We start from the raw sequence: 57671 nt of genomic DNA, 5'->3' as shown, positions 1-57671 counted from the left end.
CGCCGCGCAATCGAGCGTTGCGCGGCACGCAAAAGTGCCGCGCCCGGTGGGGTCAGCCGCGTTTGCCCTGCAGTGTCGGAATCTGCTCGAACAGGCCCGCGAGCCAGTCGACGAACACCTTCAGCTTGACCGGGATGTGGCGATTGGGCGGGTACAGCACCGAAATCGGCCTGGCCGGCGCGTTGAAATCGGTCAGCACCTCGCGAAGCCGGCCCGATTTCAGGTAAGGCTCGACGAGGTACAGCGATGTCTTGATCAGGCCGATGCCGGCGACGCCGCACTCGATGTAGTTGTCCGCGTCGTTGACGGCCACCGTGCCGCACATCTGCACGATGCGCGGCTCGCCGTCGACGACGTAATCCCACGGGCGCGGTCGCCCGGTGTCGGCCGAGATGTGACTGACCGCCACGTGCTGCGCGAGATCGTCGACGGTCTCCGGCTCGCCGCACCGCGCGAAATACGCGGGCGAGCCGCACGTGCAGGTGGTCAGGCTGCCGATCCGCCGCGCGATCATCCCCGAATCGTCGAGCGCGCCGATGCGCACCACGCAGTCGACCCCTTCGCCGACGAGGTCGATCTGCCGGTCGGTCACGCCGAGTTCGATCATGATGTCCGGATGGGCGTCGAGAAACGCCGGCAGCGCGGGCACGACGACCTGCTTCGCCATCGCGGGCGGCAGGTTCACTTTCAGCCGGCCGCGCGGCACGTTGCGGGCCTGCGACACCGACGCCTCCATGTCGTCGATCTCGCGCAGCACCGCGACGGCGCGTTCGTAATACGCCTGGCCGTCCTCGGTCAGCGAGATGCGGCGCGTGGTGCGGTTCAGCAGCCGGCAGCCGAGATGCTGCTCGAGTGCGCTCAGCAGCGCGGACACGCGCGGCGTGGTGAGGCCGGTCGTGTCCGACGCGCGCGTGAAGCTGCCGGTTTCGACGATGCGCGTGAACACGCGCATCGAAAGCAAGGTATCCATCGTCGGAAGTTCTCCCGCCTGTCGGCATGCGGCGCCGGTGCGTGCCGGCGCCGTCTTGTCGTGTATCGGATAGGGCGTGTCGCGCAGCGAATGCGACCGACCGCTACGCGTCGATGCGCTTTCTCAGCGCGTCGCCGGCAAACGGCATTTCGCGCAGGCGCTGGCCGGTCGCGTCGAAGATCGCGTTGGCCAGCGCGCCGGCGGTCGGCCCCATCGACGCCTCGGCCGCGCCGAGAAACGGCGCGCCGGGGCGATTGACCAGATGGACCTTCACGTTCTGCGGCGCGGCCGAGAAGCGCAGGATCGGGTAGCTGCTCCAGTCGAAGCTGCGAATCCGTTCCGTGTCGTACTTCAGCGCCTCGTACAGCGTCCAGCTCGCGGCCTGCACGATGCCGCCCTCGATCTGGTTGCGGATGCCGTCCGGCGACACGATCTGGCCCGCGTCGACGGCGGCTTCCGCGTGTTCGAGCGTCACCTGGCCGGTTTCCGGCACGACCGACACCTCGACCGCGATCGCGACGTAGGCCATCAGGTTCTTGTACTTGCCGAACGCGAAGCCGACGCCGCGGTTGCGCGCGCGCGGCGGCCGCGGCCAGCCGAAGTGCTTCGCGGCGAGCTGGATCACCTGCCGCGCGCGATGGTCTTCCATGTGGCGCAGCCGGAATTCGACCGGATCGACGCCGGCCGCGTGCGCGAGCTCGTCCATGAAGCTTTCGATCGCCCAGACGTTCGTGTGCGCGCCGAGCGAACGCATCGCGGACGTCTGCAGCGGCATCGTCGGCGAGAAGTGGTTGACGATGTGCTGGTTCGGCAGCGCGTACAGCGGGATCGCGTTGCGGTCGCCGCCGCCCTCCGGTTGAAGCATCGGCGTCGACGGCGCGGGCACGAACGGCGGCTCGAGCATGCGCGCGGGCAGCAGCCGGCCCGCGTTGACGATCCGCTCGTTGTGCGAGCTGCTCCACAGCGCATAGTTCCAGTCGACGATGCGGCCGCTCGCGTCGAGCGATGCGCTGACCTCGGTCACCATCGCGGGCGTGAAGTGATCCCACGTGTGTTCCTGTTCGCGCATCCATTGCACGCGAATCGGCTTGCCCGGCATCGCGGCGGCGATCAGCGCCGCATGTGCGGCCACGTCGTCCGCCGCGTTGTGGCCGTAGCAGCCGGAGCCTTCGGTGTGAATGCAGCGAATGTTCGCCTTCGGCATCGACAGCATCTCCGCGAGCGCGTCGCGCAGCGGATAGACGCCCTGCGAGTGGGTCCACACCGTCATCATCCCGTTCTCGAGATGCGCGACCGAGCACGACGGCCCGATCGACCCGTGCAACAGGTAGTTCTTCAGGAACGTCGCGTTCAGCGTCTTCGCGGCCGGCGCGGTGGCCGCGTGCGTGTTCGCGATCTCGATGCGCTGCGTCGAGATCCGCTTCAGGTCCGCGTGCACGGTGCTGCGCTCGGGCAGCTTGCGGCCCGGCGACCACTGGCAGCCGGCGGCGAGCGCGCGCTGCGCGACCACCGCCTGCCACTCGCCCTGCGCGACCACCGCGAGCATGCTGCCGTTGCGCACGATCCGCACGACGCCCGGCAGCTTCAGGATCGCGGCTTCGTCGAACGACAGCAGCTTCGCGTCGTACACCGGCGGCATCACGACGCGCGCGTGCAGCATGCCGGGCAGCTGCATGTCCTGCACGTAGCTGACGCCGCCCGTGACCTTGTTCGGGATGTCGACGCGCGGCAGCGACGTGCCGATCACCGCGAATGTCGCCGGGCTCTTCAGCGGCGACGTGGGCGTCGCGTTGCGGTGCAGGTCGACCGTGCGGATCGCGTCGCCGTAGGTCATCGTGCGGCCGTCGGGCGCCGTGATCACCGCATCGGCGGTCGTCAGCACGCGCGGATCGACGCCGAAGCGTTTCGCCGCGCCTTCGACCAGCAGCGCGCGCACCTGCGCGGTCGCGTTCAGCAGCGCGGAGCCGCTGTCGGCCATCGTATGGCTGCCGGCGGTCAAGCCTTCGTCCGGCGACGCGCCGGTGTCGGCGGTCAGGAACGTGATCAGCGACGGCTTCATGTCGAGTTCCTCGGCGGCCACCTGCAGCAGCGCGGTGCGCACGCCGGTGCCGAGCTCGACCTTGCCGGTGTACACGGTGACCTTGCCGTCGGGCGCGATCTTGACCCATGCATCGAGCAGCGGATTGGTCTTCAGGCTGCCGGCGAGCGCCTGCGTGGCCTTCGCCACGTGCACGGCCGCGCCTTCGTCGGCGATCACCAGCTGCGCGGCCGCGCGCGACGCGGGCGCGAGCGTGAACGCGACGAACAGCGCGCCGGAGACGATGAAGTGCCGGCGGCCTTCGTCGATGTCGTCGTGGGAATTCATCACAGCCCCTTGCTGATCGTGACGGGAGCGGAAGCCGGTTCGGGGGCCGGCAGCCCTGCGACCGAGCGCACCGCCGCGAGAATCCGCATGTGCGTGCCGCAGCGGCACAGGTTCGGTTCCATGTGCGTACGCAGTTCCTGTTCGGTCGGCTTCGGATTGCGTTCGAGCAGCGCCTGCGCGCGCATGATCATCCCGGCGATGCAGTAGCCGCACTGCGCGGCCTGGTGCTCGATGAACGCGCGTTGCAGCGGGCCCGGATGCTCGGCGGTGCCGAGGCTCTCGATGGTGCGCACGCTGCGCGAACCGACCGCGGCCACCGGCATCAGGCACGAGAAGGTCGGCTTGCCGTCGACGATCACGGTGCAGGCGCCGCATTGGCCGAGGCCGCAGCCGAACTTCGCGCCGTGCAGGTGCAGGTCGTTGCGCAGCGCGTACAGCAGCGGCGTGGACGGATCGATGTCCAGCGTGTGCCGCACGCCGTTGACGGTGAGGGTAATCATCGTGCGGTGTCCTCTTTTCTGAGCTTCGCGGCCATCGCGTCGACGCCCGCCCACGTGGGACGATCGGTATAGGTCTCGCGCACGTACGCGGCGAGATCGGCGATCTGCGCGTCGTCGTACTGGTCGATGAACGACGGCATGTAGTTGAGCGTGTCCTCGCCGTGCCAGCCGATGCCGTTGAACATCATCTGGATCGCGTTGCGCGGCGTATCGGCGTTGACCGCCGTGCTGAACGCGAGCGTCGGCCGCTCGCCGATCGACTGCATCGGCGCGGCCGGCCCGTGGCACTGCGCGCACGATGCCTGGAACAGCGTCGCGCCGCGCTGCGCGGCCGGCGTCGTCGCGGTGTGTTCGCCCGCGGCCGTTGCCGCGGCCGCACGCGCGGTCGCCGGCTTCTGGATCGACAGGATGTACGCGGCGATCGCGTCGACGTCCTCCACCGGCACCGTCGCGAGGTCGCGCGTGACCGGCAGCATCGGCCCGGCCGCCGCGCCGTGCTCGCTCGCGCGGCCGGTGCGCAGGTAGGTGACGAGCTGCGCCTGTGTCCAGGGGCGCGCGGCCTGGCCGAGCGCATTGAGCGGCGGCGCTTCCCAGCCGTCGACGATGCCGCCGTCGAATGCACGGCCGCGCTGCTCGCCGCCGATCGCGTTCAGCGGCGAATGGCACGATGCGCAGTGACCGAGCCCGTCGACGAGCATCCTGCCGCGGTTCCATTGCGCGGACTGCGCGGGGTCGGGTTGATACGCGCCTTCGCGCAGGAACAGCACGTTCCAGAACGCGACCAGCGGCCGGAAGTTCAGCGGAAAGATCAGGTCGTTGGCGGGCGCCGTCGCATGTACCGGCTCACGCGTCATCAGGTACGCGTATGCGGCGGCGATGTCGTCGTCCGACATCCGCGTGAAATGAATGTACGGAAACGCCGGGTAGAGCGGCTGGCCGTTGCGGCCGATGCCGGTGCGCAACGCACGGGCGAAGGCGTCGCGCGACCAGCGCCCGATGCCCGTTTCGGCGTCCGGCGTGATGTTGGTCGCGTAGATCGTGCCGAACGGCGTCGCGAGCGGCAAGCCGCCCGCGAACGGCTTGCCGTCCTTCGCGGTGTGGCACACGATGCAGTCGCCGAGCGCGACGACCCGCGCGCCGGCGCGCACCAGTTGCGGATCGAACGAAGCAGGGGCGGGCGGATCGATCGGCGCGATCGACGGCCGCACCATGATGCCGATCGCGACCGCGATGCCCGCGATCGCGATGCCGGCCGCGCCGAACCAGAGTCGTTTGTGCTTCATGTGCGCTCCGCGCGAAGCGGTGCGCCGCACGTCGTGCGCGGCGCCCCCGGGGCGTCGTGCGTCGGCTGGCCGGGCCGCGAACGCGTGGCTGCGCGGCGGTGATTGGCAACTGGATCCACGTTGTCACTCCATCAATCGAAAAGGCGCGCGGGCTGGCCAGCGCGGTCGCTCTTGCAGCCAGTCTACGCAGACGCCCGCGTCATTTCCTGAAACCGGGCTGAAACGTTCTGAACGGGTTCCGGCCCGGTTCGACGGCACCCGGCACGCACGCGCTAGATCCGCAGCAGCCGGCCCGCATTGCCGCCGAGCACCAGCGCGCGCTGGTCGTCGGGCAGGTCCAGCCGGTCGAGAAAACGCACCGGTTGCGCGTAGCCCATGTCGAAGCAATAGTCGCTGCCGAGCACCAGCCGGTCGATGCCGACGTTCTCGATCAGAAAGTTCAGCACCGGCCCCGAGTGGGACACCGTGTCGTAGCTGAAGCGCCGCAGATAGCTGCTCGGCTGTTGCGCGAGCCGGCGCGTTTCCGGCCGGACGGTCCACCCGGCGTCGAGCCGGCCGACGAGGATCGGCAGCGCGCCGCCCGCATGCGGCAGCGTGACGTGCAGCGCCGGATGGCGATCGAGCACGCCGCCGAGTATCAGGTGCGAAGCGGCGATTGCCGTATCGAACGGATTGCCGAGCAGGTTGCTCAGGTAGAAATCGCCGAGGCGCGCGCCGCCGACGGTTTGCTGCGGGTGCAGGAACACCGGCAGCCCGAGTTGCTCGATGCGCGCGAACACCGGCGCGAACCGCGGATCGTCGAGGTCGCGGTGGTCGATGTTCGTGCCCATGTACACGCCGCGCACGCCAGGCAGCGCCGACGCGCGCTCGAGCTCGTCGATCGCATCGGTCGCGTCGAGCATCGGCAGCGTCGCGAGGACGACGAAGCGCGCCGGATGCCGCTGGTGCACGCGTGACGCGGCCGTATTCCATGTGCGCGCCAGTTTCGCGTTGAACGGCCGGTCGCCCCAGTACGCCATCGGCACGCTCAGCGACAGCGCCTGCACGTCGACGCCCGACGCGTCCATGTCCTCGAGCCGCGCGTCGACGTCGATGAATTTCATCGGCAGCGGCCCGAGGCCGCCGGCCGGCGTGCGGAACGTGAACGTCGTGTCGTCGCACGCGAATGCGCCGCCGAACCGCTTGCCTTCGCCGCCGACGAGGTCGCAGAAGCTTTCCGGGTAATAGTGCGCGTGGATGTCGATCGCGCGTGGACGCCGGGCCGGCAGCGTGGCTGCAGCGGCCGAGGCGGGCGCCGGTTGCGCCGCCGCGGCCGGGCGTCCGGCAAGGGCCGCGACGGCAAGCGCGGCGAATGTGCCGAGCATGCGGCGCCGGCCGGTGGGCAGGCAGCAGGGGCAGGTCATCGGATCGTCTCCAGGTCGTGATTGTCGTGTTGTGGCGTGCCGTGGCGCGGCAGGGCGCCGAGTTCGCATGCGACGAGCTGCGCGTCGAACCGCGCGCGTTCGCGTCGCGCGCGGGCCGAGCCGTCGGTGGCCGACACCGCGACGATCGCGACGAACGCGGCGGCCATCGAGAACAGCGCCGGATATTCGTACGGGTAGAGCGCGTGCGCGTGGCCGAGCACCTGTACCCAGACGGTCGGGCTCAGCACGGTGAGCGTGACCGCCGTGACGAGCCCGATCGTGCCGCCGACCACCGCGCCGCGCGTCGTCAGGCCGCGCCAGTAGATCGAGAGCAGCAACACCGGGAAATTCGAGCTGGCGGCGATCGAGAACGTGAGGCTGACGATGAACGCGATGTTCTGCTTCTCGAATGCGATGCCCAGCACGATCGCGAGCACGCCGAGCACCAGCGTCGTCGCGCGTGCGACGCGCATTTCTTCGCGGTCGGTCGCCTGGCCGCGGCGCAGCACGTTCGCATAGAGGTCGTGCGAGATCGCCGACGAGCCGGCGAGCGTCAGCCCGGCGACCACGGCGAGAATCGTCGAGAACGCGACCGCGCAGATGAAGCCGAGGAAAAAGTTGCCGCCGATCGCATGCGCGAGATGGATCGCCACCATGTTCGCGCCGCCGGCCACCGCGCCGGACGCATCGTGATACCGCGGGTCCGCCGCGACGAGCGCGATCGTGCCGAAGCCGATCACGATGATCAATGCATAGCCGGCGCCGACGATGCCGGTTGCATGGAGGATGCTCTTGCGCGCCGCGCCGACGTCGCCGACCGTGAAGAAGCGCATCAGGATGTGCGGCAGGCCGGCCGTGCCGAAGATCAGCGCGAGCCCGAGCGACACCGCGGACACCGGGTCGGACACGAGGCCGCCCGGCCGCATGATGGCCGCGTGCTTCGGATGGACGCGCAGCGCCTGCGCGAACAGTGCGTCGAGGCTGAAGCCGAAGCGGCTCAGCACCATGAACGCCATGAATGCCGCGCCGGCGAGCAGCAGCACGGCCTTGACGATCTGGATCCACGTGGTGGCGAGCATGCCGCCGAAGAACACGTAGACGACCATCAGCACGCCGACGATCACCACCGCGGCCGTGTAGTCGAGCCCGAACAGCAGCTCGACGAGCTTGCCGGCGCCGACCATCTGCGACACGAGATACAGCAGGACGATGACGATCGAGCTCGACGCGGCGAACGCGCGGATCGGCCGTGGCTGCAGCCGGTACGACACGACGTCGGCGAGCGTGTACTTGCCGAGGTTGCGCAACGGCTCCGCGATCAGGAACAGGATGATCGGCCAGCTCGCGAGAAAGCCGACCGAATAGATCAGCCCGTCGTAACCGCTCGTGAACACGAGCGCGGAGATGCCGAGCAGCGATGCGGCCGACATGTAGTCGCCGGCGATCGCCCAGCCGTTCTGCAGCGCGGTGATGCGGCCGCCGGCCGCGTAATGATCGGCGACGCTGCGGTTCTGGCGGGCGGCCCAGCGCGTGATGACGAGCGTCGACGCGACGAACAGCACGAACATGCCGATGGCGACCGGATTGTGCGGGTGCGCGAGCGGCGCGGAGCCCGCCGCGAACGCCGGCGCCGCGGCTGCGCTCGCGGTTGCAGCGAGGAGGATGGCGAAGGTGCGTTTCATTGGCCGCCTCCGTCGCGGATCGACGCGACGAGCGCGTCATGCACCGCATTCGCACGCCGCACGTACAGCGCGACGAGCGCGAACGTCGCGACGAACATGCCGAAGCCGGCCGGGATGCCCCACGTGGTCGGGCGGCCCGGCACGATCGGCCGGCCGAGCCATGCCGGCGAGAACGCCAGCGACAGGATGAACGCGAAGTAAAGCGCGAGCATGACGGCGGTCAGCGACCACGCGAATCGCCGCCTTCGCGTGACGAGATGGCGGAAGCGGGCATCGCGCAGCAGCGGATGCGTGGCCGCGGCGGGCACGTCCTGATCGGGTGCGGGGCCGGCGGCGGCCGGAATCGAACGGTTCACGGTGTCTCCTTGTCGGTATTGGATGGGGCGCGATGCGGCGGGCGCGAGACGTCGTCCATGCGCCCGCCGGCGGTCAGAACCGCGGCGGCACGGCCGTTTCGCGCATCACGACTTCCGCGGTGCGGTAGCGTTCGGCCATCTCGCGTTCGGTGTCGTTCTTCAGTTGCGCCTGCATGTATGCGCCGAGATGGCGCGCGTGTTCCACGATCGCGGCGCCGAACGCGGTGCGCGTTTCGCTGTACGCGTGCAGTGCATCCAGCGGATCGGCATGCGCGGCCAGCGCGCCGACCAGCGCAAGCGCATCGCCCGCGGCCTTCGTGACGCCCATCCCGCAGTGCGGCCGCGCGACGAATGCCGCATCGCCGAGCAGCGCGATGCGGCCGAACGCCATGCGCGGCACCTCGAGGTCGTAGATCGGCTGGAACAGCGGCTGTGCGGCGCGCGACACGACTTCCGCGAACTGCGGCGCGAGCAATGCATGCGCGGCGTCTTCCATGTCGGCGAGCACGTCGCGGCGGATCAGCGTCGGCGGAATGCCGGTCGCCCACAGCTTGCCCGTCGCGTCGGTGAGCAGGTTCGGCAGGTCGGTGTCCTCGCGGGTCGCGCGATACCACACGAAGTTGTAGCGGCGCTCGCCGGGCCGCGTGCTGTTGTGCTGGCCGGCGACCGGGTAGCCGAGGATCTGCTCGCGCGGCGGCAGGCCGAACGCGAACTTGTCGAACAGCGCCGCGTGCGTGCGCTCCGACAGTTCGCGCTCGTCGACGAGGCCGCGCCACGCGACGTAGCCCGCGTACTGCAGGCGCGCGTGCGGCAGGAATCGTTCGCGGATCGCCGAACGGAAGCCGTCGGCCGCGACGACGAGGTCGGCATGCACGACCGACCCGTCGGCCAGCGTGAGCGTGGCGTGCTCGGGCCCGTCCGCGACGTCGGCGACGACGGCCCCCGCGTGATGGTGCTGGTCGGGCAGCGCGGCGCGCAGGACGTGGTACATCTTGCTCCATGCGGTCAGCGTCTGCGGCAGTTGCCGCTCGGATGCGAGCGAGCCGTCCCGCGCGAGCGTGACGCGCGATTCGACGTTCACGCCGATCGATGCGTCGACGCGCACGCCGGCCGCGCGCAGCACGTCGAACAGCTCCGGATGCGTGACGATGCCGGCGCCACGGCCGGACAGCGCGTCGGGCACGCGTTCGAACACGTCCACGTCCCAGCCGTTGCGCAGCAACAGGTTCGCGGCGAACAGCCCGCCCAGCGAGCCGCCGACGATGGCGGCCTTGCGATGCGTCGAATGGATGCTCATGTCAGTCTCCACGGGTAGCGGCGGGCGCTGCGGCGCCGTGCATGTCGAGGCCGGCGACTTCGGCGGCCGGGTAGTTCAGTTCGATCGTCACGCCCGACGGATCCTCGATGAAGACCTGATGCAATCCGAGGCTCGGCACGGTGCGGTCGCGCCACGCGATGTGCTCGGCACGCAGCGTGCGCCACATCGCCTCGACGCCGGTCGCGACGAATGCGATGTGGTCGACGGTGCCGGTGCCCGCGGCCGGCACGGGCTTGTCGCCGAGATACGCGGCGAGCCCGTTCGGGTTGGCCGGATCGATGCCGATCAGGTGGACCGTGCCGTAATCGGCTTCGTCGTCACCGAGGTAGAGCCACGCGCCCGGAAAGTCGAACGGCGGGCGGTAGCCGCGTCTGAAGCCGAGCACGCGTTCGTAGAAGCGGCACGATGCTTCGAGATCGGGCGTGCGGATCGAGTAATGCGCGAGTCGAGATACGGGCATGACGAACCTCTTGTTTATCGAGGGATAAGTTATCGTTCGATAAATTGTAGGTCGAAAACGGCGCAGCGCAAAGCCGTGATCGAGTCGTGTTAACCCTTGGCCCCGGAATCGGGGGCGAATCGGGGATGAACGGGCGCCGATGGCGCCGCGTGTCGCGTTACGACGGAACTTCGCCGGCGACGACTTCGTCCGCGTAGCACCAGATCCAGCGCTCGCCGGGCTCGATCGAGCGGACGAGCCGGTGGCCGGTTTCGCGGAAATGCCGGCTCGCGTGGCGATTCGGCGACGAGTCGCAGCAGCCGACGTGCCCGCAGATCAGGCACATCCGCAAATGCACCCAGCGGCTGCCCGATTTGACGCATTCCTCACAGTAGTCCTTGTCGGTGTCGAACACGCGTGCTTCGTCGAGATGCGTACAGGCGTTGGTCATCTTGCGCTCCGGTGCCGGCGCGGGAGCGACGCTTGCGGCACGGCCGGCGCGAAGCCGCAAGCGGAAGGGGTACGCGGCATTGTGCAGCGTCGCGTTGCGGCCGCACCTTAATTGTCATGAAGCGGCCCGCGCGGCGCGCGGCGACGGCGTACAGTCGCGAATGCGTCCGGCGCGGGCACCGGCCGGGCCGCATTCGACATCGACATCCTCGGGAGGCGCTCATGGATCAACCGCAACACGTGCGGATCGTCGGCCTGCCGCGCAGCAGGGACGCGTATGCGATCCGCGATTTCCTGCAGCGGCGCATGATTGCGTACGACTGGTGCGAGCTGACATCCGACGCCGACTGCGCGCAGGTGCTCGGCATCGCGCCGCTGCACGACATCCGGCTGCCGGTCGTGATCTTTCCGGACGGCTCGCGCCTGTACCAGCCGACCCTGGCCGAAATCGCGGCGCGGCTCGGCTGGGTCGCGCGCCCGCGTTTCGTCGAATACGACGTGTCGATCTACGGCGCGGGGCCGGCCGGGCTGTCGGCGGCGGTCTACGCGGCGTCCGAAGGGCTGCGCGCGGTCGTGATCGAGCGCGGCGCGATCGGCGGGCAGGCCGGCACGAGTTCGCTGATCGAGAACTACATGGGCTTCCCGGACGGCATCCCGGGCGCGGAGCTCGCCGAACGCGCGCGCGAGCAGGCGGTGAAGTTCGGCGTCGAACTGCTGACGATGCGTGAAGGCGTGCATGCGACGTTCGTCGACGGCAAGATCCGCGTCGAGCTCGCCGACGGATCGATCCTGGTCGCGCGCGCGAACATCTGCGCGACCGGCATCGAATATCGCAGCCTCGGGCTGCCGGAGGAGCCGGCGTTTCTCAATGCGGGGTTGTTCTACGGCGCCGGGTCGAGCGAAGCGCCGATGTGCGCGGGCGAGCAGGTGTTCATCGTCGGTGGCGGCAATTCGGCCGGCCAGGCCGCGATGAATTTCGCGCGGCATGCGCGCCAGGTGACGATGCTCGTGCGCGGGGCGTCGCTCGCCGACACGCTGTCGCGCTACCTGATCGACCGGATCGAGCGGACGCCGAACATCGAGGTCCGCTATCGGTCGAGCGTCGCCGCGCTGCACGGCGACGGCTGGCTCGACGCGATCGAGCTTCGCTCGGCCGACGGCACGCGCGAACGGCTGCCGGCCACGCGCCTGTTCGTGTGCATCGGCGGCGCGCCGAATACCGACTGGGCGAAGGACACCGACATCATTCGCAATCCGGACGGTTATCTCGTGACCGGCGGCGACCTGTACGACTGTCCCGCGTTCGAGCGCGTATGGCCGCTCGAGCGGCGGCCGTACCATCTGGAAACCAGCGTGCCGGGATCGTTCGCGGCCGGCGACGTGCGATCGGGATCGGTCAAGCGCGTCGCGTCGGCGGTCGGCGAAGGCGCGATGGCCGTGACCTTCGTGCACCGGTTTCTCGGCGAGGATGCGCATCGGCTCGCGCTCGTGTGACGCGTTCGCCGGCCGTTCGGTCCATTCATCGCGCGTCGGCCTGCGTCGCGTCGCGTAACCCGGCCCGGCCGGCGCGCGCCGGCGGCGTCCATCCGCCGCCCAACGCGCGCACGAGGCTCACCGTCGCGACGGCCAGCGCCTGCCGGCTGTGAATCAGCTGGCGCCGCGCATTCAGCGCATCGCGATCGGCGTCGATCACTTCCAGGTAGCTGACGTAACCGTGCGCGTAACGGCTCAGCGACAGCCGCGCCGCGGCGTCCGTCGCGTGTGCCGCATGGTCGTAGCGCACGATCCGCTCCTTTTGCGCGGCGATGTCGTTGAGCGCGTCCTGCACGTCGCGTAACGCAGCGATCGCGGTCGCGCGATAGTTGGCGTCGGCGACGTCCGTGCCGGCCCGCGCGGCGGCCACCGCCGCGTCGCGCTTGCCGCCGTCGAACAGCGTTAGCGCGACGTTCGCGCCGAGACTCCACAGCGAGCTGTTGCGGTCGAGAAACGAGCGCAGGTCGCGGGTGGCGAAACCGCCGTCGGCGGTCAGCGTCAGCGTCGGCAGCCACGCGGTGCGCGCGATGCCCAGCTCGAGCGACGCCGCGTCGGCGCGCCGGGCCGCCGCGAATACGTCCGGGCGTTGGGCGAGCAACGCGGACGGCAGCCCGGCCGGCACATCCGGCACCTGCACGGGCACGGCGCCCGTGTCGACGTCGAACGCGGTCGGCGACACGCCGGTCAGCACCGCGATGGCGTCGACGAGGTTCTCGCGCAGCCGGCGGCTCTCCGCGAGATCGGCATGCGCGGTATCGAGATCGGCGGACGCGCGCAGTCCGTCGAGATCGCTCGCCGCGCCGGCCCGCACGCGCGCGGCGATCACGTCGAGCGCGGTGCGCCGCAGCCCGATCGCGCGCGTGAGCGTCACGAGATCGTCGTCGACGTAGCGCAGCGTCAGGTAGTCGACGGCCACTTCGGTCGCCACCCGCAAACGCACCGCATCGCGGTCGGCCGCCGCCTGCAGCACGTTCTGTTCGCCGACGTCGGCGTCGCCGCGCAAGCGTCCCCATAGATCGACTTCGTAGCTCGCGGCGACCGGAACCGACCAGTTGTGCATCGTGCGCTTCGGCAGCGCGTTGTCGACCGTGCCGGATACGCGCGTGCGGCTGAACGACGGGTCGACGCGCACGGCCGGCGCCAGCGCGGCCTCGCGCACGCCGAGCAGCGCCTGCGCCTGGTCGACGCGCGCGGCCGCCGCGCGGATGTCGAGGTTGTGCGCGAGCGCGGCGTCGACGAGGCGGCCGAGTTGCGGGTCGCCGAACCACGCAGGCCACGCCGCGAGCGACGGCGCGCGCGCATCGGTCGACGGATCGGCATGGCGGAACCCGTCGCGCCCGACCGGGACGGGCGCGAGCGGCTGCGGCGCGATCGAGCAGGCGGCCAGCAGGCTCGCGGCGAGTACGGCGAAGGCGCGCTTCATCGCGCTGCGCCGCCGGGTTGCAGCGTGACGACGACCGACAGCCCGGGCCGGATGCGCGGCTCCGTCGCGGCCGGGCCGTCCAGCAGGATCTTCACGGGGACGCGCTGCGTGACCTTCGTGAAGTTGCCGGTCGCGTTGTCGGGCGGCAGCAGCGCGAATTGCGCGCCGGTCGCGGGCGACAAGCTGTCGATGCGGCCGCTGAACGCGCGTTCCGGCAGCGCATCGAAGCGCAGTTGCACGGCGTCGCCGGCGCGTACGTGCCGCAACTGCGTCTCGCGGAAATTGGCGACGATCCACGGATGCGGCTCGACCAGCGTGAGCAGCGCCTGGCCGGGCGCGACATGCTCGCCGGTCTCGACGGTCTTCTTGCCGACGTAGCCGTCCGACGGCGCGACGACCGCCGTGTAGCCGAGCTGCAGCAGTGCGTCGCGCAATTCGGCATCGTTCTGGCTCGACGCGGCGTCGGCGGCCTGGGCGGCGGCGAGGGCGCTGCGCCGTTGCGCATCGGCCGCCGCGACGCGCGCGCGGGCGGACTTGCGAGCGGCATCGGCCGCATCGAACTCCTGCTTCGACAAGCCGCGCGGCGTCTCGCGGGTCAGTTCGCGTGCCCGCGCGTAATCGAGTTCGGCTTTTTCGGCATCGGCGTGCGCCGACACGAGCGCCGCGTCCGCCTGCTCGATCAGCGCGTGGGCGCGGCTCGCATCGGCATGCGCCTGCGCGACGCGTGCGCGCTGCGCGGCGACGCGCACGTCGAAGTCGCGCCGGTCGATCTGCACGAGCGCGTCGCCCGCGTGCACGAACTGGTTGTCGTCGACGAGCACGCGCTCGACCGTGCCGGACACGCGCGGCGAGATCACGTGCAGGTGGCCGGTCACGTATGCATCATCGGTGCCGCGATCGCGTGCGTCGAACTCGTACGCGAGCAACGCGACGAGCAGCAGCGCGATCGCGGCGATCGCGACGATGGCCGGCTTGCGGGAACGCGCGGGCACGGCGGGCGACGGCGCGGGTGAGGGTGGGGTCATGATCGGCAAACTCCGTTGTACGGGCAGGATTCGACGCACCGCGTTATGCTTGCGCCAGCTTGACAGGCGGGAGCCGCTCGACGATGAACACGACGTTCGCCACCGGCAGTGCCATGCCGGCGCCGGCCGCAGGGCCGGCCTCCGACATTCCGACGTTTCGGTCGATCGCCGCGATCGCGGCCGTGCTGCTCGGCGCGATCATCGCGACGCTGACGTCGCGCATCACGTCGCTCGGGCTGGCCGACGTTCGTGGCGCGCTGGGCGTCGGCTTCGACGAAGGCGCGTGGATCAACACCGCGTTTACCGCATCGCAGATGTTCGTCGGGCCGCTCGCGATCGCGGCGGCCTTCATGTTCGGCACGCGCCGCGTGCTGGTCGCGGGCGCCGTGGTGTTTCTCGGCGCGGAAACCGTGCTGCCGCTCTGCACGCAATTCGGCGCGTTCATCGTGTGCCAGGCGATCGCGGGGCTCGCGTCCGGCGTGTTCGTGCCGCTGACGATCGGCTTCGTCGTGCGCACGCTGCCGCCGCGGCTGATTCCGTTCGGCATCGCCGCGTATGCGATGAATCTGGAGATGTCGCTGAACCTGTCGGCCACGCTCGAAGGCTGGTACAGCGAACACCTGAGCTGGCGCTGGCTGTTCTGGCAGAACGCGGCGCTGACCGTGCCGTTCATCGCGTGCCTGATGCTGTCGCTCCCCGACGAGCCGATCAAGCGCTTCGCGTCCGGCATCGACGCGCGCGGGATGCTGCTCGGCGCGGGCGGGTTCGCGTGCCTGTGCATCGCGCTCGACCAGGGCGAGCGGCTGTTCTGGCTGCAGTCGCCGCTGATCGTCGCGCTGCTGGCCGCCGGCATCCTGATGATCGCCGCGTTCCTGATCCACGAACTCGCGTCGCCGCGCGCGGGCATCGATCTCGGCTACCTGGCGCGGCCCAATATCGCGCTGCTGATCGTGCTCGTCGGCCTCGTGCGCTTCACCGTGCTCAACACGAGCTTCATCCCGTCGCTGTTCCTGGCCAGCACCTACGGGCTGCGCCCGCTGCAGATCGGCGATACGCTGCGCTGGATCGCGATTCCGCAACTGCTGTTCGCGCCGTGCGTCGCGCTGTTGCTGCAGCGTGTCGACCCGCGCCGGCTGATCGTCGCCGGCTTCGCGATGGTGGCGATTGCGTTCGCGCTCGGCTCGCGGCTCACGCCGGTGTGGGCCGAGCCCGATTTCATTCCGTCGCAATTGCTGCAGGCGCTCGGCCAGACGATGGCGCTCACGTCGGTCATCGTTTTCTTCGGCCGGCACGTGACGGCCGAGCATGCGCTGACGTTCGGCGCGGTCGTGCAGACGACGCGCCTGCTGAGCGGGCAGCTCGGCACGACGTCGATCGCGGTGATTCAGCGGATCAGGGAGGCTACCCATTCGAATCTCGTCGGTCTGCATGTGTCGCTGTCGGATCCGGAAACGCTCGAACGGCTGCGGGCCGGCGCGGCGTCGCTGGTCGCGCATGGCGCCACGTTCGCGACGGGCAACCAGGCGACCTATGCGCTCGTCGATCGCGCGGTGCGCGTGCAGGCCACGACGCTCGCGCTGGCCGACAACTTCCGCGTGGCGATGGCGTTCGCGCTCGCCGGCGCGCTGCTCGGCATCCTGCTGCGCCCGGTGCGGGCGCCGTGAGCGCGGCGCCGCGCGATCTGAAATTTCCTGAAAAGTCCTGAACGGCACGTGTGCGGCGTCCGTCGCGGCGGCATGCGCGCCGCCGCGGCGGACGGCGCGCTTACGCCTGCAGGAACGCGAGCAGCTCGGCGTTGATGCGATCGGCGTTCACGACGCACATCCCGTGCGCGCCGCCCTCGATCACCTTCAGCACCGCGTGCTTGACGATTTTCGACGACAGCCGCGCCGAATCGTCGATCGGCACGATCTGGTCGTCGTCGCCGTGCAGCACGAGCGTCGGCACGTCGAACTTCTTCAGGTCCTCGGTGTAGTCGACTTCGGAGAACTCCTTCACGCACAGATACTGGCCGTGAATGCCGCCCATCATCCCCTGCGACCAGAACGCGTCGATCGTGCCCTGCGACACCTTCGCGTTCGGGCGATTGAAGCCGAAGAACGGCACCGCGAGATCCTTGTAGAACTGCGAACGGTTCTCCGCGACGTTCTTGCGGATGCCGTCGAACACGTCCATCGGCAGGCCGCCCGGATTGGTCGGCGACTTCACCATCTGCGGCGGCACCGCGCCGATCAGCACGGCCTTCGCCACGCGCTTCGTGCCGTGACGGCCGATATAGCGCGCGACTTCGCCGCCGCCGGTGGAGTGGCCGACGAGCGTGGCTTCGCGCACGTCGAGCGCATCGAGCAGCGCGGCGAGATCGTCCGCGTACGTGTTCATGTCGTTGCCGCGCGACGGCTGGCTGGAGCGGCCGTGACCGCGGCGGTCGTGCGCGATCACGCGATAGCCGCGCTGCACGAGGAACAGCATCTGCGCATCCCACGCGTCCGCGCACAGCGGCCAGCCGTGCGAGAACACGACCGGGCGGCCGCTGCCCCAGTCCTTGAAGTAGATCTGCGTGCCGTCCTTGGTGGTGATGGTGTTCATCGTTTGCGCGCCTGCATGGGCTGAAGAGGGGCTGTGGGACGGCGTGCCGGCGGCGGCCGCCATCGCGGGCAGCGCGGCTGCGGCAACGGCCGTCGCGCCGGCGAGCAGCATGTCGCGGCGGCGGGCCGACGCAACGGCATCGGTCGGTTCGGGATGCATCTGGACTCCTGGGGTATGCGGCGGCAAGGCCGCACGGGATGGTGGATCGGTGGCGGCCGGCCGCGGCCATCCCGCCCGGCAGCCGTCCGGCGTGCGCCGCCGCGCGGCGACTGGCGCGCGCGGACGAACGAATGCCGTCGGGAGCGTATCCCGATGCGGTGCGCGCCGTACTGAAATCCGGCTGAATTTTCTTGAACGCCGCGGCGCCGCGCGCGAATTTGCCGCATTGCAGAAAAATTAAGCGCGGGACAGGGACTCTTCAGCGCGCGGCGGCTATCGTCAACATCGGGTCACCGCCACACGTTGCGCGCCACGCGAACGGGCCGGCAGGGCCCGCGCCGCCCGTCACCTGCCTGGATATGCCGCCATGGACGCCTTCAATCGCTGGGAGCACATGATCACGTCGCTCGGACCGATGCCCGTCGCGGGCGTCCGGATGCTGCCGATGCCGCGCACGCGGGACACGGACGGCGCGCGTCGCCCGCATCGGGACGATGCGCCGGTGCCGTCGAGCGGCGACGTGCGCCGCCGCAGCGCGATCGTCGCCGTCGAGCGGCAGACCGATTCGTCGATGCTGGTGTCGTGGAGCGATCCGACCCGCTGCCGCTACGACGAACAACGCTGGATCTGCGCGAAGGCGCGCAGGCTGGCACGCTGCGCGCTCACCGGGCAGCCGATCCGGATCGGCGACGCGATCTACAAACCCCAGTGGCGCGGCGAGAAACGCCCCGCGAACTGCCGTGAGATGGTTCTCGCGACGGCGCTCGAGCAGTTCGTCGCCCGGCAGTCCCGGGCATGACGCGCCGCGCCGCACGCTTCGGCCGCGTCCGCGGCTTCCCTACCCGCAAGGAACCCTCATGAGCACGTTCACCACCCGCGACGGCGTGTCGATTCACTACAAGGACTGGGGCAGCGGCCGCCCGGTCGTGTTCATTCACGGCTGGCCGCTGAACGCCGACATGTGGGACGTGCAGATGCATCATCTCGCGTCGCACGGCCTGCGCTGCATCGCGTACGACCGGCGCGGCTTCGGGCGGTCCGGTCAACCGTGGAGCGGATACGACTACGACACGCTGGCCGACGATCTCGCGACGCTGCTCGACACGCTCGACCTGCATGACGTGACGCTCGTCGGCTTTTCGATGGGCGGTGGGGAGGTCGCGCGCTACATCGGCCGGCACGGCACGCGCCGAATCGCGAAGGCGGTCCTGATCGGCTCGGTGACGCCGCTCGTCGCGCGCCGCGACGATCATCCGGAAGGGGTGGACGTCGCGGTATTCGACGGCATCCGCGCGGGCATCGTGGCCGATCGCGCGGCGTTTTTCGACGGCTTCTGGCCGCTCTTTACCGGCTCGAACCGCGGCGGCTCGACGGTGTCGCGGGCGGCGCTGGGGTGGACGTCGGTCATGGCGCTGCAGGGCGGGCTGAAGGGCACGCTCGATTGCGTCCGCGCGTTTTCCGAAACCGATTTCCGCGCCGACCTGCAACGGTTCGACGTGCCGACGCTCGTGATTCACGGCGACGACGACCAGACGGCGCCGCTCGCGCTGACCGGCGCCGCCACCGCGAAGCGCGTCCCGCATGCGACGCTGAGCGTCTACGAAGGCGGCCCGCACGCGCTCTACCTGACGCACGCGGCCAGGCTGAACGACGAACTGCTGGCGTTCGCGCAGGCCTGAGCCGGCGCCGCAGGCCGGCCCGGCCTGCGGCGAATCGCGCGCAAACGCGGGCAAACGAGCCGACGGATATTCGGCGGCCACAATAGAGGCGTCTGAAATAAACCGGCCGGTCAATCAAAACGAAAATGCGCCGCATTGCGCCGAGCGAAAATCATTTCGTCTGATATAACGAAATCGCATTTATCGGCGCATCCACGATTTGCACATGAAACGTGCGTGACCCTGCCGCATGTCGGTGCGGGGGCGAAAAGCAGCGTTTCCCGACGGCATTGTTCGTCATTTCAAAAAATTCGTGTCGTTCATTCTGATAATTTGAATCATTCGACCATGCAAATACCGTAGCATTGATGCCGAACCGGCCCCCGATTTCAGTGGGGCGCCGTTGAATGTCACCCTCAAGAAATTCTCATGATCCGGATTGGAACACTTCACGTTTTTCTCGACAGACGTGAAATTCGTTCGAACGGCAAGCTGCTGCGCATCGGCAGCCGCGCATTCGAAATTCTCGAGCTGTTGATTCGGGCGGACGGTGCGCTGGTATCGAAAGACGACATCATGCAGCGCGTATGGCCGCACACCGTCGTCGAGGAAAACAACCTGCAGGTGCACATCGCTTCGCTGCGCAAGGCGCTGGCCGGCGACCGGAACCTGATCGTGACGGTGCCCGGCCGCGGCTATCGTCTGGTCGTCGGGCAGGACGACGGCGACGCGCCCGTGCGTCCCGCGATGGGGCGGCCGTCCGCCGCGCCGAGCGCGTTGTTCGGCCGCGAACAGACGGTCGCCGACGTGCTGACCGCGCTGCAGGGCGCGCGCGTCGTGACGCTGGTCGGCGCGGGCGGCATCGGCAAGACGCGGGTCGCGATCGAAGCGGCGGCGCGCGCCGCCGCACGTTTTCCGGAAGGCACCGTATTCGTTTCGCTCGCCACCGTCGCGTGTCCCCGCTTCGTGCCCGACGCGCTCGCCGGCGCGTTCGGCATCACGCAGCCGATCGGCTCGCTGACGCTCGAAGCGGTGCTCGCCAGCGTCGCGCGTCGGCGGATGCTGCTCGTGCTCGACAATTGCGAGCACCTGCTCGACGCCGCCGCGCAGATCGCGAGCGCGCTCACCGATGCGGACGACGGGCTGTGCGTGCTCGCGACGAGCCGGGAATCGCTGCGCATCCACGGCGAGCGCGTGTGCCCGGTGCCGCCGCTCGACGTGCCCGACGAAGGGGCCGGCGATCGCGAGGCGATGAGCGCGAGCGCGGTGCAGTTGTTCGCGGCGCGTGCGCGCGCGGCCGATCCGCGTTTTCCGCTCGATGCGCGCAGCCTGTCGTTGATGGCGTCGGTCTGCCGCCGCCTCGACGGCCTGCCGCTCGCGATCGAACTGGCCGCGGCCCGCGCCGCCGTGCTGGGCATCGACGTGCTGGCCGCCCATCTCGACGATCACTTTCGGCTGCTGACCGGCGGTTTTCGCACCGCGTTGCCGCGCCATCAGACGCTGCAGGCGATGGTCGACTGGAGCTACCGGTTGCTCGGCGACGCCGAGCGCCTGCTGCTGCGATGGCTCGGCGTGTTTCGCGACGGCTTCTCGATCGAGGCCGTGCGCGAGGTCGTCGGCGCTAACGGGCTGGCCGGCGCCGACCTGCTCGATACGATCGCCGGCCTCGTGTCGAAGTCGCTGCTGATCCTCGAGACCGCACACGGCGCACCGCGCTACCGGCTGCTGACGACCACGCGCGCCTACGCGCAACAGCAGCTCGACAGTCACGGCGAAGGGGCGGCTGCCGCGCGCGCGCATGCGACCTACTTCCTCGCGTTGTTCCGGCGCGCGGCCCACGGTGGCGGCGAGCCGCGCGGCGAGGCCGGCAGCACGACCCGGCTCGATGCGGTGCGGCGCGAGCTCGGCAATCTGCGGGCCGCGCTCGACTGGGCGTTTTCGGCACAGGGCGACGCGGCGCTCGGCACCGCGCTCGCGGCCGTCGCGGTGCCTTGCCTGTTTGATCTGTCGCTCGTCGACGAATGCCGCGAGCGGGCGCGCGTCGCGCTCGATGCGATGCGCGACGCGGACGCGACCCCGGTGTCCGACGATGCGCGCGTGCGGTTGCTGGCCGCGTATGCGGCCGCGCTCGCGCATACCGCAGGGTCGACACAGGTCGTGCACGATGCGTGGTCGGAGGTGCATGCGCTCGGATTCGATGCGGCCGAGGCCGAGCGGCCGACGCGCGAGTCGTGACGCCGGGTTCGTCGCGCGTCTCCGATGCTTCAGAACGATTCAGCCCGGTTACAGGACGGCGGCAGGCGGCACGCGTAGATTGCGTGGACGGAGGGCGCCCGCACTCCGTCGGCACGCGTGCGCGCCGACCCCGCGCGCTCGCCGACATCGCGCGACATCACTGAACGCCGGCGCGGCGAAACGCCCCGGGGTGCACGTCGCCGCGCATCCCGCTCAATCGACGAACCGGCGCATGAAACCTGATCCTTCCGACCTTTCCCGTCACGCGACCGACCTCGGCCTGCTGTTCCTGCGTGTCGCCGCCAGCGTGCTGCTGCTCGTGGTGCACGGCTTGCCGAAGATCGTCCATTACACGGCCGAAGCCGCGGCCATCGAAGATCCGTTCCATCTCGGCCGCACGCTGTCGATCCTGTTCGCGATCTTCGCGGAGGTCGTGTGCCCGATCTTCATGATCGTCGGTCTGTACCCGCGGCTGGCGGCGCTGCCGGTGATGGTCGTCACGCTCGTCGCGCTGGTGTTCGTCCATCCGGACTGGCCGCTGCGCGACGCGCAGTTCGCGTGGATGCTGCTGATCCTGTTCGGCACGATCGCGATCGCGGGCGCCGGCCGCTATGTGTTGCCGTTGCCGGGCATCGTGCGTCGGCGTGACTAGCCGCAGCCCGCGCGTCGGCGGGCAGCACGCGATGTGCCTGACGATGCCGTTCCCGCGGCGAGCTGCGTGCTGCCGCTTCGCCCTTTTCGCGCGCCGCGCTGGCGCTCCGACATGTTGAATTTCTCCGATACGGCGATCTACGGTGCGCCGATCGTGCTCGCCGATCTCGCCGCGTGGCGGCTGTTCGCGCGCGATCGCCCCGTGGTTCGCGCGATCCGGCGCTGCGCGGCGTTCGCCGCGCTGAGCGCGGTGCTGTTCGCGACCGGCGTCAGCCCGCTCGCCGTTCCCGCGTCGCTCGGCGGGCTCGACCGGATCGTGGTCCAGGCCGTGTGCATCGCGTGGTGGCTCCAGTGCGCGATCGTGTTCAGCCTGCTGCTCAATCATCTGCTGCTGCCGCGTGCGTGGCACAGCCAGCGGCTCTTTCACGACATCGCCGCGGGCATCGTGTTCGGCGCGGCCGCGGTGGCCGCGCTGGGCTACGTGCTCGGCCTGCCGTTGAGCGGTCTGGTCGCGACCTCCGGCGCGGTCGCGGTGATCCTCGGTCTCGCGCTCCAGAACACGCTGAACGACGTGTTCTCCGGGCTCGTGCTGAACACCACGCAACCGTTCAGGCTCGACGATACGGTGTCGATCGGCGAGCTCGAAGGGCGGATCGTCGAGAGCAACTGGCGTTCGACGAAGCTGATCGACAACCTCGGCAACCTGGTCGTCGTGCCGAACAGCTCGGCGGCGCGCGCCACCATCGTGAACCTGAGCGAGCCGGCCGGCCTGCACGGCGTCACGCTCGTGCTCGACCTCGATCCCGCGGTGCGGCCGGCCGTCGCCGTCGGCGCACTGGAGCGGGCCGCGGCGAGTTCGCTCGACGTGCTCGCGCGCCCCGCGCCGATCGCCGTCGTGAAGGCGTTCCGCGCGAACGCGATCCAGTACGAACTCGTCTGCTACGTCGACGCGCTGCAGAAGAAAACGACCGTGCGCAACGCGCTCTACGATCTCGCGCATCGGCACCTGGCCGCGGCGGGCGTCGTGTGGCGGCCGCTCGTGGGGCCGGCGCCGGTGTCCGCATCGTCGTCGACGTCGCAAGCGGATCCGGTATCGCGTCGGCTGCTGCTGTTGCGCGCGGTCGAACTGTTCGCGCGCGTCGACGACGACGATCTGGCCGTGCTGGCCGATGCGCTGGTTTCGCGTTCGTTCGGCAAGGGCGACGTGATCTATGCGTCGAATTCGGAGTCGCGCGTGCTGACGATCGTCGAATCGGGTGTCGCGGCGGTGTTCGTGCCGGGCGCGTCCGGCGACGTCGAAGTCCGGCGGATGGCGCCGGGCGATGCGATCGGGCAGTCGGTCGTGCTCGCCGGCACGCGGCTTCACGCGACCGTCCACGCGGTGACCGCGATGACCGTGCATCAGCTTCGCAGCGAGGATCTGTCGGCGCTGATCGGCCGGAAGCCGGCGCTCGGCAGGCTGATGTGCGAGTCGCTCACCGACCATTTCGCGACCGAGGAACGAATGATGATTCCGCCGGTCGAGAAGGCGCACGCGGGGTTCAGCCTGATCGGCTGGCTCGAGAAGGAAATGAAGCGGCTGCACGATTCGCTCGGCTGACGCCGGGGTGGGCCGCGAGGGGCCGGCAGCGGGGGGATCGGCATGCGCTTTTTTTCACGGCGCGTGGCGCCGTGCCGGGGGCGCTGGATGACGCGCGCTGCCGGGCCGTCAGCCATCGACGAGGCGGCCGCGCGCGCGACCCCGCCGTGCCGCCGGGCCGTGAACGCGCGCGTCAGTCCGGCGTCGTGAAGCGTTCGACGAGATCGGGCTGGTCGAGTTGCTCGACCCACCAGTGCAGCGCGCGGCCGGCCTCGTCGCCGCGCCACGCGAGATAGCAGTGCGTGGTGTCGCGCATGCCCGTCACCTGCCGCGCGACGAGCTTGCCGTCGGCGATCGCGCGCGCCGCGATGCATTCCGGCAGGGTGCCGACCGCGAGCCCTTCGCATTGCGCTTCGAGTTTCGCGGCCAGCGTCGGGACCGCGAGGGTCGGCTGGCCCGCATCGATCGCGACCGACTGCGGCTGCAATTCGCGCGACGTATCGCTGATCACCGCGCCGCGATACCGAACGACCGACGCCATCGCCAGCGGTTCGGGCATCGATGCGAGCGGATGGGTCGGCGCGACCGCGAACACGTGTTTCAGCGAGCCGATCGGCCGCGCGACGATGCCCGGCAATTCCGGCGGTTCGCCCGCCGCGCCGACGACGAGATCGGCCCGACGCGAAATCAGCGCATCCCACGCGCCGCCGAGCACTTCGGTCGACAAACGCAGCCGCGTGTCCATCCCGAGCGCGTAGAACCGGTGCACGTACGGCCACAGCGCATCGAACGGCAGAATTTCGTCGATACAGACACGCACTTCCGTTTCCCAGCCCTGTTGCGCACGCAGCGCCTTCATTTCGAGTTGCTCGGCCGCGCGCAGCAGGCGCCGGCCTTCCTCGACGACGATGCGTCCCGCATGCGTGAGCTTCGCGCGGCGTCCGCTGCGGTCGAACAGCGCCACGCCGAGATCGCTTTCGAGTTTCTGCACCAGGTAGGTCAGCGCGGATGGCACGCGATGCAGCAGTTCCGCGGCTTCGGCAAAGGTTCCGGTGCGGTCGATCGCGTCCAGGGCTTCGAGCGCTTCGAATGACAGCTTCATCGCGGATTCCGGTAGAGGTGGCTGGCGCATCATACCAGCGCCGGGGCGGCATGAGCAGCGTGCGTCGCCGCGATTTGCTAGAGTGGCGGGTATCGTCATTCGCGATCCGCATCGCCCCATGAGCGCCCCTCAGCCGGACACCGCACCGTCCGATTTCCTCCCCGCCGACGTCAGGCAGACCGTCGTCACGCAAGCGTTGCCGCACGGGCAAATCGGTATCGTCCGACTCCAGAGCTTGCGCCGGAACATGGGGCTGACCGCACCGTACGAACTCGAGAATACGGATCTCATCGTATTGCAGTTGCGTCCGTTCGGCGAACAGGATCTGTGGCTCGATGGCCGCCCCGCGCCGTTCGTCCCGTATGACGCGGGAACCGTGTCGATCTACGATCTCGACCGTCGCTGGGTGGCCGACCTCAAGGGCGCGTTCGATTGCCTGCATTTCCACCTGCCGCGCCACACGCTCGAGGAAACGGTCGACGACCTCGGCGGCCGGCAGCGGCCGCAGCTTTACCTGCCGCCGCATCTGAGCACCCACGACTCGATCATCCACGCGCTCGGCCAGTCGCTACTGCCGGCGCTGGCCCGGCCGGGCGAAGCATCGCAGATCTTCATCGATCACGTGGGGCTGGCGTTTCAGGCACACGTCGCGCACCGTTACGGCGGCGTCGGCGAACGGCGGGAAAGGTCGGACGGCAAGCTCACGCCGTCGCAGGCGCGCCGTGCGCAGGAGCTGTTGCTCGCGCACCTCGACGGCAACATCGGGCTGGCCGACGTCGCGAGCGCGTGCGGGCTGTCCCGCAGCCATTTCGTCAAGGCGTTTCATCGAACGACCGGGCTGCCGCCGCATCGCTGGCTCGTCGTGCAGCGCGTCGAACGGGCGAAGGAATGGATGCGCAACCCGAACGTGCCGTTGAGCATGATCGCCGTTGCGTGCGGCTTCGCCGATCAGAGCCATTTCTCGCGAACCTTTGCGCGATTGACCGGTGTCACGCCACGCCGGTGGCGCGCGGACCATACGTGAGCGTCGCGATACGACGGAGGCGGGGCGCGCGGCATGACACACGCGGCGACGTGCAGGCATGCGACTTGCATGCGAGCACGGGCCGCATCACTTCGGAGGTTTTCATGAAACGACACTGGCCGCGACAATCGATGCTCGCGATAGGTGTGTTCGCAACGTTCGGCTTGCATGCCGCCATCGCATTGGCGGCAGCCGACGTGTCGATCAGCCGCGCCGATTACGGGACGACCGCGAGCGGGCAGGCGGTGAGCCAGTACACGCTCGCGAACCGGCACGGCGTGACGCTGAAAGTGATCACGTACGGCGGCATCGTGACCGCGCTCGACGTGCCGGACCGCACCGGCCACGTTGCCGACATCGTGCTCGGCTTCGATTCGCTGCGCGACTACGAAGCGCACAACGGCAACATCCATTTCGGCGCGCTGATCGGCCGGTATGCGAACCGCATCGCGGGCGGGCGTTTCGCGCTCGACGGCAAGACGTGGACGCTGCCGGTCAACGACGGGCCGAACACGCTGCACGGCGGCCCCGACAGTTTCGACGCGAAGGTGTGGAAGGTCACCGGCACGCACAGCGACGCGGCCGGTTCGAGCGTCACGCTGCGCTACGTGAGCCCCGACGGCGAGAACGGCTTCCCCGGCACGTTGACGACGGACGTGACCTACACGCTGACCCGCGACGACCAGATCCGCATCGACTACCGCGCGACGACCGACAAGGACACGGTCGTCAACCTGACCAACCACAGCTACTTCAATCTGGCGGGGCACGCCGGCGGCAGCGTCGAGCGGCAACTGATCGAGATCGCCGCCTCGCGTTTCACGCCGACCGACGATACGTCGATTCCGACCGGACAACTGACGAGCGTCGCGGGCACGCCGATGGATCTGCGCCAGTTGACGCCGATCGGCGCGCATTTGCGCGATGCGTATCCGCAGTTGGCGATCGCGCATGGCTACGACCAGAACTGGGTGCTGGACCAGGGCGGCCAGCCGGCGCCGGCGTTTGCCGCGCGCGCCTACGACCCGGCGTCCGGGCGTTTCCTCGAGCTGTACACGACGCAGCCGGGGCTGCAGTTCTATACGGCCAACGGGTTGAACGGCAGCGTCGCGGGCAAGGGCGGGACCGCCTACCGGCAAACCGATGCGTTCGCGCTGGAAGCCGAGCATTTTCCCGATTCGCCGAATCGTCCGGCCTTCCCGTCGACGGTGCTCAAGCCGGGCGACACGCTGCACGAAGTGACGGTGTGGCGGGTGGGCGCGCGATGACCGTCGGCGCTGGCGCGCGCGTGTCGGTCACATGTTGATCGTGCCGCGCCCGATTTCGATCACGCGCCCGCCGACGCCGATTTTGCCCGCCGCATCGACCGACAACCGCAGCACGCAAGGCCGGCCGACGGCTTCGCCTTGCTCGACCCGAAACGCGGCCGGCAGATCGTGACTGGCGGCAAGCAACCAGCCGCCCAGGTTCGCACAGGCCGATCCGGTGCCCGGATCTTCCGATACGCCGCCGCCCTGCTTCACGAAGAAGTAGCGGGACACGACTGTCCCCGGCCGTTCGGCGTCGAACGCGAACACATAGGCGGTCTTCCGGCCGAGGCTGCTTCGCGGCCAGATGTCGAGATGCGCGCTGTCAGGCTGCGCGCGTCGCACGGCGGCCGGGTCCTTGAGCGCGACCAGCAACTGGTCGGCGCCGGTGTCGACCCACAGCGGCGGCGCGAGCAGGTCGTCCTCGGCGAGCCCGAGCAGCGCCGCGATCCGCGCATCGGACAACGTGCACGGCGCCGTGTTCGGCATGCCGGCGTGCGGCGCGATGAAGGTCCACACGTCGTCGCGCGCGGTGACGTCGACGACGCCGGCCTTGAATTCCAGCGTCAGCGCATCGCCTGCGTTGAGCCGCTCGCGCACGACGTGCGCGGTGCTGAGCGTCGGATGGCCCGCGAACGCCATCTCGTAGCCGGGCGTGAAGATGCGCACGCGTGCATGCGCCCGCTCGGACGGCAGCACGAAGGTCGTCTCCGACAGGTTGAACTGCACGGCGAGCGCCTGCATGGTCGCGTCGTCCATGCCGCGCGCATCGTCGAACACGCAAAGCGGATTGCCGCCGAACGTCGATTCGGCGAAGACGTTCAGCAGGCGGAAGGTGTAGGGGGGCATGGGCATTTCGTATGGATCGCAGCCGGGAAGGGCATGCCGTACGCCATTGTGCCTGCATGATTCGACGAAGGTGGCGGCACACGTGCCGTCCGGTTTTCATGCATGATCGATGTGCACCGATTCGCTGACGGCGAGCCGGCAGCGGCAGTCGGTTTTTGCGCCGGAACAGACGATCACGTTCGAAGGGGTGCGATGAGCAATCGCGTGCGACCCCGACTTTCACGCATGCAGGAGGAAGACATGACATCCGACGAAGGCGTCCTGCATCCCCGCGACGCGCCTACCGATTCACCGTACACCGCGCTGGAAACGATCGTGCGCGGCGTGGAAGCGCTCCGGATTCCCGCCGATACGGAGTGGCCGACGGCGCGGCTTTACCTCACGGACAACGACCGCCAGTGGAAATTCTCCGCCGTGCTGGTCCCGATCGTCGCGCGGCGCGAGCCGACGATCCTGCTCACCAAACGATCGTCGGGGCTCAGCGAATATTCGTCGCACGTGAGCTTCCCGGGCGGCCGCCCGACCGAGTCCGACGCGAGCATCGGCGCGACCGCATTGCGCGAGTCATTCGAGGAAATCGGCCTCGATCCCGCTGCGGTGCGCGTGATCGGCAGCCTGCCGATTCACAAGACCCGAAAGCGGAATCACGCGATCTTTCCGGTGGTCGGCATCGTGCCGGAAGCCGCCGCGTGGGCGGCCGCGCCGGCCGAAGTCGAGGAAATTTTCGAGTTCCCGTTCGCCGCGCTGCTGAATCCGGATCTGCCGCGGCAATACGCGGACGGCGAACGTGCCGGCGGCTGGTATTGGGCGGATCAGCCGCAGGACATCTGGGGAGTGACCGCGTTCATCCTGAAGTCGCTGGCCGGCCTCGCGCTCGATGCCGCGCGATGAACGCGTGCGTCGCGGTCGGCGTTCAGCGCACGTGAATGGCATCAATGCGACGACACGAACACCGCATCGTCGAACGCTTCCGGGATCGCGAAGCTCGCGCGCATGCGCTGCGCTTCCTTCGCCGGCGTCGAACCGAACAGGCGCTTGAACTCCCGGCTGAACTGCGACGGGCTCGTGTAGCCGACCGCGTAGCCGGCCGCCTCCGCCGTCAGGTCCTGGCGCACCATCAATAATCGCGCCTGATGCAGGCGCGTCGACTTCAGGTACTGCATCGGCGACACCTGCGTGATCGCCTTGAAGTGACTGTGAAAGCTCGGCACGCTCATGCCGGCTGCGTCGGCCAGTTGCGACACGTCGAGCGGCCGCGCGTAATCGGCGTGGATCATCCGCAACGATCGGCCGATCCGGCCGAATTGCCCGCGCATCGCCAGCGCGCTGCGCATCGCGTTGCCCTGCGCGCCGGTCAGCACGCGGAAATACAACTCGCGAAGCAGCGCCGGGCCGAGCACCGCGGCGTCGAGCGGCCGCTGCATCGCGTCGACGAAACGCAGCACCGATGCGTGCATCGCTTCGTCCATCGGCGTCGACATCATGCTCTTCGGCGCCTGCACGGTTTCCGCGACGCCGGCCCGGTCGATCTGCGCGGCGAGTTCGGCGGCCAGCGTGAAATCGAGGTGCAGGTACAGCGCGAGCAGCGGGCGCTCGGGCGTCGCGTCGGTCTCCATGCTGAACGGGACGGGCACGGACACGGCCAGGTAATGGTGTTCGTCGTACAGATAGCGCTCGCCGCCGAAGTAGCCGCGCTTCGATCCCTGGCACACGATCACGATGCCCGGGTCGTACAGCACCGGCGTGCGCGACAGCGCGCGGTTCGAGCGCAGGACGCGCACGCTCGGCAGCGCGGTCAGGTTGTAGCCCTCGTCGGGCGCCAGCGCGCGCAGCAGCGTCACCAGGCGCTTTCGGTCACGCGGCGACAGCAATGGAGGTCGGGCGGAGGCGGGCACTGTGCTCATAGTTTTGTGCAAGAAAATCAGCGGAATCGGGCTTATTCGGCGTCGTTCGTCAGACTAGTATGCACGCTTCAATCCACATTCGGGAGAAGCTCGCATGGCATCCGGCAACCTCATGCTCATTACCGGCGTCAGCAGCGGTTTCGGCCGCGCGCTGGCCCAGGAAGCGCTGGCCGCCGGTCACACGGTGGTCGGCACGGTACGCAGCGAGCAGGCGGCGCGCGCGTTCGAAGCGCTGTCCGCGCAGGCGGCCGTCGCGCGCGTGCTCGACGTGACCGATTTCGAGCGCATCGACGGCGTCGTCGCGGACATCGAGGCGAACGTCGGGCCCGTCGACGTGCTGGTGAACAACGCCGGTTACGGGCACGAAGGGATCATGGAGGAGTCGCCGCTCGACGCGATGCGGCGGCAGTTCGACGTGAACGTGTTCGGCGCGGTCGCGATGATGAAGGCCGTCGTGCCGTTCATGCGCGAGCGCCGGCGCGGCCGCATCCTGAACATCACGTCGATGGGCGGGCACATCACGATGCCGGGCATCGCGTACTACTGTGGCAGCAAGTTCGCGCTGGAAGGTATTTCCGAGACGCTCGTCAAGGAGCTCGAGCCGTTCGGCATCGCGGTGACGGCCGTCGCGCCGGGTTCGTTCCGCACCGACTGGGCCGGCCGCTCGATGGCGCGCACGCCGCGCTCGATCGCCGACTACGATGCGCTGTTCGACCCGATCCGCCGCGCGCGCGAGGAAAAAAGCGGCAAGCAGCCGGGCGATCCCGCGAAGGCCGCGCGGGCGATGCTCGCCGTGATGGCAGCGGACCATCCGCCCGCGCATCTGCTGCTCGGCAGCGATGCGTTGCGGCTCGTGCGCGATAAGCTGGCGGCGCTGGACGACGAAATCCGCGCGTGGGAAGCCGTGACGGTGTCGACGGACGGCTGACGCGCTGCGTCGTTCGTTTCCTGCCGGTGAATGATCGGCCATCGCATTGCACGATGGCGTCGCGGTTTCACAATAAAGCCGATAATGACGGCGGCCCGTTCGCCACGTTCATCCACCTCACAGGAGCACCGCGATGCCGTACGTCACCACGAAGGACAACGTCGAGATTTTCTACAAGGATTGGGGCCCGAAAGATGCGCAGCCCATCGTGTTCCACCACGGCTGGCCGCTGTCCAGCGACGACTGGGATGCGCAACTGCTGTTCTTCGTCCAGAACGGCTATCGCGTGATCGCGCACGACCGGCGCGGCCATGGCCGCTCGGCGCAGGTGTCGGACGGTCACGACATGGATCATTACGCGGCGGATGCATTCGCGGTCGTCGAGGCGCTCGACCTGCGCAATGCGGTGCATATCGGTCACTCGACCGGCGGCGGCGAAGTGGCGCGCTACGTCGCGAAGCACGGCGAGCCGGCCGGCCGCGTCGCGAAGGCCGTACTGGTCAGCGCGGTGCCGCCGCTGATGCTGAAAACCGAATCGAACCCCGAAGGCCTGCCGCTCGAGGTGTTCGACGGCTTCCGCAAAGCGCTCGCCGACAATCGCGCGCAGTTTTTCCTCGACGTGCCGAGCGGCCCGTTCTACGGGTTCAACCGCGAAGGTGCAACCGTGCATCAGGGCGTGATCCGCAACTGGTGGCGGCAGGGGATGGAAGGCAGCGCGAAGGCGCATTACGACGGCATCAAGGCGTTTTCGGAAACGGATCAGACCGACGACCTGAAGTCGATCTCCGTTCCGACGCTCGTGCTGCATGGCGAGGACGACCAGATCGTGCCGATCGCGGATGCCGCGCTGAAGTCGATCAAGCTGCTGAAGAACGGCACGCTGAAGACGTACCCGGGCTATTCGCACGGGATGCTGACGGTCAACGCCGACGTGCTCAACGCCGATCTGCTCGCGTTCGTGCGGGCGTAAGGATGGCGGCGCCGGCCCGCTGCGGCGGGCGGCGCCGTGATTGAAGGCGGGCGATCCAGCCGCGGCTGCGATCGCCCGCGCCGTGTTTTCACCCGCTAACCGTTGCGCAGGAATACGACATAACCGCGAAACCACGGATTCGACGCGAGATACGGCGGCGCATCCCATTCGCCGCCCTGGATCACGCCGATCCGAAACGGCAGTTGCAGCCGCGCGACGCGCGGCAGGTACGCCGCATAGTCGGGAATCGTGCGGCGGCCCTGGTAGGTCTGCACGACCACCTCGTCGACGATCCCCTTGAGCTGGTTGACCTGGTCGGTATCGATGCGGCTGCTCCAGTCGAGCAGCCCCGTGATGCTGAGCCGGCAATCGGCGGGCAACGTATCGCGCAACGTGCGCAGGAACGCAAGGTAATCCTGAAGATGACGCGTGCCGGCATCGAAGTCGATCTGGATGCCGGCGATCGTGCGACCCGACGCACGCCAGCGTGCGAGCTGCGCGAGCATGATCTGCGTGACGCGCGGCGTCCAGCGCAGCGTATGCGCCCGATAGACGAGCCACACGCGCGCATCGGGCGCGGGCGGCAGCGCGACGCCCTGCGCGATCACGCGCACCTGCGACTCGTCTTGCGGCGACGCTTCGATCTGTCCTTGCAGCACGTAGACGATGCGCGCACCGCGCACGACCGCCTGCGGCTTCACGCCCGCCCACAGCCAGAACGCGTCGTACCGCGCGGCGTCGACGGTGCCGCCGAGCGCGACGCGCGCGGCCAGCAGCAGCGCGACGCACGCGATGCGCTTCATGCGGCGCTTACCAGTAGTAGCGGAGCTTCTGCGCCCACGGGCTGCCCGGATAGGCGGTCTTCAGCGTGTCGAACCAGCGCTTGCGCGTGCTCTTCGGCACGTCCTTGCCGCCGCATTCGTTGGAGCCGCCCGGTGCATAGCATTTGATCGCGCGATAGAACGCGTACGCGCGGTCGTTCGGGTTCGCCTGCGTATCGGCCATCACCGTCACGTAGCTCGACATCCGCTCGTACGGCTTGCCCGCGAACTGCGACGGCGTCGCGCCGAGCGTCGGCGGCACGCGCGTGGCGGCCGTATTCGACGCGTTGCGGATCCACAGCGGCACCGGATCGCTTTCGAGGCCGGACATGGGCGGATGCAGCCGCACGAAATCGGCGAGGCAGTTCAGCCCTTTCGGATCGGCGGGATTCTGCTGCAGCGTCGCGGCGATGTCGCGCGCCGACAGGCACGTGTAGCCGTCTTCGTTTTTCGCGCCGGCCGCGACGAACGGCTTCACCGGATCGGTGGGCGTGCCGGGCACCAGCGCGGTATCGGCGAGGAAGTCCGCGTAGTGCGAACGCGTGAGCTCCTTGTACAGCAACGTGTACAGCGCGGTGCTGCGCAGCGCGCCGGTGGTCGCCTGATTCTGCGCCTGCGCGCGCAGCAGGTCGGCATTGGCCGTGCGCTGCAGCAGCACCCCGCGGATCGCGGCGTTCTGCACGGGCGAATCGTCGGCGAACGCGTCGTTGACGAGCCCGGCCTGCTCCAGGTTGATCGCGAGCGCGAGTTCGAGCATTTCGCGCTGGAAGCGGAACGTCGCGAGCGGGATCAGGTCGCGCCACAGCTGGCGGGCCTTGTCGTTCTGGCCGCTGTCCTCCAGCGCGAACCCGCGCAGCGCCTGCTGGCTCAGCCCGAAGTAGTCGAGCGGCGCGGCGGGCGTCTGCGGCAACAGGTCGAGGGCGGCGTCCGGCTTGTGCCCGAGCTGCACGTACCAGGTCGCGAGCAGGTAGTCGTACAGCGCGGGCGCGTTCGCGAAGCGCGGCTTCTGCGCCTGCAGCTCGTCCAGCGTCATCGGCTTGCGGCTCGCATCGGTGCTGTCCGACGTGCGCATGCGCTGCAGGTCGACGGTGGCGAGCACGGTCGGCGACTGGATCTGGCGCGCGTCGAATTCCGACCCGAACAGCAGCTTGCTGTCGAGTTCGTTCGCGAGTTGCATCAGCGGCACGTTCGACGTCGCCGGCGACCAGCGCGCGAGCGCATGGCCGTACAGGTCCGCCTGCTGCGTGACATTGCCGCCGAGCCACGCGACCCGTCGCAACAGCCCGCTCGCGGACACCGCGTAGCGCCCCTTCGGATACACCTTCAGGTAGGTCTGGAACACCGTGTTCGCCGCGTCGAGCGATACCTTCGTCACGCGCGCGCGCGTCGGCGTCGGGCTGTCGTTGTCGAATGCGTTGGCTTGCGCGGCGTTCAACTGCGCGCGCCCGGCCATGTACAGGCCGGTTTCCTTCAGCCACGGGTCCGCGCTGTGCGAGGCGTTCGCGAACGCGCGGGTCGCGGTGAGGAAGTCGGCGCGGTAGAACGCGTTCGTGCCGTCGAGGTACGCGGCGAACTGCTGGCCGAGCGGCGACTTGACCGGCGGCTTCGTCCACGCGGCACTCGCGCCGCCCGCGGCACAGGTCTTCTGCGCGATGTCGGCGCGCGCCGCGCGCAGGCGCGCGGCTTCGTCGGCGGGCAGGCCGCCGGCGCCGCCCAGTGCATCGTTGAACGCGTCCGCGCCCGCGCTCATGCTGCGGCAGATGCTGCCTTCGCCGTCCGCGTACCGGTTCGACGACGCATCGGCATCCGTCCCGCCGCCGGTCTTGTCGGGCGCCTTCTGGCCGATGTCGATCCATCCGGAGAAGTCCATCGGGAACGGCACGATGATCCGGTCGATCCGCTCTTTCGCGGGGATGGTCTTCGGGTCGGGAAACACCTGCGCGACCTTGGCGCTGTCGACCATCATCAGCATCGCGTTGATGCGCGTGTCGTTGGCGGGCGTCAGCATCGGTACGTTGCCGCACGAGTAGGACGTCTGCCGGAGCGTGTTCGGCACGCAGCAGCCGTCGTCTCCGCTCGCATGGGCGGCCGGCATCCACAGCAGGCTGGCCGCCAGCGCGGCGAACAGGTTTCGGTTCAGCGTCGGGTTTCTTGGCATTTTTCTTGTGTCGGGTAGGGGGCCGCGACGGCCGGTTCTCTCAGGGGGCGCGTTGCCCCGGCGCGTATCGTACCTCACGGGCCGTCATGTCCGGCAGTGTGCCGGCCTGCCAGCCGCGCCGGGGGCCGGCGCCCGCGAAACGGAAATCCACTCAGTGTGGACGCAACGCCACCTTGAATCCGGATCGCTTGAATTAAGATGCAGCCGGCAGTGGTGGACGTCCGACGATGGACGACCTGACGGGGGCCGCGCTGCACGACGGGGAGGGCTGCCGAAAGCGGCATTCGCGTTGATCCGCACGACGGAAGCGATCATGAAATGGACACGGGAAGATGCCGGTTTCCATGCCTGTTCAATAGCATTGCTTAACGATTGTGCGGGCGAAACGATGCGCCGTATCCGCCCAACGGCAGACGAGAGTACGCCGACAAATGAAAACAAGAGGATTCCGATGAAACCCATTACATGGATGGTCATGGCGGCCGCGCTCGCACTGACCGCATGCGGCGGCGACGATGTCGCGACGAACGGCGGCGCGTCGTCGTCGACGCCGACGAATCCCGGTTCGCCGTCCGGCTCGACGTCGCCCGGCGGCGGGTCGACAGGCGGCCCGACCGGCGGCGGCGCCACGCAGCCGCAGGCCGGCTGGTCGACGGCCGCCGCGGTGGACGGCAAGGGGCCGGAGGGCGCCCCGAGCGTGACGATCGACGCGAGCGGCAATGCGCTCGCCACGTGGATGACCAACGGCCCGACCGGCGCGAACGGCAACGAGATGTGGGGCGCGCGCTATGCCGCTGGCTCGGGCTGGGGAACCGCGACGCGGCTCGACACGGGCGACGGCTCGCATTCGATGAACACGACGAGCTCGAGCCCGTCGCGCGTGGTCGGCAACGCGAGCGGGCAGGCCGTCGCGTTCTGGACCGAATGGATGCCGGGCCCGAACACGTATGCGCTGTGGGCACGCCCGTACAGCCCGGCCGGCGGCTGGGGCGCGGCGTTCGAAGTCGCGCCGGACGTGACGGGGTCGACCTATTCGGCCGGCATCGACGGCCAGGGCAACGCGCTCGTCGCGTGGACGCAGTCGATCAGCCTGCTCGATACGCGTATCGCATGGACGCGCTACACGCAGTCCGGACAGTGGTCGCCGACGGCGCTGATCCAGATGCCGGTGCAGACCGGGCCGGGCGCGGTGACCGGCGACACCGACAACGTGGGGCCGATGATCTCGGTGCTGTCGTCCGGCCGCGCCGTGCTCGCGTGGCGGCAGACCAACCATACGCACTCGGCGCTGTGGACGGCCACGTACGACCCGGCCAACGGCTGGACCGACGTCAATCAGGCCGTATCGAACACGAGCCTGTTCACGACGATCATCTCGCCGGTGGCCGGCATGGACGCGAAGGGCGACATCACGCTGCTCTGGGGGCAGCTCGACGTGACGGGCGGGAAGCTCACCACCACCACGATGTCGCAACGCTACGTGTCCGGCACCGGGTGGCAGCCGTCGCAACCCGTCGCGCCCGCCATCGTCGAGCCGACCGGTTTCATCGCGACGCCGATGCTCGCCGTCAACGAGAACGGCGTGGCCGCCGCGATGTGGGCGGAAGGCGGCGCGGCGCTGCAGGTGAGCGTGTCCGATGCCAGCGGCAACTGGGGGCCGTTGCAGCGGCTGACCGAACACCTGAACGGCGCGGCACTCCAGTACCCGCCGCTCGTGGTCGATGCGGGCGGCAACGTGACGGCCGCGTGGCAGGACACCGGTTTGCCGGGTGCGTCGGCCGTCATCGCGGCCAGCTACCGGAAGGGCGCGTGGAGCGCGTCGACGGTGGCGCCGCAGAGCGCGTCGTGGCCCGCGCTGGCCGTCAACGCGACGGGAGCGATGGCGCTGCTCTGGCAATCGTACGTCGCGACGATCGGCAGCCAGATCCAGGCCAGCTTTTATACGCCGGGCACGTAAGCGCCTCGCATTGGGAAATCGAAGGAGAAACCATGAAGCAAACCTTGCATTGCACCGTACGGACCGCGCTGGGCGTCACGGTCGCCGGCCTCGTGCTCGCCGCGTGCGGCTCGACGCAGATGAACATGGTCGACGTGCAGACGTCGACCGCGAAGACGCTCGGGCTCGCGTCGTCGGACGAGATCACGATCGCCAACGTCCAGTACGGGAAGAAGGACGGGCTCGGCGGCCAGAAGGTGAGTTACGACGCGACGACCGGCAAGGGGCGGCGTTTCGGCTGTACGGTGTTCATGATTCCGGGGCTCACGCCGATCGATCGGCCGACGTACAACAACTGGGAATGCCATCCGCAACGCTGATGGCCGCGATGAGGACCGCGCCCGCCATCGGGCGTCGGTCGATCGCTTAGGGGCACGATGCATCGCGTGGGCCTTGCGCCCGCGCAATTTGGTCCGATAATCGACGAACCGATTCTTTCCTGCCCGCCGGTTCGATAAAAAAACTGTCATGGATCAAGCTGCATTTGTCCCTGTTTTCAAGTTCCGCACGATCGACTACCCCGAGCCGGACCGGTTCCACGTCTGGGTCAAGGACATGCTGTGCGACTATCGCCTCGACGACGACGGCGGCCACGGCCCGTGCGACGCGGAAGCCAGCGGCGCGGCGCTCGGCCCGCTGATCTTGTCGGGCCGGCACTGGCACTCGCGCGCGCCGACCTATACGGTTCGCCGCACCCCCCGGCGGATCCGGCTCGACGGGCAGGATTCGATCCGCTTCACGTTGCTGCTCGGCGGTCGGCTCGCGAGCCATACCGGCGGCCCCGAATTGATCAAGGGCGCCGGCGACCTGTTCGTCTACGACGTCGCGCAGATCAACGACTGCAAGGTCGAGGCCGGCGACGTGATCAGCCTCGTCGTGCCCCGCTACCTGCTACCGAGCCATGCGGCGCAGATGCACGGCCAGACGCTGACGAGCGGCGTGGGCCGGCTGGTCGCCGATCAGATGCTGTCGCTGTTCCGGAACCTGCCGAACCTTCGCATGCAGGACGTGCCGAGCATCGTGCAAGCGATGCTGTTGCTGCTGGCCGCGGCGGTGTCGCCGACCGCGCAGGCGTTGAACGACGCGCGCGGCCCGATCGAGCATGCGCTGGTCGACCGCGTGCGTCGCTACATCGACGTGCATTTGCTGGAGCCGGATCTGACGCCCGAACGGATCTGCCGCGACATCGGCGTATCGCGGGCGCGGCTCTATCAGTTGTTCAAGGAAGAGGGCGGCGTGATGCGGCAGATCACGCGGCGGCGCTTGCGTCACGCGTAGCACGTGCTCGGCGATCCGCAGCGCCGGCATCAGCGCATCGCGGAAATCGCGTGGGCGCACGGCTTTCCCGACGAGAAGTATTTCCACCGGCTGTTCAAGGCGGAATTCGGCCACACGCCGAAGGAGACGCTCGAGTGCGCGGCCGCGCCGATCCTGCTGCCGTGCGGTGCGACCGATGGGCGCTGGGGCGACGGCGGCCGGCTGGCGGGGTGGACGCTGCCGTTCGGGGTGCTCACCAACTGAGCGGTCCATGCGCGAGCGCCGTGCGGCGGCCGGCTGTATTCGCGCATCACGCGCACACGCTGCTGGCGATGCCTCCGTCGTCCATCTCGTCCAGCGCGGCGCGCAAGTCGTCGATGGCCACCATCAGCTCACGCACCTGCCGTAACGACGGGTACTGATGCAGCACGGCCTGCCATTGCGGCAGGGTCAGCAGCGCGTGCCAGATGACGCCGAGGCCGTCCGGATCGGCATCCGGCCGTTGCGCGAACACGCTCGCGTATTCGAGGCTCGCCTGCGCGGACAGCAGCTGCATCCGGCTCGCGGCGCTCAGCAGCCGCGGCGTCGCATCCGCCGACGCGTCGCAGCAATACAGCACTTCGCGGGGCAGCGCCGCTTCGTCGGTCGTCAGCGCATGCAGCGATGCGCCATGCACGCGTACCGTGCCCTGGTGCGTCTCGAACGCATAGACCGTGTCGGGGGCCGCCTGCGCGAGCAGGGTCAGGCCGCGCAGCAGCCGCGGCAGATCGGTCGTCGCGGCATCCGCGGACGCCTTCGCCTCGACGAGGAAGCGCACGTTCCACGCGGGCGCCGGGTCGTTGCCGCGCGCGCGTTCGAGCAGGATCGCATCCCATTCGGTTTTCGCGCGGTCGTGCCGGCCCGGGATCGACGACGGCACGCGCATCGACGTGACGACGCGGTAGGTGCGCTGCTCGTCCACCGCGTCGAGCCTGCGCGCCAGTGCGTCGAGCGCCTGCGCCGCCAGCGCTTCGACGGCCGCGCCGCGCTGCTGCGACGCGACGCCCTGCGCGACGGCGACCGTGCTGCCGACGAGCGGCCCCTGCCGGACCCACAGCGCGCGGTAGCGACGGACGTCCTCGTCCGCGGCCAGCGCATCGAGCCGCAGCATGCGTTCGAGCGCGGGGCTGTCCTTCAGTTTGACGATGTCCTGCTCGAACGCCGCGTCGGTCGCCATCTCGGGCAGTGCGAGCAGATGCGCGAGTGCCGCGTGCAGCTCGGCCCACGACGCCGAAGTGGCCGCCGCATGCAGGCGCGCGAGGCCGTCGCGTTGCCAGGCCTGGGCGCTTCGTTCGAGCTTGGCCGGGTGCGCGATCGCATTGACGGCCGAGTGGAGCGCGCGCCGGTCCTGCTCGGCGTGCGCGGACAACGACGCGTATTCGCGCACGTTCGGCGCATCGTGACGCAGCACCGACGCCTGAAACGACGGATCGCCGGATGACGGATCCATCGCGTCGCGGATCATCCGCGCGAGCGCATCGATGAAGCGCTGCCGCAAGTCGGCGCCGGGCGCGTGGCCGTCCGCCCGCATCCTGCGCGCTTCCTCGATCACGATCGCCAGCGCGGTGGCCGGATTCGTCGCGTCGGTCAGCGACGACGCGCGCTCGAGCGGCGGCAGCCGGTAACGGCGCGCGACGGCGCGCAGGATGGCGTCGAGCAGGGCGGGAAGCGGTGTCAGCGACATGGCGGTCTGGGCGAGAAAGAGACCTGACCCGTCAAGCGGTCAGCGTCACCGACAGGCTGCCGAGCTCGCCGAAGCGCACCGTCAGCGCATCGCCGAGCGGCACGTCGATCGCGCCCGCGTACGAGCCCGTCGTCACGATCTGGCCGGCGCGCACCGCGTCGCCGCGCGACGCGAGGAAATTGACGAGCCATACCAGCGGCTTCAGCGGATCGCCGTCCGGATGGCGGCCGTCGATCGTGCGGTTCAGCGCGCCTTCGAACGATAGCGCGAGCGTCGCGAGCGGCACGTTCAGCCCGTCGGGCACGACCGGGCCGACGCACAGCCCCTGGTTGAATTGCCCGTCGGCCAGCAGCTCGAACTTCGATGCGCGCGCCGGTTCCGCATAGCGGCAGCCGAGTACCTCGAGCACGATGCGCACTTCCCGGATCGCCGCGCGCACGTCGCCTTCGTCATACGGCTGCGCGCGCGCGGGCAGGTCGCGATCGAGCACGAACGCGATTTCCGGCTCGATCCGCACGATCGGCCCGCCGACGACGCGGTACGGCGCATCGGCTTCGCGGATCGTCGACGCGAAGATCGGCGCGAGGATCACGCGATCGGGCGGCGGCAGCGCGCATTTCCATCCGCCGACGGGTTCGCCGAGCAGATCGGCCACGCGCTGCTGGATCGCGAGCGCGGTGTCGATGTCGTCGGGGCGCAGTGCATCGGGCAACAGCGGGCCGGGCGAGCCGGCATGGCGGGCGGCGACGAGATGCTGGGCGGCGCCGTCCACGCGTTCGGTAGTCGTTGTCATGTCGGTTGAGCGAGTTGAAAGTGGGGCCGGCAAAAAAGGGCCGGACGAAAGTCGCATAGTCGATGATAGCGCCTTCGGCGCGATGGGCGCTCGAAAGGGCAGCGGCGTCCGCATCGCCTGCCCGGTTCGGGGGCTGAGCGACAACGCAAGCCGGCCGCTTCCCGTCGCGTCGCTTTGCCGCATGCGGCGGTAGCGCCGGAGCTTGACCGCCGTCAACATCCGGACCCGCCGCCGGCCGATGATGGTGGCATGGCCGCACGCGACAGCGCGTGCGGCAACTCACCCCAGCGAGGTTCGCATGTACGAGAAAATCATGGTGGCCGTCGACGGCAGCGCTTCGTCGAAACAGGCGCTCGCCGAAGCCGTGAAGGTGGCGCTGGCGGGCGACACGCCCGTCAACGCGGTGTATGTGGTCGACAAGTCGGTGCTGTTTACGTATGCGGGCCGTCTCGATCCGCACGCGCTCGTCGAGGAAATCCGCGACGACGGGCGCAAGGTGCTGCGCGAAGCCGAACAGATCATCGCGCTGGCCGGCGCGAAGGGCGAAGCCGAACTCGTCGAGACCGAGAGCATCGGCGAGGACGTCGCGGAACGCCTGCAACGCTACGTGAACGAGCACGGGATCGATCTCGCGGTGGTCGGTACGCACGGGCGGCGCGGCATCCGGCGCGTGCTGCTCGGCAGCGTCGCCGAGCGTTTCGTGCGCGGCTCGAAGTGCCCGGTGCTGCTGATTCGCGGCGACGACGCCGACGCGGCGGCCGCAGCGGCCGCGGCATGACGCGGCGCGCGCGATGATACGCCGCCAGTACCGGATCGTCGTCGCGGCGATCGCCGTGTTCGTGTCGCTCGCCGGCATGATGGCCGTCGTGACGGGCCTGCTGTTCGATGCCGCGACGGCGCTGCGCGGCGGCGCGCTCGCGTTGATCGTCGGCGTCGCGGGCTTCGTCGTGATGCTGAACCCGGGGCCGAAAGGCGAGGAGTGACCCGCACGGGCGGGGCGGCGGCGCACGTTCGTCGACGGTTCCGCGACGACTGGCGACAGCCGTTACGCCGCCGCGATGTCGCCTAGTCGCTTGTCGTCGACGGCGCGTTCGGGCCGTCCTGCCCGTTCCCAATCATCAGCCGCTTCAACGTTTGCGCCAGCTCGGTGCTCTCCGGCTGAATCTTCCCTGCCTGCGCGAACGCGTCGCGCGCCTCATCCTGGCGCCCCAGCTTCCACAGCACTTCGCCCTTGTGCGCCAGCGCGGTCGCATGCGCTTCGCGTGCAGCGCTTGCTTCGTCGCCGTCCGCCGCGAAGGTCGCTATCGAGCGGTCGAACCACATGAGCGCTTCGTCGTGGCGGCCGACGCGATACAGCGCCCAGCCCTTGCTGTCGAGCGCATACGCATCCGCCGGTTGCTTCGCGAGATACGCGTCGATCATCGCGAGCCCGCGCTCGACTTCCACGCCTGCGTCGACGAGCCGATAGCCGACGTCGTTCAGGTGATCGTCGGAAATGCCGCCGAGGTCGAGCACGGCGGCGATACGCGCCGTGTCGCGTTCCGAGATGGCCAGCGACAGCAGCTTGGCGACGATCTGCTGCCGTAATTCGCCGCCGACCCGGTTGCCGTTGGCGATCAGGCTGCCGAGATATTGCGTGTACAGGTCCGGCGTGCCGGGCGCGTTCGTGCCGTTCGCGATGGCCGCGCCCGGGCCCGCGCACCAGTCGGTGTCGTCGGGGGCGATCAGCACGCTGGTGGAGAGATTGATGTTCCGACGCGTACGCGATTGCGCGTAGTAGGTATTGCCACGGGCATCCGAATAGCCGCACGCGAGATATTCGTCCTGGACGTCCAGCACGTACGGCACGCCGCCGAGCGGCGCGTCGCTGGACGAATCGACCAGGCGGAACGATTGACCCATCTCGCCTTCGCCGATGATCGGGTTGAACACCCACTGCTGCTCCGGATGGAACTTCGGCAGCCGGATCCTGGCCGTGCGGCCGGCCGCGTCCGTCGTGCCGAAGATCACGTTGTCGTGCTCGGCCGATTTGCCGGGCAGCCCCGCGATGGCCTGGTCCGGCAGGAACAGCCGATAGCGCGCATTCGGCAGCGGTCGTTGCGTGACCGGGTCGCGCAACACGAATCGATGAACGTAAGCCCCGTTGCCGAACGACGCCGTCGGCGGGACGTAGGTGCGGGCGTGGGCGGCGGGCAGGGCGGCGCACCCGATCGCTGCTGCGACACAGGCAGTGAAAAGGCGTGATGTCATGAAAATGCGGTTCTTATTGGTGGCGATGTCATTGGCCGACGGCCGGTAAAACGGTCGAACGCATTGCGCGGTCTTCCATGAACGGCCCGCTGCCGGCCGGCGATTCCGCATGACACCGTCGTTCGTTCAATGCCATTCGATGCGGTTGAGTCCGATGTCCCGATTCAACGGAAAACGAACCAGCAGGACGCGGCACTGCCGTGCGAAGCATAGCAGGCGACACTATCGGTCCCTATTTCTGGACGTTGCAGCTCGATGAACGATGCCGTGATTTGTATCAAGTTGTGATACGTCGATCCGAAAGACAATTCATTCGAGCCGGACGAAAAGGATGCAGAAGGCGGACTGATTCCAATCCGACCGTCCTTTACAACCAGCATTTCCCCTCCTTAAATAATCAGGGTCTGCCAAAGACCGGAAAAACGAGATCCCCATGAGCCATTTCCTGGATAGATTGCGTTATTTCTCCACCACGAGGCCACGCTTTTCAGACGGGCACGGCGCCGTCACCGACGAAGACCGCAAGTGGGAAGACGGTTACCGGATGCGCTGGCAGCACGACAAGATCGTGCGCTCGACCCACGGCGTGAATTGCACGGGTTCCTGCTCGTGGAAGGTCTATGTGAAAGGCGGGATCGTCACCTGGGAAACCCAGCAGACCGACTATCCGCGCACGCGTCCCGACATGCCGAACCACGAGCCGCGCGGCTGCTCGCGCGGCGCGTCGTACTCGTGGTACCTGTACAGCGCGAACCGCCTGAAGCATCCGATGGTGCGCAGCGCGCTCGTGAAGCTGTGGCGCGAACGCCGCCGCACGCTCGCGCCCGTCGACGCATGGCGCTCGATCGTCGACGACGATGAAGCACGGCGCTCGTACCAGAGCCGGCGCGGGCTCGGCGGCTTCGTGCGCGCGAGCTGGGACGAGGTCAACGAGATCGTTGCGGCCGCAAACGTCTACACGGTGGCGCGCTACGGTCCCGATCGCGTGGTCGGCTTCTCGCCGATTCCGGCGATGTCGATGGTGTCGTACGCAGCGGGCTCGCGCTACCTGTCGCTGATCGGCGGCGTGTGCCTGAGCTTCTACGACTGGTATTGCGACCTGCCGCCCGCGTCGCCGCAGACCTGGGGCGAGCAGACCGACGTGCCGGAATCGGCCGACTGGTACAACTCCACGTTCATCATGATGTGGGGCTCCAATGTCCCGCAGACGCGCACGCCCGACGCGCACTTCCTCGTCGAGGCGCGGTATCGCGGCACCAAGGTCGTGTCGGTGTTTCCCGACTACTCGGAAGGCGCGAAGTTCGGCGACCTGTGGCTGCACCCGAAGCAGGGCACCGACGCGGCGCTCGCGCTCGCGATGGGCCACGTGATCCTGAAGGAATTTCATCTTGCAGGGAAGAGCGATTATTTCGCCGACTACTGCAAGCGCTACACCGACATGCCGTGCCTCGTGCGGCTCGTGCCGCACGGCGACGGCTACGTGCCCGAGCGCCTCGTGCGCGCATCCGACTTCGACGACGCGCTCGACGAAGCCGCGCATCCGCAGTGGAAGACCGTGATGATCGACGACGCGAACGGCGAGTTCGTCGTGCCGGTCGGCTCGATCGGCTTCCGCTGGGGTCAACAGGCGGACGCCGACAAGGGCAAGTGGAACCTGCGCGGCGAGACGTCGAAGGGCGCGGTGCTGTCGCCGCGGTTGTCGTGCACGGCCGCGCACGACGACGTGGTCGACGTGCTGTTCCCGTATTTCGGCAACCAGCCGCACGCGCACTTCAACTCGACGCAGCATGCGTCCGTGCTGTCGCGCCGGATCGGCGTGCGGCGCATCGCGACGCGCAACGGCGACATGCTGGTCGCGACCGTCTATGACCTGTTCGTCGCGAACTACGGGCTCGACCAGGGGCTCGGCGGGCGCGACGTGGCCGCGAGCTACGACGACGATCTGCCGTACACGCCGGCGTGGCAGGAAGCGATCACCGGCGTGAAGCGCGCGGACGTGATCTCGGTCGCGCGGCAGTTCGCGGAGAACGCGCACAAGACGCAGGGCAAGTCGATGGTGATCATCGGCGCGGGGATCAACCACTGGTTCCACATGGACATGTCGTACCGCGCGATCATCAACATGTTGATCATGTGCGGCTGCATCGGCAAGCCCGGCGGCGGCTGGTCGCACTACGTGGGCCAGGAGAAGCTGCGGCCGCAGACGGGGTGGACCGCGCTCGCATTTGCGCTCGACTGGAACCGCCCGCCGCGCCAGATGAATGCGACGTCGTTCTTCTACGCACATACCGACCAGTGGCGCTACGACCCGATGGATCCGGCCGCGCTGCTGTCGCCGCTTGCGGACAAGTCGCGGTTCCACGGCGCGCCGATCGACTACAACGTGCGCGCGGAGCGGATGGGCTGGCTGCCGTCCGCGCCGCAGTTGTCGGTGAATCCACTGAAGGTCGGCGCGAGCCTGGGAGACCCGTCGCAGGCGGGTGCGGACGTCGCGCGGCAGTTGCAGGCCGGCGCGCTGCGGATGGCGTGCGAGGACCCGGACGCACCGGACAACTTCCCGCGCAACCTGTTCGTATGGCGCTCGAACCTGCTCGGCTCGTCGGGCAAAGGCCACGAGTACTTCCTGAAGCACCTGCTCGGCACCACTCACGGCGTGCAGGGCGAGGACCTCGGCGCGACCGGTGGCCGGCGTCCCGAGGAGGTGACGTGGCACGACGAAGCGCCGCGCGGCAAGCTCGATCTGCTCGTGACGCTCGACTTCCGCATGTCGACGACCTGCATGTACTCGGATGTCGTGCTGCCGACCGCGACGTGGTACGAGAAGGACGACATGAACACGTCCGACATGCACCCGTTCATCCATCCGTTGTCGGCGGCGGTCGATCCCGCGTGGGAATCGAAGAGCGACTGGGAGATCTTCAAGGGGATCGCGAAGCGCTTCTCCGAGCTGTGCGACGGGCATCTCGGCGTCGAGCGCGACGTCGTGCTCGCGCCGATCGCGCACGATACGCCGGGCGAACTCGCGCAACCGTTCGACGTGCAGGACTGGAAGCGCGACGAATGCGAACCGGTGCCGGGCCGCACGATGCCGGCGGTGGTCGCGGTCGAACGCGACTATCCGAACACGTATGCGCGCTTCACGTCGCTCGGCCCGCTGATGGACAAGCTCGGCAACGCCGGAAAGGGCATCGGCTGGGATGCGAAAGACGAAGTGAAGCTGCTCGGCGAACTGAACTACAAGGTCGCTCACGGCGCCGCGCAAGGGCGCCCGCGGATCGACACCGCACTCGATGCGGCCGAGGTGATCCTCGCGCTCGCACCTGAAACCAACGGCGAAGTGGCGGTGAAGGCATGGTGCGCGCTGTCCGGCATCACCGGCATCGATCACACGCACCTGGCCGCCGCGCGCGCGGACGAGAAGATTCGTTTCCGCGACATCCAGGCGCAACCGCGCAAGATCATTTCATCGCCGACGTGGAGCGGGATCGAATCCGAGCACGTGTCGTACAACGCCGGCTACGTGAACGTGCATGAACTCGTGCCGTGGCGCACGATGAGCGGCCGCCAGCAGCTCTATCAGGATCACGCGTGGATGCGTGCATTCGGCGAATCGCTGTGCGCGTACAAGCCGCCGGTCGATACGGGCAGCTACGAACACATGGTCGGCACGCGCTCGAACGGCAACCCCGAACGTGTGCTGAACTTCCTGACGCCGCATCAGAAGTGGGGCATCCACAGCACGTACACGGACAACCTGCTGATGCTGACGCTGTCGCGCGGCGGGCCGATCGTGTGGATGTCGGAGGACGACGCGAAGGCGATCGGCGCGGTCGATAACGACTGGATCGAGTGCTACAACGCGAACGGCGCATTGTGCGCGCGGGCGGTGGTGAGCCAGCGGATTCCGTCCGGGATGGTGATGATGTATCACGCGCAGGAGAAGATCGTGAATACGCCGGGCTCCGAGATCACCGGCACGCGCGGCGGCATCCACAACTCGGTCACGCGCATCGCGCTGAAGCCGACCCATATGATCGGCGGCTACGCGCAGCTCGCGTACGGGTTCAACTACTACGGCACGGTCGGCTCGAATCGCGACGAATTCCTGATCGTGCGCAGGATGAACAGGGTCGACTGGCTCGACGGCGAAGAAGCCGCGACCGATACGTCGAACGTCCGCACCGGAGAAACGTCATGAAGATACGCGCACAGATCGCGATGGTGCTGAACCTCGACAAGTGCATCGGGTGCCATACGTGCTCGGTGACCTGCAAGAACGTGTGGACGAGCCGCGAAGGGATGGAATACGCGTGGTTCAACAACGTCGAGACGAAACCGGGCATCGGCTATCCGAAGGACTGGGAGAACCAGGACCGCTGGCGTGGCGGGTGGCAGCGGCGCGCGGACGGCAGGATCGAGCCGCGACTCGGCGGCAAGTGGCGGTTGCTCGCGCAGATCTTCGCGAACCCGCATTTGCCCGAGATCGACGACTACTACGAGCCGTTCACGTTCGACTACGCGCATCTTCAGGAAGCCGGCAACACGCGTGCGATGCCGGTCGCGCGGCCGCGCTCGCTGATCAGCGGCCAGCGACTCGAGAAGATCGAGTGGGGGCCGAACTGGGAGGAAATTCTCGGCGGCGAATTCGAGAAGCGCGCGAAGGACACCAACTTCGAGAACGTGCAGAAGGACATCTACGGGCAGTTCGAGAACACCTTCATGATGTACCTGCCGCGCCTGTGCGAGCACTGCCTGAACCCCGCGTGCGTCGCGGCGTGCCCGTCGGGCTCGATCTACAAGCGCGAGGAAGACGGCATCGTGCTGATCGACCAGGACAAGTGCCGCGGCTGGCGCATGTGCGTGTCCGGCTGCCCGTACAAGAAGATCTACTACAACTGGCAGAGCGGCAAGGCCGAGAAGTGCATCTTCTGCTATCCGCGTATCGAGGCCGGCCAGCCGACCGTGTGTTCGGAAACCTGCGTGGGCCGCATTCGCTATCTTGGCGTGCTGCTGTACGACGCGGACCGGATCAGCGAGGCGGCCAGCGCGGAGAACGAGAAGGATCTGTACGAAGCGCAACTGTCGCTGTTCCTCGATCCGGAAGACCCGGCCGTGATCGCGCAGGCGGAGCGCGACGGCGTGCCGGCCGCGTGGATCGACGCCGCGCGGCGTTCGCCGACCTACAAGATGGCAATCGACTGGAAGATCGCGTTCCCGCTTCATCCGGAATACCGGACGCTGCCGATGGTCTGGTACGTGCCGCCGCTGTCGCCGATCAACGCGGCCGCCAACAGTGGCGATCTCGGCATGAACGGCTACCTGCCGGACGTCGAATCGCTGCGCATTCCGCTGCGCTATCTGGCGAACCTGCTGACGGCCGGCGACGAAGCGCCCGTGAAGCTCGCGCTCGAACGGCTGCTCGCGATGCGCGCGTTCATGCGCGCGCGCCACGTCGACGGCATCGACGCGCGCGCCGTGCTCGACCAGGTCGGGCTGTCGCTCGCGCAGGTCGAGGAGATGTACCGCTATCTCGCGATCGCGAACTACGAGGATCGCTTCGTGATCCCGACCACACATCGCGAGTATGCGGAGAACGCGTACGACCTGCGCGCGTCGTGCGGCTTCTCGTTCGGCAACGGCTGTTCGGACGGCCGGTCGTCGGCGAGCCTGTTCAGCGCGAAGAAGGAGAAGGGCACACGGACCATTCCGATCCGCGAGGTCTCCCGATGAGCACCGCACCCGATCCGACCTATGCGGCGCTCGCCGCGCTGCTCGACTATCCGGACGACGCGCTCGTCGACGTGCTCGATTCGGTCGAAACGCACCTGCGCGAAGCGGCGCGTTTGCCGAGGACGGTACGCGCCGGGCTCGACCGGTTCTTTGCGTACATGCGCGAGCGCGACCTGCTGACGCTGCAGGAGAACTACGTCGCGCTGTTCGATCGCGGCCGCGCGACGTCGCTGCACCTGTTCGAGCACGTGCACGGCGAATCGCGCGACCGCGGACAGGCGATGGTCGACCTGCTGCAGATGTACGAGCGGCACGGGCTGTTCCTGAACCCGGGCGAACTGCCCGACTATCTGCCCGTGTTCCTCGAATACCTGTCGCGGCTGCCGGCGCCCGATGCGCGCAGCCTGCTCGCTGAAACCGGCGAGATACTGCGCGCGGTGGCCGGCCAGCTCGCGCAGCGCGGCAGTCATTACAGCTTCGTCGTCGGCGCGCTGTTGCCGATGGCGGGCCTCGCACCGGTCGACGCACCGGCCGCCGCGGACGACGACGTCGCCGCCGAGCGGCCGAGCGCCGACGACTACCGCGCGCTCGACGCGTCGTATGCGGACGAAGCCGTGCGCTTCGTCGGCGCTGCAACACCGGCGACCGCGGAGCAGACGGTGCGGTTCCACGACAAGCGGCCGGCCCGCGGCGCGTAAGCGCGGGCCCAACTGGGGAAACACATGAACGCTTACCTGCATCAGTTCCTGTTCGGGATCTACCCGTACATCTGTCTCGCGGTGCTGCTGGTCGGCAGTCTGATCCGCTTCGACCGCGAGCAGTACACGTGGAAAAGCGATTCGTCGCAGCTGCTGCGCCACGGGATGCTGCGGCTCGGCAGCAACCTGTTTCACTGGGGCGTGCTGGTCGTCGTGCTCGGGCACTTCGCGGGCTTCCTGGCGCCGCACTGGCTCGTGTCGCCGTTCCTGTCGGCGTCCGGGCACCAGTTGGTCGCGATGGTGGCGGGCGGCGCGGCCGGCGTCGCGTCGATCGTCGGGCTGACGATCCTGATCTGGCGCCGCCTGGGCGATGCGCGCATCCGCAAGAACAGCCGCACGTCCGACATCGTGATCGTGCTGATGCTGTGGGCGCAGCTCGCGCTCGGGCTCGGCACGGTCGTACTGTCGACGCGCCACATGGACGGCGTGATGTTCGAGCAACTCACCGACTACGTGAAGGGCGTCGTCACGTTCCGCCCGGACATCGCGAGCCTGCTCGTCGGCGTGCCGCTCACGTACCGGCTGCACATCCTGCTCGGCTTCACGATCTTCCTCGTGTCGCCGTTCACGCGGATGGTGCACATCTGGAGCGGGATCGCGTCGATCGCGTACCTGATCCGTCCGTACCAGCTCGTACGCAAGCGCTGAGGAGGAAAAAGCATGAACGAGGTTCTTTCCGAAGTCGCGACGATGCCGCTGATCGTCAACGGCATCGAGATCGACGCTGCGTCGATCTCGGCGGAAGCCGAGCACTACCACGATGCAGCCGATCCGCTCGACGCGGCGCGGCGCACGCTCGCGGTGCGCGAGCTGCTGCGGCAGCGCGCGGTGTCGCTGGCGCTGCTCGACGAAGGCGCGCCGCTCGACGACGCGGCCGTCGACGCGCTGCTCGAACGCGAACTCACGCACGTGCCCGAACCCGATCGCGCGGCTTGCGAGCGTTATTACGCGCAGCACCCGGCGCGCTTTCGCCGCGACGACATCGTCCATGCGAGCCACGTGCTGTTCGCGATGACGGACCGCGTGCCGCTCGCGCCGCTGCGGCAGCGCGCGGAACAGGTGCTCGCCGACGTGGTGGCCGCGCCCGATACGTTCGAAGCGGTCGCGCGCGCGTCGTCGAACTGCCCGTCGGCGGAAGTCGGCGGCAGCCTCGGGCAACTGCTGCGCGGCGACACGGTGCCGGAATTCGAGGCCGCGCTGTTCGATACCGACGGCACCGGCGTGCTGCCCAAACTCGTCAACACGCGCTTCGGCTTCCACATCGTGCGCATCGAGCGCCGCGTGCCGGGCGACACGGTGCCGTTCGACGAAGCCGCCGACCAGATCGCCGCGTACCTCGCGGCGCGCGTGCGGCGGCAGGCGATCCGGCAGTACGTGGCGATTCTCGCGGGCGGCGCACGCGTCGAAGGCGTCGAATTCGACGGTGCGAACGGGCCGCTGGTTCAATGAAACGGGGTTTGGCGTATGGCAACTCAACAAGGTAATGCCGGGCGGGTGGTGAACGCACCGGCCGTTCCGCTGCGTGCGTGGTCGGTGCTGGCCGCGAGCACGCTCGCGTTCATGGTGTGTTTCGTCGTGTGGATGATGTTCGGCGTGCTCGGCGTGCAGTTGCGCACCGATCTCGGGCTGAACAGCACGGAGTTCGGGCTGCTCACGTCGACGCCGGTGCTGACCGGCGCGCTGATGCGCTTGCCGCTCGGCACGTGGACCGACCGCTTCGGCGGTCGCATCGTGATGACGGTGCTGCTCGTCGTGTGCGCGGTGCCCGTCTACGTCGTCAGCTACGCGACGCAGCTGTGGCAGTTCCTGCTGATCGGGCTGTTCCTCGGCTGCGTCGGCGCGTCGTTCGCGGTCGGCACGCCGTATGTCGCGCGGTTTTTCCCGCCGCAGCGACGCGGGCTCGCGATGGGCGTGTTCGGCGCGGGCACGTGCGGCGCGGCCGTCAACCTGTTCGTCACGCCGCTGCTGCTCGACGCGTATGGCTGGCGTTTCGTGCCGCGCATCTATGCGGTCGCGCTGCTCGTCACCGCGCTGATCTTCTGGTTCGCGTCGGCGCCCGATCCAGGGGCGGGCAAGCGCGGCGGATCGATGCTCGATTCGTTCAAGGTGCTGCGCGACCCGCGCGTGTGGCGGCTCTGCCAGTACTATTCGATCACGTTCGGCGGCTTCACCGCGCTGTCGCTGTGGATTCCGCAGTACCTGAAGAGCGAATACGGGATGTCGCTGGTGATGGCGTCCGCGTTCGCGGCCGGCTTCTCGCTGCCGGGCTCCGTGCTGCGCGCGCTCGGCGGCGCGCTGTCCGACCGCTTCGGCGCGCACGCGGTCACGTGGTGGGGGCTGTGGGTCGCGTGGATCGCGCTGTTCCTGCTGTCGTACCCGGCGACCGATTTCGTGATTCACACGATCGACGGAACCGCGACGCTGAACGTCGCGATGCCGGTGGCCGGCTTCGTCGCGCTGACCTTCGTGCTCGGCGCGGTGTTCGCGCTCGGGATGGCGTCGACCTTCAAGTACGTCGCCGACGATTTCGCGGACAACATGGGCGTCGTGACTGGCATCGTCGGGCTCGCGGGCGGGCTCGGCGGCTTCCTGCTGCCGATCCTGTTCGGCATGCTGCTCGACCTGCTGCGCGTGCGCACGACGTGCTTCATGTTCCTGTACGGAATCGTGTGGGTGTCGCTGATCCTCATTTACCTGTCGGAAGTGCGGCGCACACCCGTCGTCACGGGCTGACCTCCTTTCGATCGATCCGATGCGCCGGTGCGATGCCCGAGGGAGCCCGGGTCGCGCCAGCGCATCGTCCCGTTCGGAAGGGCGCGCGCGACGTATCCGGCCGCGCGCGCTTCTGTCAAACTGGCGCCCATGAAACCGCGCCTCGCTTCATCGCATTCCGCCGATTCCGCGCCTGCGCCCGCAGGCTTTCCCGACGCCGACGAACTGGCCGCGCTGCGCGCGTGGTACGCGGGCATGACCGTGCGTCAGGCCGTCGAACGCTACCTGCCCGACCGGCTCGGCGCGGGGCGCTCGGCGCGCGGCGTGATCGGCGCGATCCGCCGTCGCCTCGTGCGCGTCGCGCGGCAGGTTGGCCGCCCCGATCTCGCGGAACGGCTCGGCCATGCGGACGGTGAGCGTTTGCGGGAGGCGAAAGCGGCCACCGACGCGATCGCCCAACTGCGCCATGCACGCGCGCCGGCACCGCAGATCAGCGACGACGTCGGCCTGTGGCTGCCGGCGCGCGCGGTCGTGGCACTGCGTGCGCACGGGATCGCGACGCTCGCCGACCTGACGGTGCGGATTCCGCGCCGGCGCCAGTGGTGGCGGGCGATCGCGGGCCTCGGCATGGCCAGTGCGCGGCGCATCGACGCGTTCTTCGCCGCGCATCCGGACCTGACCGAACGGGCGCGCGCGCTGATCGCCGCGACGCCGCGCGGCAGCATCGTGCCGTGGGAACACCTGAAGCTGCCGCACGAAGTCGACGGCTCGGCCGGCACGTTCCGCGCGCCGCGCGCGACCAGCACGCTCGACGCGGACAACGATTACGCGGCCGTGCACGCGTGGCTGTCGCTGCACGAATCGGCCGCGACGCGGCGCGCGTACCGGAAGGAGGCCGAGCGGCTGATCCTGTGGGCGATCGTCGAGCGCGGCCGCGCGCTGTCGTCGCTGACGACCGAGGACGCGCTCGCGTATCGCGCGTTCATCCGGCGGCCGACGCCGCACGAGCGCTGGGTCGGGCCCGTGCGGCCGCGCGGCGTGCCCGACTGGCGGCCGTTCTCGGGCGCGCTGTCCGCGCGCTCGGCGGCGTACACGCTGTCGGTGCTCGGTGCGCTGTTCCGCTGGCTGATCGAGCAGCGCTACCTGCTCGCGAATCCGTTCGCGGGCGTGAAGGTGCGCGACACGCGCGGCGCGACCGCGCTCGATACGTCGCACGCGTTCACCGAAGGCGAGTGGCTGCTGGTCCGCACGATCGCCGACGGGCTCGAGTTCGGCCAGCGCGCGGGCGACGGTGCGCCGCAGTCGGGCTGGACGCCGGCCGCCGCGCAACGGCTGCGTTTCATTCTCGATTTCGGCTATGCGACCGGGCTGCGCGCGAGCGAACTGGTCGGCGCGACGCTCGGCGACATCGAGACGGACGCGCACGGCGACGCGTGGCTGAAGGTGATCGGCAAGGGCAGCAAGGCCGCGCGCGTCGCGCTGCCGCCGCTCGCGCGCACGGCGCTCGACCGCTATCTGGTCGCGCGCCGGTTGCCGGTCACGCCGGCGCGCTGGCGGCCCGATACGCCGCTGATTCCGAGCCTCGCGGAAGACGACGCGGCCGCCATCACGAGCGTGCGGCTGTGGAAGGTGATGCAGCGTTTCTTCGCGCAGACGGCCGTTGCGGTCGAAGCCGACCACCCGGTGCTCGCGCACAAGCTGCGCCAGGCGAGCCCGCACTGGATGCGCCATACGCACGCGACGCACGCGCTGGCGCGCGGCGCGGAGCTGACGACGGTGCGCGACAACCTGCGGCATGCGTCGATCTCGACGACGTCGATCTATCTGCATGGCGACGACGTGAAGCGGGCGCGGCAGATGTCGAGCGCGTTCGGCATCGACAAATGAGTGGAACGGCGCGGCATCGGCGCCGGTCAGACGATGTTTCGATCCCGGGGGGTCGTATGGCGTCGAGCCAGCGCACGGTCGATTTCATCGTCGAGCAGATCGCGGCGGCCGGTACGGTATCGGCCCGCAAGATGTTCGGCGAATACGGCGCCGCGCCACGCCGCGCGGCGGCCAGGCGTATTCTGTGACACATGCACGCGACCATCGTGCGCCAGGGAGTACCAACATGGAGACATCCGCATTGACGCGCGGCACGCGCCCGGCGCGCCGCGCATGGCATGTGCTCGTCGTGAGCCTGTGTGTCGGCTGGAGCGCGCTGTCGTTCGGCGCGGAAGGCGCGAGCGGCGCGGCCGCGCTGCTCGACCGCTACCGCAGCCTCGGGCCCCAGCTGAAGGACAACGCGTTTCACCGGCCCGTGGTGCTCGAATCGTCGGAAGCATCGTCGTCGCTGAAGGGCGACATCTATGCGGTCGTCGATTATCCGTTCGCGGCCGTGAACGGCCAGCTCAACGATCCCGCGCAAGGCCCCGCGAACTGGTGCGCGGTGCTGATCCTGCACCTGAACACCAAGTACTGTCATGCGTCGAGCGGCGGCAACGGCCCGGTGCTCGACGTGAACCTCGGCCGCAAGATCGAGCAAAAGCTGTCGGACACCTATCGCGTGCAGTTCCGCTATCGCGTGGCGGCCGCGACGCCCGATTATTTCCAGGTCGACCTGACCGCCGACAGCGGCCCGATGGGCACGAAGGATTACCGGATCGCGCTCGAGGCCGTGCCGGTCGGCGCGGCGCGCACGTTCCTGCATCTCACGTATTCGTATGGTTTCGGCACGGTCGGCCGGATGGCGATGAAAACCTACCTCGCGACGGTCGGCAGCGACAAGGTCGGGTTCACGACCGTCGGCGCCGCGTCGGCCGGGCAGCCGCAGTACGTCGGCGGCGTGCGCGGGCTGCTGGAGCGCAACACGATGCGCTACTACCTTGCGATCGACACGTATCTCGCGACGCTCGACAAGCCGATCGACCAGCGCCTCGCGCGCTGGTTCGACGCGACCGAGCAGTATCCGCAGCAACTGCACGAAGTGGAGCGGGGCGCGTATCTGCAGATGAAAGCGCAGGAGGTGCAGCGGCAGCAGGCGGCGCGATGACGTCGCCTGCCGCCTGCTGCTCGGTGTCGATCAGTTCGACGCGCCGCCGACCGTGCGAATGCTGTGCCACTGCCCCTGTTCGACGCGGAACAGCGTGTAGGGCGGCTTGATCAGGTCGCCGCGCTCGTCGAACGAGATCTTGCCGGTCACGCCGGTGACCGACACGCCGGGCAGGCTCGCGACGATCTTGCCGCGATCGGGCGAGTCGGCCTTGCGAACCGCCGCGATCATCGCGAGCGCCGCGTCGTACGCGAACGGCGCATACAGCTCGACGTCCTGGTTGAAGCGCGCCTTGTAGTGCTTGTCGCGCTGCGCGAACGCGACGGCCGACGGCAGCTTGTCGAGCGCGGGGCCGGGCTCCAGATCCTGCGTGCCTTCGCCCGCGTGTCGACCGCGCGGAACTCGGGCTCGGCGTGCGCATCAATCTGGCACGTGCGGCTACGCGCGGCTACGTGTTCGATCGTGGACCGCATCGTGTGGCTCTCCCAACGAAAGCCCTGCAGTAGTGCCCCCCAATTGCCTCGCCGGTACGGCGGCGTCCAGGCCGATCCGGCCGCCTCGTGCCGGCCAACCGACCGTCCGGCCATTTCATAAGACGTACAGTTTTCCCGTGATGCGCGATTCCGGCGGAACTGTACTCTTGTTCGCGCGTTCGATGTGTGTACCCGCCGCAAACTGTTCTTCTCTTAAGATCAAACCATCAAGTGCACAGTGCCGCAGATCCAGTTGATCCGGAACCCTGGCGGCGCATCTTCAAGAGAGAGCCAGCGCGATGGAAAAGGCAAAACCGGAGGGGAAGATCAGGAATCACGACGGCCCGGTCGGCGGGCGAAACACGAGCAACACGCGCGTATCGGACGCACACGGCGGGGCGGCGCGGCCGCGCGCGTCGGCGGGAGACGCACGATGAAACTCTATGAAAAACTCGCGGACGATATCGAGCGCCTGATCCGCCAGGGCGTGTACCGGCATGGCGACCGGATTCCGTCGGTGCGGCAGGCGAGCCAGCAGCACCGGATCAGCATCACGACGGTGCTGCATGCGTATCTGCTGCTGGAAAGCCGCGGGTTGCTCGAAAGCCGGCCGCAGTCGGGCTATTTCGTGAACCTGCGGCGCGACGACGGGCACGCGCCGGTGCGCGAACTGCGGCCGTCGAAGCCGATCGCGATCTCGTCGTCGGTCGACGTGAGCCGGCTCGTGCTGTCGACGCTGCGCTCGATCGGCACGGACGACGCGGTGCCGCTCGGCTCGCCGTATCCGGACCCGAGCCTGTTCCCGTTCGAGAAACTGAACCGCTACGCGTATGCGGCCGGCCGCGACAAGTCGCTGTGGGGCGTGACCGACGGGCTGCCGCCCGGCCATCCGCGACTGATCCGGCAGATCGCGCGCCGCTACCTGGAGAACGGGATGTCGGTGGACCCGAACGAGATCATCGTGACGGTCGGCGCGACGGAGGCGATCAACCTGTGCCTGCAGGCGGTCGCGAAACCGGGCGACACGATCGCGGTGGAATCGCCGACGTTCTACGCGATGCTGCACGCGATCGAGCGGATGGGGATGAAGGCGATCGAGGTGGCCACGCATCCGGAATACGGGATCGACATCGCGGCGCTGGCCGCGATCGCGAAGTCGCAGCCGATCGCCGCGTGCATGGTGATGCCGAACTTCCAGAATCCGCTGGGTTTCCAGATGCCGGACGAGCGCAAGCGCGAACTGGTTGAGTTCGCAACGAAGGCCGGCATGCCGATCATCGAGAACGGCGTATACAACGAACTGTATTTCGGCGATACGCATCCGAGTTCATTGAAATCCTACGACCGGACCGGGATCGTGCTGCATTGCTCGTCGTTCTCGAAGAGCCTGACGGCCGCGTACCGGATCGGCTGGGCGCTGCCGGGCCGCTACCGCGATCAGGTCGAGAAGCTGAAGTTCCTGAATACGCTCGCGACGCCGTCGTTGCCGCAACTGGCGATCGCGGAGTTTCTCGAGCGCGACGGCTACGAGCATCACCTGCGGCGAATTCGCAAGGCGTATGCGCAGCAGGCGAACCTGATGCGCGCGATGGTGTCGCGGTTCTTTCCGGAAGGCACGCGCATGTCGAGCCCGGCGGGCGGGTACGTGCTGTGGGTCGAGTTGCCGGCGCAGGTCGATGCGATGCGGTTGTACCAGCTTGCGCTGGAGCAGGGGATCACGATCGGGCCCGGCTACATGTTCTCGATCACGGACAACTACCGGAACTTCATCCGGTTGAACTACAGCAGCCCGTGGTCGCCGGAGATCGAGCAGGCGGTGATCACGGTCGGGAAGCTGGCCGCGGCGTGCATGCGGTGAAGGGGCGCGGGCGGTACGTTGTGTTTCGATGACAAAGCCGGCCTCGTGCCGGCTTTGTTTTGGTTCCTCATGGTTTTCCGTGGACGTCGCTGGCCGACCCTGAGCGGTCAGCGGGATGTCCCCAAAGCGGTCGTTCGGTGGCGCACAATCGTACCGCCCTAGGACCGCAGCGGACCTTGTCGCCAACGTCCAAGTTTTATTAGACGGGGTACGAAAACGTCGAGATCTGAATAAACGGCTCGAGTTGCAATCGAAATCCGTAAGGCGGCGTATGTGTCTGGTCGTATCGCCCTCCGAATACCTTGGCAGCACAGAATTCGATATATGTCCGCTCATCGTCTCGCATGACACGCGCACCTGGACAATCCAACAAGTTGAGCCGAACAAGCGGCTCTGCACCCCTTGCATT

General features: G+C 68.6%; 46 protein-coding genes and 3 pseudogenes. 27 read left to right on the top strand and 22 right to left on the bottom strand.

Annotation, left to right across the window (positions count from 1 at the left end):
- Positions 1-52 precede the first annotated feature (52 nt).
- The 10 genes from GJG85_RS34295 to GJG85_RS34250 all read right to left on the bottom strand — a co-directional run bounded on the left by GJG85_RS34295 (position 53) and on the right by GJG85_RS34250 (position 10767).
- Positions 53-970 carry a LysR family transcriptional regulator gene (locus GJG85_RS34295; RefSeq protein WP_050014126.1) on the bottom strand — a complete coding sequence of 306 codons (918 nt, stop codon included), beginning with the start codon at positions 968-970 and terminating at the stop codon, positions 53-55.
- A 103-nt stretch (positions 971-1073) separates the two neighbouring features.
- Positions 1074-3335, bottom strand: coding sequence for a molybdopterin cofactor-binding domain-containing protein (locus tag GJG85_RS34290; protein ID WP_124557085.1), 2262 nt, complete (start codon positions 3333-3335; stop codon positions 1074-1076).
- Positions 3335-3835 (bottom strand): (2Fe-2S)-binding protein, encoded by a 501-nt coding sequence (locus GJG85_RS34285; RefSeq protein WP_050014128.1) that lies wholly within the window; start codon positions 3833-3835, stop codon positions 3335-3337. The genes GJG85_RS34290 and GJG85_RS34285 overlap by 1 nt, the downstream gene beginning before the upstream one ends.
- Positions 3832-5118, bottom strand: coding sequence for a cytochrome c (locus tag GJG85_RS34280; RefSeq protein WP_204384615.1), 1287 nt, complete (start codon positions 5116-5118; stop codon positions 3832-3834). The genes GJG85_RS34285 and GJG85_RS34280 overlap by 4 nt, the downstream gene beginning before the upstream one ends.
- 272 nt (positions 5119-5390) lie before the next feature.
- The gene (locus GJG85_RS34275) at positions 5391-6521 is read right to left on the bottom strand and encodes an amidohydrolase family protein (protein ID WP_050014130.1); all 1131 of its coding nucleotides are present in this window, start codon (positions 6519-6521) and stop codon (positions 5391-5393) included.
- Positions 6518-8203 carry a cation/acetate symporter ActP gene (actP, locus tag GJG85_RS34270; RefSeq protein WP_204384613.1) on the bottom strand — a complete coding sequence of 562 codons (1686 nt, stop codon included), beginning with the start codon at positions 8201-8203 and terminating at the stop codon, positions 6518-6520. The genes GJG85_RS34275 and actP overlap by 4 nt, the downstream gene beginning before the upstream one ends.
- Positions 8200-8559 carry a DUF485 domain-containing protein gene (locus GJG85_RS34265; protein WP_204384610.1) on the bottom strand — a complete coding sequence of 120 codons (360 nt, stop codon included), beginning with the start codon at positions 8557-8559 and terminating at the stop codon, positions 8200-8202. The genes actP and GJG85_RS34265 overlap by 4 nt, the downstream gene beginning before the upstream one ends.
- Before the next feature lie 73 nt (positions 8560-8632).
- Entirely contained in the window at positions 8633-9856 is a 1224-nt protein-coding gene (locus tag GJG85_RS34260) for an FAD binding domain-containing protein (RefSeq protein ID WP_050014133.1), read from the bottom strand.
- A 1-nt stretch (position 9857) separates the two neighbouring features.
- Positions 9858-10337 carry a VOC family protein gene (locus GJG85_RS34255; RefSeq protein ID WP_089490290.1) on the bottom strand — a complete coding sequence of 160 codons (480 nt, stop codon included), beginning with the start codon at positions 10335-10337 and terminating at the stop codon, positions 9858-9860.
- 157 nt (positions 10338-10494) lie between these two features.
- A complete protein-coding gene (locus GJG85_RS34250; protein WP_089490291.1) occupies positions 10495-10767 on the bottom strand; it encodes a UBP-type zinc finger domain-containing protein in 273 nt (90 codons plus the stop codon).
- A 221-nt stretch (positions 10768-10988) separates the two neighbouring features.
- On the opposite strand from GJG85_RS34250, the gene GJG85_RS34245 reads away from it, so the two are divergent.
- Entirely contained in the window at positions 10989-12260 is a 1272-nt protein-coding gene (locus tag GJG85_RS34245) for an NAD(P)/FAD-dependent oxidoreductase (RefSeq protein ID WP_050014136.1), read from the top strand.
- 25 nt (positions 12261-12285) lie between these two features.
- Here the strand turns inward: GJG85_RS34245 and GJG85_RS34240 are convergent, their stop codons facing one another.
- Positions 12286-13722, bottom strand: a complete 1437-nt coding sequence (locus GJG85_RS34240) for an efflux transporter outer membrane subunit (protein WP_089490292.1) — start codon at positions 13720-13722, stop codon at positions 12286-12288.
- Positions 13719-14747, bottom strand: coding sequence for an HlyD family secretion protein (locus tag GJG85_RS34235; RefSeq protein ID WP_050014138.1), 1029 nt, complete (start codon positions 14745-14747; stop codon positions 13719-13721). Before GJG85_RS34235 ends, GJG85_RS34240 begins: the two co-directional genes overlap by 4 nt.
- 83 nt (positions 14748-14830) lie before the next feature.
- On the opposite strand from GJG85_RS34235, the gene GJG85_RS34230 reads away from it, so the two are divergent.
- The gene (locus GJG85_RS34230; protein ID WP_050014139.1) at positions 14831-16411 is read left to right on the top strand and encodes an MFS transporter; all 1581 of its coding nucleotides are present in this window, start codon (positions 14831-14833) and stop codon (positions 16409-16411) included.
- Between the two features lie 100 nt (positions 16412-16511).
- Here the strand turns inward: GJG85_RS34230 and GJG85_RS34225 are convergent, their stop codons facing one another.
- A complete protein-coding gene (locus GJG85_RS34225) occupies positions 16512-17333 on the bottom strand; it encodes an alpha/beta hydrolase (RefSeq protein WP_175978571.1) in 822 nt (273 codons plus the stop codon).
- A gap of 526 nt (positions 17334-17859) precedes the next feature.
- Between GJG85_RS34225 and GJG85_RS34220 the strand changes: the two genes are divergently transcribed.
- The 5 genes from GJG85_RS34220 to GJG85_RS34200 all read left to right on the top strand — a co-directional run bounded on the left by GJG85_RS34220 (position 17860) and on the right by GJG85_RS34200 (position 23636).
- A complete protein-coding gene (locus GJG85_RS34220; protein WP_050014141.1) occupies positions 17860-18291 on the top strand; it encodes a DUF3331 domain-containing protein in 432 nt (143 codons plus the stop codon).
- 58 nt (positions 18292-18349) lie between these two features.
- Complete coding sequence (locus tag GJG85_RS34215; RefSeq protein WP_050014142.1) at positions 18350-19171, top strand: alpha/beta hydrolase; 822 nt, start codon at positions 18350-18352, stop codon at positions 19169-19171.
- A 408-nt stretch (positions 19172-19579) separates the two neighbouring features.
- The gene (locus GJG85_RS34210; RefSeq protein ID WP_050014143.1) at positions 19580-21385 is read left to right on the top strand and encodes a winged helix-turn-helix domain-containing protein; all 1806 of its coding nucleotides are present in this window, start codon (positions 19580-19582) and stop codon (positions 21383-21385) included.
- A gap of 232 nt (positions 21386-21617) precedes the next feature.
- The gene (locus GJG85_RS34205; RefSeq protein WP_050014144.1) at positions 21618-22037 is read left to right on the top strand and encodes a DoxX family protein; all 420 of its coding nucleotides are present in this window, start codon (positions 21618-21620) and stop codon (positions 22035-22037) included.
- 111 nt (positions 22038-22148) lie between these two features.
- Entirely contained in the window at positions 22149-23636 is a 1488-nt protein-coding gene (locus GJG85_RS34200) for a mechanosensitive ion channel family protein (protein WP_204384608.1), read from the top strand.
- 172 nt (positions 23637-23808) lie between these two features.
- On the opposite strand, the gene GJG85_RS34195 is transcribed toward GJG85_RS34200, so the two are convergent.
- Complete coding sequence (locus tag GJG85_RS34195; protein ID WP_089471125.1) at positions 23809-24717, bottom strand: LysR family transcriptional regulator; 909 nt, start codon at positions 24715-24717, stop codon at positions 23809-23811.
- Between the two features lie 118 nt (positions 24718-24835).
- On the opposite strand from GJG85_RS34195, the gene GJG85_RS34190 reads away from it, so the two are divergent.
- A complete protein-coding gene (locus GJG85_RS34190; RefSeq protein WP_050014147.1) occupies positions 24836-25741 on the top strand; it encodes an AraC family transcriptional regulator in 906 nt (301 codons plus the stop codon).
- A 104-nt stretch (positions 25742-25845) separates the two neighbouring features.
- Positions 25846-27009 carry an aldose epimerase family protein gene (locus tag GJG85_RS34185; RefSeq protein WP_089490295.1) on the top strand — a complete coding sequence of 388 codons (1164 nt, stop codon included), beginning with the start codon at positions 25846-25848 and terminating at the stop codon, positions 27007-27009.
- A gap of 27 nt (positions 27010-27036) precedes the next feature.
- On the opposite strand, the gene GJG85_RS34180 is transcribed toward GJG85_RS34185, so the two are convergent.
- Positions 27037-27897: a PhzF family phenazine biosynthesis protein gene (locus GJG85_RS34180; protein ID WP_204384606.1), complete on the bottom strand. Its 861-nt coding sequence runs from the start codon at positions 27895-27897 to the stop codon at positions 27037-27039.
- A gap of 240 nt (positions 27898-28137) precedes the next feature.
- Here GJG85_RS34180 and GJG85_RS34175 point away from each other — a divergent pair, with 240 nt between their 5' ends.
- On the top strand, positions 28138-28788 hold the full coding sequence (locus GJG85_RS34175; RefSeq protein ID WP_239469020.1) for a CoA pyrophosphatase: 651 nt from the start codon (positions 28138-28140) through the stop codon (positions 28786-28788).
- A 41-nt stretch (positions 28789-28829) separates the two neighbouring features.
- On the opposite strand, the gene GJG85_RS34170 is transcribed toward GJG85_RS34175, so the two are convergent.
- Positions 28830-29801 carry an AraC family transcriptional regulator gene (locus GJG85_RS34170; RefSeq protein WP_050014150.1) on the bottom strand — a complete coding sequence of 324 codons (972 nt, stop codon included), beginning with the start codon at positions 29799-29801 and terminating at the stop codon, positions 28830-28832.
- Between the two features lie 94 nt (positions 29802-29895).
- Here GJG85_RS34170 and GJG85_RS34165 point away from each other — a divergent pair, with 94 nt between their 5' ends.
- Both GJG85_RS34165 and GJG85_RS34160 read left to right on the top strand, forming a co-directional pair.
- Positions 29896-30729, top strand: a complete 834-nt coding sequence (locus GJG85_RS34165; RefSeq protein ID WP_050014151.1) for an oxidoreductase — start codon at positions 29896-29898, stop codon at positions 30727-30729.
- Between the two features lie 133 nt (positions 30730-30862).
- A complete protein-coding gene (locus GJG85_RS34160; protein WP_050014152.1) occupies positions 30863-31699 on the top strand; it encodes an alpha/beta hydrolase in 837 nt (278 codons plus the stop codon).
- A 95-nt stretch (positions 31700-31794) separates the two neighbouring features.
- On the opposite strand, the gene GJG85_RS34155 is transcribed toward GJG85_RS34160, so the two are convergent.
- Both GJG85_RS34155 and GJG85_RS34150 read right to left on the bottom strand, forming a co-directional pair.
- Positions 31795-32502: a DUF3142 domain-containing protein gene (locus GJG85_RS34155; protein ID WP_050014153.1), complete on the bottom strand. Its 708-nt coding sequence runs from the start codon at positions 32500-32502 to the stop codon at positions 31795-31797.
- Between the two features lie 7 nt (positions 32503-32509).
- Positions 32510-34678: a hypothetical protein gene (locus tag GJG85_RS34150; RefSeq protein ID WP_204384604.1), complete on the bottom strand. Its 2169-nt coding sequence runs from the start codon at positions 34676-34678 to the stop codon at positions 32510-32512.
- A 451-nt stretch (positions 34679-35129) separates the two neighbouring features.
- On the opposite strand from GJG85_RS34150, the gene GJG85_RS34145 reads away from it, so the two are divergent.
- The 3 genes and pseudogenes from GJG85_RS34145 to GJG85_RS34135 all read left to right on the top strand — a co-directional run bounded on the left by GJG85_RS34145 (position 35130) and on the right by GJG85_RS34135 (position 38195).
- Positions 35130-36635, top strand: a complete 1506-nt coding sequence (locus tag GJG85_RS34145; protein ID WP_204384602.1) for a hypothetical protein — start codon at positions 35130-35132, stop codon at positions 36633-36635.
- A 32-nt stretch (positions 36636-36667) separates the two neighbouring features.
- A complete protein-coding gene (locus GJG85_RS34140) occupies positions 36668-36994 on the top strand; it encodes a hypothetical protein (protein WP_124557104.1) in 327 nt (108 codons plus the stop codon).
- 148 nt (positions 36995-37142) lie between these two features.
- A pseudogene (locus GJG85_RS34135) lies at positions 37143-38195 on the top strand (AraC family transcriptional regulator).
- Between the two features lie 46 nt (positions 38196-38241).
- Here GJG85_RS34135 and GJG85_RS34130 read toward each other — a convergent pair.
- Positions 38242-39654, bottom strand: coding sequence for a hypothetical protein (locus GJG85_RS34130; protein ID WP_050014158.1), 1413 nt, complete (start codon positions 39652-39654; stop codon positions 38242-38244).
- Between the two features lie 31 nt (positions 39655-39685).
- Complete coding sequence (locus tag GJG85_RS34125) at positions 39686-40447, bottom strand: fumarylacetoacetate hydrolase family protein (protein WP_050014159.1); 762 nt, start codon at positions 40445-40447, stop codon at positions 39686-39688.
- Between the two features lie 298 nt (positions 40448-40745).
- On the opposite strand from GJG85_RS34125, the gene GJG85_RS34120 reads away from it, so the two are divergent.
- Positions 40746-41225, top strand: a complete 480-nt coding sequence (locus GJG85_RS34120; protein WP_050014160.1) for a universal stress protein — start codon at positions 40746-40748, stop codon at positions 41223-41225.
- A 13-nt stretch (positions 41226-41238) separates the two neighbouring features.
- Positions 41239-41430: a DUF2964 family protein gene (locus GJG85_RS34115; RefSeq protein WP_027786097.1), complete on the top strand. Its 192-nt coding sequence runs from the start codon at positions 41239-41241 to the stop codon at positions 41428-41430.
- Positions 41431-41512: 82 nt separating this feature from the next.
- On the opposite strand, the gene GJG85_RS34110 is transcribed toward GJG85_RS34115, so the two are convergent.
- Positions 41513-42568, bottom strand: a complete 1056-nt coding sequence (locus GJG85_RS34110; protein WP_239469017.1) for a tetratricopeptide repeat protein — start codon at positions 42566-42568, stop codon at positions 41513-41515.
- A 562-nt stretch (positions 42569-43130) separates the two neighbouring features.
- Here GJG85_RS34110 and GJG85_RS34105 point away from each other — a divergent pair.
- The 9 genes and pseudogenes from GJG85_RS34105 to GJG85_RS34065 all read left to right on the top strand — a co-directional run bounded on the left by GJG85_RS34105 (position 43131) and on the right by GJG85_RS34065 (position 54931).
- Positions 43131-46895 (top strand): nitrate reductase subunit alpha, encoded by a 3765-nt coding sequence (locus GJG85_RS34105; protein ID WP_089490302.1) that lies wholly within the window; start codon positions 43131-43133, stop codon positions 46893-46895.
- Positions 46892-48427 (top strand): nitrate reductase subunit beta, encoded by a 1536-nt coding sequence (gene narH / locus GJG85_RS34100; RefSeq protein WP_089490303.1) that lies wholly within the window; start codon positions 46892-46894, stop codon positions 48425-48427. Before GJG85_RS34105 ends, narH begins: the two co-directional genes overlap by 4 nt.
- Positions 48424-49125: a nitrate reductase molybdenum cofactor assembly chaperone gene (narJ, locus tag GJG85_RS34095; RefSeq protein ID WP_204384598.1), complete on the top strand. Its 702-nt coding sequence runs from the start codon at positions 48424-48426 to the stop codon at positions 49123-49125. The genes narH and narJ overlap by 4 nt, the downstream gene beginning before the upstream one ends.
- A 24-nt stretch (positions 49126-49149) precedes the next feature.
- Positions 49150-49833 (top strand): respiratory nitrate reductase subunit gamma, encoded by a 684-nt coding sequence (gene narI / locus GJG85_RS34090; RefSeq protein ID WP_050014164.1) that lies wholly within the window; start codon positions 49150-49152, stop codon positions 49831-49833.
- A 12-nt stretch (positions 49834-49845) separates the two neighbouring features.
- Positions 49846-50634, top strand: coding sequence for a peptidylprolyl isomerase (locus tag GJG85_RS34085; protein ID WP_050014165.1), 789 nt, complete (start codon positions 49846-49848; stop codon positions 50632-50634).
- 15 nt (positions 50635-50649) lie between these two features.
- A complete protein-coding gene (locus GJG85_RS34080; protein ID WP_050014166.1) occupies positions 50650-51918 on the top strand; it encodes a nitrate/nitrite transporter in 1269 nt (422 codons plus the stop codon).
- A 129-nt stretch (positions 51919-52047) separates the two neighbouring features.
- On the top strand, positions 52048-53784 hold the full coding sequence (locus GJG85_RS34075; protein WP_089490304.1) for a site-specific integrase: 1737 nt from the start codon (positions 52048-52050) through the stop codon (positions 53782-53784).
- Between the two features lie 56 nt (positions 53785-53840).
- Positions 53841-53933 (top strand): annotated as a pseudogene (locus GJG85_RS35270) (competence protein TfoX); the annotation flags it as partial.
- 77 nt (positions 53934-54010) lie between these two features.
- Positions 54011-54931, top strand: a complete 921-nt coding sequence (locus GJG85_RS34065) for a hypothetical protein (RefSeq protein WP_124631716.1) — start codon at positions 54011-54013, stop codon at positions 54929-54931.
- 30 nt (positions 54932-54961) lie between these two features.
- Here GJG85_RS34065 and GJG85_RS34060 read toward each other — a convergent pair.
- Positions 54962-55318 (bottom strand): annotated as a pseudogene (locus GJG85_RS34060) (ABC transporter substrate-binding protein); the annotation flags it as partial.
- Positions 55319-55837: 519 nt separating this feature from the next.
- Between GJG85_RS34060 and GJG85_RS34055 the strand changes: the two are divergent.
- Positions 55838-57262 carry a PLP-dependent aminotransferase family protein gene (locus GJG85_RS34055; protein ID WP_204384596.1) on the top strand — a complete coding sequence of 475 codons (1425 nt, stop codon included), beginning with the start codon at positions 55838-55840 and terminating at the stop codon, positions 57260-57262.
- Positions 57263-57671: the final 409 nt, after the last annotated feature.

This window comes from Burkholderia sp. MS389 (assembly GCF_016899425.1).
Classification (GTDB): domain Bacteria; phylum Pseudomonadota; class Gammaproteobacteria; order Burkholderiales; family Burkholderiaceae; genus Burkholderia; species Burkholderia sola.
This window is presented reverse-complemented; position numbering and strand designations above follow the sequence as displayed.

Coding starts and splice junctions, on each gene's coding strand:
- GJG85_RS34205 (WP_050014144.1), top strand. CDS start 21,618: ATGAAACCTGATCCTTCCGACCTTTCCCGTCACGCGACCGACCTCGGC.
- GJG85_RS34155 (WP_050014153.1), bottom strand. CDS start 32,502: ATGAAGCGCATCGCGTGCGTCGCGCTGCTGCTGGCCGCGCGCGTCGCG.
- actP (WP_204384613.1), bottom strand. CDS start 8,203: ATGAAACGCACCTTCGCCATCCTCCTCGCTGCAACCGCGAGCGCAGCC.
- GJG85_RS34150 (WP_204384604.1), bottom strand. CDS start 34,678: ATGCCAAGAAACCCGACGCTGAACCGAAACCTGTTCGCCGCGCTGGCG.
- GJG85_RS34130 (WP_050014158.1), bottom strand. CDS start 39,654: ATGTCGCTGACACCGCTTCCCGCCCTGCTCGACGCCATCCTGCGCGCC.
- GJG85_RS34140 (WP_124557104.1), top strand. CDS start 36,668: ATGAAGCAAACCTTGCATTGCACCGTACGGACCGCGCTGGGCGTCACG.
- GJG85_RS34260 (WP_050014133.1), bottom strand. CDS start 9,856: ATGAGCATCCATTCGACGCATCGCAAGGCCGCCATCGTCGGCGGCTCG.
- GJG85_RS34245 (WP_050014136.1), top strand. CDS start 10,989: ATGGATCAACCGCAACACGTGCGGATCGTCGGCCTGCCGCGCAGCAGG.
- GJG85_RS34290 (WP_124557085.1), bottom strand. CDS start 3,335: ATGAATTCCCACGACGACATCGACGAAGGCCGCCGGCACTTCATCGTC.
- GJG85_RS34225 (WP_175978571.1), bottom strand. CDS start 17,333: ATGAACACCATCACCACCAAGGACGGCACGCAGATCTACTTCAAGGAC.
- GJG85_RS34145 (WP_204384602.1), top strand. CDS start 35,130: ATGAAACCCATTACATGGATGGTCATGGCGGCCGCGCTCGCACTGACC.
- GJG85_RS34285 (WP_050014128.1), bottom strand. CDS start 3,835: ATGATTACCCTCACCGTCAACGGCGTGCGGCACACGCTGGACATCGAT.
- GJG85_RS34180 (WP_204384606.1), bottom strand. CDS start 27,897: ATGCCCCCCTACACCTTCCGCCTGCTGAACGTCTTCGCCGAATCGACG.
- GJG85_RS34185 (WP_089490295.1), top strand. CDS start 25,846: ATGAAACGACACTGGCCGCGACAATCGATGCTCGCGATAGGTGTGTTC.
- GJG85_RS34295 (WP_050014126.1), bottom strand. CDS start 970: ATGGATACCTTGCTTTCGATGCGCGTGTTCACGCGCATCGTCGAAACC.
- GJG85_RS34275 (WP_050014130.1), bottom strand. CDS start 6,521: ATGACCTGCCCCTGCTGCCTGCCCACCGGCCGGCGCCGCATGCTCGGC.
- narJ (WP_204384598.1), top strand. CDS start 48,424: ATGAGCACCGCACCCGATCCGACCTATGCGGCGCTCGCCGCGCTGCTC.
- GJG85_RS34210 (WP_050014143.1), top strand. CDS start 19,580: ATGATCCGGATTGGAACACTTCACGTTTTTCTCGACAGACGTGAAATT.
- GJG85_RS34190 (WP_050014147.1), top strand. CDS start 24,836: ATGAGCGCCCCTCAGCCGGACACCGCACCGTCCGATTTCCTCCCCGCC.
- GJG85_RS34250 (WP_089490291.1), bottom strand. CDS start 10,767: ATGACCAACGCCTGTACGCATCTCGACGAAGCACGCGTGTTCGACACC.
- GJG85_RS34125 (WP_050014159.1), bottom strand. CDS start 40,447: ATGACAACGACTACCGAACGCGTGGACGGCGCCGCCCAGCATCTCGTC.
- GJG85_RS34055 (WP_204384596.1), top strand. CDS start 55,838: ATGAAACTCTATGAAAAACTCGCGGACGATATCGAGCGCCTGATCCGC.
- GJG85_RS34105 (WP_089490302.1), top strand. CDS start 43,131: ATGAGCCATTTCCTGGATAGATTGCGTTATTTCTCCACCACGAGGCCA.
- GJG85_RS34080 (WP_050014166.1), top strand. CDS start 50,650: ATGGCAACTCAACAAGGTAATGCCGGGCGGGTGGTGAACGCACCGGCC.
- GJG85_RS34240 (WP_089490292.1), bottom strand. CDS start 13,722: ATGAAGCGCGCCTTCGCCGTACTCGCCGCGAGCCTGCTGGCCGCCTGC.
- GJG85_RS34280 (WP_204384615.1), bottom strand. CDS start 5,118: ATGAAGCACAAACGACTCTGGTTCGGCGCGGCCGGCATCGCGATCGCG.
- narI (WP_050014164.1), top strand. CDS start 49,150: ATGAACGCTTACCTGCATCAGTTCCTGTTCGGGATCTACCCGTACATC.
- GJG85_RS34175 (WP_239469020.1), top strand. CDS start 28,138: ATGACATCCGACGAAGGCGTCCTGCATCCCCGCGACGCGCCTACCGAT.
- GJG85_RS34120 (WP_050014160.1), top strand. CDS start 40,746: ATGTACGAGAAAATCATGGTGGCCGTCGACGGCAGCGCTTCGTCGAAA.
- narH (WP_089490303.1), top strand. CDS start 46,892: ATGAAGATACGCGCACAGATCGCGATGGTGCTGAACCTCGACAAGTGC.
- GJG85_RS34220 (WP_050014141.1), top strand. CDS start 17,860: ATGGACGCCTTCAATCGCTGGGAGCACATGATCACGTCGCTCGGACCG.
- GJG85_RS34235 (WP_050014138.1), bottom strand. CDS start 14,747: ATGACCCCACCCTCACCCGCGCCGTCGCCCGCCGTGCCCGCGCGTTCC.
- GJG85_RS34085 (WP_050014165.1), top strand. CDS start 49,846: ATGAACGAGGTTCTTTCCGAAGTCGCGACGATGCCGCTGATCGTCAAC.
- GJG85_RS34200 (WP_204384608.1), top strand. CDS start 22,149: ATGTTGAATTTCTCCGATACGGCGATCTACGGTGCGCCGATCGTGCTC.
- GJG85_RS34160 (WP_050014152.1), top strand. CDS start 30,863: ATGCCGTACGTCACCACGAAGGACAACGTCGAGATTTTCTACAAGGAT.
- GJG85_RS34075 (WP_089490304.1), top strand. CDS start 52,048: ATGAAACCGCGCCTCGCTTCATCGCATTCCGCCGATTCCGCGCCTGCG.
- GJG85_RS34065 (WP_124631716.1), top strand. CDS start 54,011: ATGGAGACATCCGCATTGACGCGCGGCACGCGCCCGGCGCGCCGCGCA.
- GJG85_RS34165 (WP_050014151.1), top strand. CDS start 29,896: ATGGCATCCGGCAACCTCATGCTCATTACCGGCGTCAGCAGCGGTTTC.
- GJG85_RS34170 (WP_050014150.1), bottom strand. CDS start 29,801: ATGAGCACAGTGCCCGCCTCCGCCCGACCTCCATTGCTGTCGCCGCGT.
- GJG85_RS34215 (WP_050014142.1), top strand. CDS start 18,350: ATGAGCACGTTCACCACCCGCGACGGCGTGTCGATTCACTACAAGGAC.
- GJG85_RS34230 (WP_050014139.1), top strand. CDS start 14,831: ATGAACACGACGTTCGCCACCGGCAGTGCCATGCCGGCGCCGGCCGCA.
- GJG85_RS34115 (WP_027786097.1), top strand. CDS start 41,239: ATGATACGCCGCCAGTACCGGATCGTCGTCGCGGCGATCGCCGTGTTC.
- GJG85_RS34195 (WP_089471125.1), bottom strand. CDS start 24,717: ATGAAGCTGTCATTCGAAGCGCTCGAAGCCCTGGACGCGATCGACCGC.
- GJG85_RS34255 (WP_089490290.1), bottom strand. CDS start 10,337: ATGCCCGTATCTCGACTCGCGCATTACTCGATCCGCACGCCCGATCTC.